The sequence below is a fragment of the Mesorhizobium sp. B2-3-11 genome, assembly GCF_006442215.1.
Classification (GTDB): domain Bacteria; phylum Pseudomonadota; class Alphaproteobacteria; order Rhizobiales; family Rhizobiaceae; genus Mesorhizobium; species Mesorhizobium salmacidum.
Genome location: NZ_VFVS01000030.1, coordinates 1 through 46,233, shown reverse-complemented (window position 1 = coordinate 46,233; position 46,233 = coordinate 1). Strand labels below are relative to the sequence as shown.

The following is a 46,233-nucleotide window of genomic DNA, read 5'->3' as shown; positions in this document are numbered from 1 at the left end:
AGGTCGGCGAAGACGCGGTAGCGACGCTCGGCATGGAGCTGGTCGATCGCCTCCTCGAAGAAACGCTGGTAATTCATGGGTTCGTTCCCTCCGACCGCGAAACACCTCTGCTGGTCGACGCCATGTGAAATGCTAATGCTCGCGCCGTTTTGATTTCCGTCAAGGGCAGGGCACTCCACGCTCGGCCGAATCGGCATGCCGGTGATCCGAGCCAATCGGCTCATTCGCTGATATTGCGCAAGGTATCGTATCTGACGATCTCGACGTTGCGCAGACCGAGAAGACGTATCGTGCCCTTGTCCTTCAGCTTGGTGAACACGCGCGACACAGTCTCGATCGTGAGGCCCAGATAGTCGCCGATGTCCATCCTCGACATCGGCAGTTCGACAGGCTGCAATCCACCTTGGCGCTCCGCCATATCGAGGAGGAAGGCCGCGACACGTTCGATGGAGCTCTGACGCCCGAGGACCAGGAGATGCTCCTGCGCCCGTATCAGGCCCTTGAGGGCAAGCGGCAGCAGTTTACGCGAGACATCCGCGCCGGCCGCGAGCCGGACAGCACGGAGACCAGTCATGTTGATCGCTTCGGCAAAGAAGTGATGCGTGGCGTCTGCTTCAAAGCCAAAAGTCTCGCCTGCAAGGTGAAAGGCGCTGATCTGCCTGCGACCGTCGGCGAGGAGGCGGTAGAGACGGACGGCCCCGAACTCGACCTGATAGAGGGCTCCGGCCTTTTCGCCCTGGGCATAGATTTCCGAGCCTGCGGGATAGAAGCTGACCGGTTGCGGCTGTGTGCCATCGAATGCCGCGGGAAAGCTCATTTGATCGGATTGCGAAGGCAATACTCTGGAGGCGGTGTAGGCGTGCATGGCTGTTTTCCCCGGTTTTGTCCGTGACACAGCAATCGCGCCAATTCATGTGTTGCGGAATTCGGTTATGTCCCTACGGAGAACTACCTATCCCCCAATCAGCGGGCAGCTTTCAGCCAAATTGCCCGGATCGAGAAAGCAGCCGTACCAAGCCGGCCAAGCGCCAGCTATTCCACGGCTTCCCGACCCGACACCTGCTGCACAAGGAGCCGGAAGAACACATGCGGTGCGCTGTCTGAGACAAGAGGCATGACTGGCTTGAGCGCGCCGGGCTCCCACCAGTTGGAGTGCTTGCTCAACATCGCCCAGGCATGGTCCCGTTCGAGCTTGTGGCCAATCCGATCCGGCAGCTCTTCAAAACGGCCCTCGACGACCACGCTTTTCCATCTGCGTCCTTCACCCTGTTCACCAACCTGAACGGACACCAGCGGATTGGCTCGCATCCATTCGATCTTCTTGCCCGGCATGGAAAACGCATAGAGATGATTGTCGGCGTGGGCGTAGTAGATCGGCACGAGATAGGGGTGCCCGTCCTTGGCGCAAGCCAAGTGGCCAACGCGATTGGCGGTCAAGAACTTCGTGCATTCCAGTACGGAAAGGATCCGGATCAGCATCGGTGCAATCTCCAATCTGTCGTCATGGTCTCTGGGACGGTCTCTGGCGCCCGTCTTGCAAACGGTCAGGAGGGCGAGACCGGCATTGAGGCTTCGGGCTCCACCCGCGCCAGGAGCGTGGCCCAGCGAGACTGCGCTATTGATTCGCAGCCAAAGCTTCTCCCGTTAGGCGCCCAGCTTCCGGCATCCTGTCTGTCGCGGAGCATCGGTCAGTCCGCTGGCCACAGTTCACGAAGCGACTTCTTCATCGAGCTTCGGACCTGCACGATCTCGCCATGCGATATATGGCGGTCGAGAAGCGTGAACACGGCGTTGATAGCGACGTCGAAATCGATCTCGTCGTCATGGCCGAAACTGGCTCTGACGCTCGTGATAAAATAACGCTTCGTTCTCTCGAACGCCGGCAACGGCGATGGTTTCCAGCCATCGAAGTAAACGCCACGGACCAGGACTGGCAACTGCGCCGATAGATCGGCCATTTCTGCAGGCGACAGCCAGTCGCGCAGTGTACGCAGAACGGATCTCATCAGCCGATAGGCGCTTGGCTCGCTCCAGCCGAGATCCTTGGCCAGTTCGTTGACCCATTGCTGCGCCTGCTGGGCCGCGTGGTTGAAGGTAGCAAACGAGGTATGGGATACGATGTGGTTCATACGATTGTTCCTTGGAAGCCTCCGCCAGTTTTCGCGCCTCGACGAGGTTTGCGCATTGAGTTGGATCAATCTGTAGGAGAAGTCGGCTGCTTGCCAAATGATCACACATCACCTTTTCCGGCGTCCACGCAGCTGCGGATGGCAGCCCGGAATTCTCGAAAAATGATGCAAATCAATGCGCGGCTCGCCGTTTGTGAAGATCGTGCTGCGATGTGGAAGCAAATCCTAAGCGCGCCGTCTGGCTGCGACCTCGAACTGGCCGTCTTTGATGAGGAGGGCGGGCACTCGCTTGTGTTTCCCTGCCGGAAGGCAGACAAAGGCTGGCAGAATGCGGCGACCGGCGCGCTTGTCGACATTCGGCCAACTCATTGGCGCGATTGGCAGGCGGAAAGAACCCCAGCCAGCCATGACAAATCTGTCGGAGGTCCAGCTTAGCTTTTGGATTCCATGATCAACGCCATGCGCACGAGATGTGAAAGGCTGCCGGCCGCCATTTTGCTCATCACGTTGGCACGATGGATCTCGACCGTGCGCGGACTGATGCCCAGGTCGTAGGCTATCGTCTTGTTCGGCAGCCCTGACACGAGCCCGTTGAGGACCTGCCGCTCGCGCTCCGACAAAGTCGACAGGCGACTGCCGATCTCAGCGGATTGAGGGTGCGTGGCGCCCACCTGCTTGCCCCCATCGAGTGCCGAGCGGATCGCGTCGATCAGGATCTGGTCGTCGAATGGCTTTTCGATGAAGTCGGCGGCTCCTTCCTTCATTGCCTGGACGGCGAGGGCAACATCGGCGTGACCTGTCATGACGATTGTCGGAACCGTATGGCCCCGGGCCCTGAGCTGTCGCAGGAACTCGATGCCGTCTATACCAGGCATGCGCACATCAGTGACGATGCATCCTTCGATCTTGCCGGTCATCATGTCGAGAAAGGCCGTTGCCGAATCGTGCAGCCGTACGGCGAAATTCGCCGTGCCAAGAAGGAAACCAAGCGATTTTCGAACGTCCACGTCGTCATCGACCACGTGCACAAGATCATTCCCGGCCATCGGCGACCTCTTCCCTTTCAAGGATGCGCAAGGTGAACCGGAAAGCGGTGCCCTCCGTCGGAACCGCCTCAGCCCATATATGGCCGCCGTGCGATTCGACTATCGTACGGCAAATGGAAAGCCCGACACCCATGCCATGTTTCTTGGTGGTGACGAAGGGCTGGAAAAGCTGGGCGGACACCTCCGGCGCGAGGCCAGGGCCTGTATCAATGACGCTCACCTCGGCCATGCCATCTTCGCGGGCAACGGTCGTGACCTGTAATTCACGGCGCAGCGCGCCTTGCATGGCTTCCACCGCATTGCGCATCAAGTTGAGCAGAACTTGCTGGATCTGGATACGATCGGCCAGGACAAGTTCGGCGGCAAGATCCAGCTTGTAGCTGACGAGCAAATCTATTTCCCTTGCGCCGACCAACGCTAGGGATGAGGCCTCCTCGATCAGAGCCGGCAGGCGCTGGACCTGGCGTTCGCTTTCGCCCCTGGCGACGAAATCCCGAAGGTGACGAATGACTTCTCCTGCTCTCAGCGCCTGTTCCGCCGCCTTCTCGACAGCCTCCCGCAGCATCGGTGCACTCGCTTCGGTGCTGCCTTCGAGAAGCCTGCGACTGCCCTTTAGATAGTTCGTGATCGCGGTCAGCGGCTGGTTGATCTCGTGCGCCAGCGTCGATGCCATTTCGCCAAGCGCGGTAAACCGGGCCATGTGAAGCAGTTCCACCTGCTGCTCCTGAATTCTCGCCTCTGCCCTGTGGCGCTCGGTCAGGTCGCGGCAGAAGCCGGTAAAGAATCGTCCAGTTCCGGGATGCATCTCGCCAACGGAAAGTTCCATCGGAAAAGTCGAGCCGTCCTTGCGCATTCCGGTAACGGTGCGGCCGAGCCCAATGATGCGGCGTTCACCGGTCGTGAGATAGCGTTGCAAGTAGGCGTCGTGCTCCTCGCGGTAGGGGGACGGCATGAGAAGATTGACATTCTGACCGATGACTTCGTTTGCCCGATAGCCGAAGAGCGTTTCGGCAGCGGTGCTGAAGGACTGGATATACGCTTGCTCGTCGATAACGACCATCGCATCCGGCACCGTTGCCAGGATCGACCGCAAGTGATCTTCGCGCAGCTGAAGAGCCGCGTTTGCAAAAGAAAGTTCGCTGACATCGGTGCCCTCGATGAAAATGGCGGTGATGTGGCCATCCTCGGCTCTGATAGGCTGGTAGACGAAATCCAGGATGCGCTCTTCGACCTGTTCGTCGTCCCTGTTGCGCAGAGTGACCTTGACCCCTCGGCCCCTGTAGGGCTCACCGGTTTCGTAGACCTGGTCCAACATTTCATACAAGCCTTGGCCTGCAAGCTCGGGCAGGGCCTCGCGCACCGATTTTCCAATGATCTGCCTGTTACCGATCAGCCGTTGATAGGCACCGTTGGTCAATTCGAAAACGTGACCTGGCTCGCGCAACAAGGTCATGAATCCTGGAGCTTGGTCGAACATCTGCGACAACGCCGATTTCAGCATCGCCCCACCTGTCGACAAATCGCGCGCTTCGCTCACATGAAATCCCTGGATTGGTGCCCCGCGGCAAAGCCTAATTAACATCCCTTGCCGTGCAAGCAAAACCAATCGAGCCAGGGTGTTTGGTGTGACCGCTGAGGATTTGAAAATTGCTCTTCGATTAGCATCAAGACGGGCGGCGCCGAGCGGGCGCAATTCATCACGACGATCGACCGCTCCGCGAAAGGCGCCTGACCTGATGTCATGCATCGGCTGGCTTCGGCAGCGATGCCTGGCCTGGTCACCAGCTTGCTTCCAGCCATTCACGGGTTCGGAGCGTCCTCCTGATCAGTCAGAATACGCTCGGGCGCGCCATCAAGATCGTCATACTGACCACTCCTCAGCGCCCACAGGAAGGCCAGCAGGCCCAACGTGCCGAGAAACAGTGCAACTGGTATAAGATAGACGAGTGTCGTCATGGCATTCGTGCCGATGCTTGAAGACCCGAAATCGGGGCTTGTTGGCCCAGTGCGAAGCCATGCAGGCGTAGCGCATTTGCAATGACAAGCAGTGAAGAAATCGACATCGCCGCCGCCGCGATCAGCGGCGTGACGTGACCGAGGATTGCGACAGGCACCGCAACCGCATTGTAGACGATTGCCAAAGCGAGATTCTGCTTGATGAGCCGTCCGGCTTTTCTGGACACCTCCAGCGCGAGCGGTATCGCCAGGAGGCTGTCGCGCAGGAACACAAAGTCCGCGGCGTTGCGGCCGATGTCGGCCGCCGTGGCTGGCGCGATCGAGACATGCGCCGCACTCAATGCGGGCGTATCGTTCAACCCATCGCCAACCATCAGAACCTTGTGCCCTGACTTGGCGAGGGTTTCGATGTGTTCGACCTTGCCGGACGGCAGGAGGCACGAAACGAAGTCGTCGATATCGAGTGTCCGAGCGACTTCAGCACAGGTTCCCGCGGTATCGCCCGACAGCATTTCGATCGACACGCCAGCGCCTTTCAATTGCGCCACGGCAGCCTTGGCGTCGGCGCGTAGCGCATCCTCGAATTCGAAGGTAGCGACAATGGTTCCGTCCTTCGTCAGAACCGTTCCACCATAGCCATGCTTGCCTTCACCTCCGGTTCTGGTTTTCCATCCGGCCCATCCGCGCCGACCCAACCGCCAAGTGCTTCCTTCGGAGATGGCTTCGATTCCGAATCCCGGATGCTCGGTCATGGCATCGAATTTCGACTGCCTGCCGAGAATGGCAGAGCCCTCGATGGCCTTTGAGTAAGGATGGCGAGAGTTTGAGGCGATGTTGGCGGCAATAGCCAACATGTGGGGATCGATTGAGGGCGCGTTGACTAGCCGGGGCTGTCCCTGCGTGAGCGTTCCGGTCTTATCGAACGCCGCTGTGTCAATCGTTGCCAGACGCTCCATTGCCGAGCCATCCTTGACCATGATGCCGCTCTCGAACAGGCGTCGAGCAGCCACCACCTGCACAATTGGCACCGCAAGGCCAAGCGCACAGGGACAAGTGATGATCAGGACCGCGATCGCGATGGTCATCGCCCTGTGCCAGTCGCCTGTGGCGGCCATCCATCCGAGGAATGTCGCAAAGGCGGTGAGGTGGACAACCGGGGCATAGAGTGCCGAGACGCGATCGGCGATCCGGCGATACCTCGCCCGCCCGCCTTCGGCGGCCTCCATCAGCCGAACCATTTCCGCCAGGAAGGAGTCTTTCGCGGCGGCCATGGCCTCGATCGTCAGCGGGCCAGTGAGATTGAGTATGCCGGCCTGGACGATTTCTCCGGGCGATGCCTGTCGCGGCTTGCTCTCGCCGGAGACCAGGGAGCAATCGAGATCCGATGCTCCTTTGAGGATCTTGCCGTCAACCGGAATCCTGTCGCCCGCAGGCACAAGGATCTGCATTCCGGGCTCAATTTCCTCAACGGGCAGGTAATGGCGAGAGCGATCGGCGCGTACGACCATTGCGCCACGCGCGGCAAGCCGCGACAGCCCGTTCACAGCGGTTCGCGCGCGTTCGCGCATGACATGGTCGAGCGTTCTGCCGATCAACAGGAAGAACAGCAACGACACCGAAGCGTCAAAATAGGCGTGAACGCCATGGTTGATTGTTTCGTAGAGGCTCATTGAGTAAGCGAGCGAGACGCCTACGGCAATCGGCACGTCCATGTTCATGCGACCATGGCGCAATGCATTCAATGCCGAGCGGAAGAATATGCCGCCGGCGAACGCCAGCGCCGGGATGGCGATCAGCGCCGATACCCAATGGAACAAGTCACGCGTTGCACCTTGCGCCCCGGACCAAACCGAGACGGAGAGGAGCATGATGTTGCCGGCGGCAAAGCCGGAAACAGCAACGGCGCGGATCAATTCAGACAGCGTTTCGTCCCGTGCTTCGGCCTGAGGATCGAAGAGGTGGGCCTGATAGCCCAGGTCGGCGAGGACGCTTGCCAGTGGTGGCACCGCACCGTCACGCCAGCGGACGGAGACCCTTTTTGTGGAAAGGTTCACGCGCGCGCTTTCGACCCGATCGAGTGTGCCGAGCGCTGACTCGATGGTTTGGATGCAGGCACCGCAGTGGACCGTTGGCACCGACAGATCGGTTTGATTGATTCCGTCGCCAAGCGCCCGGCTTGCCAGGCGGATCTCCTGGCTTGACGGCAAATTCGCCGTCGGACCACCGAGATCCAGTACGGATTCAGCTCCGGGTGCGCAGCAGCTCATTGGATTTCACCGTGAGCGATGATCAGCCGTCGAACCTCGCGATACGGCTCGGAGAGCCCTGCGTCGGCGTCCACCTCCACAATCCAGACCCCGTCTTTTGGCTGATGGCGCGCTGCAAATTCCTGTGCGTTCCCGGAAGTCAGAATGACTAATTCGTCTTCCTTCTCATAGGCAGGATGGCGAAACATCACCATGACACTGTGCAACGCAATCGGTTTGCCGGCGGCGTCAGCCAGGCTGTAACGGACGTCTCCGTCCGAGATGACAAACAGGCTTTTCCAACCGAGTGCCGCCTGGGCGCGGCCTTGCTCGGCTTTCTTGTTGAATTGCTGACTGGCGACATAGGTGTTCTCGACCACGAGGCCTGTCCAGCTTGTGTTTGCCAGTGTGGCCATCAAGACGTTGACCCCGATGACGACACCGAAGAAAGCCAGGATGACGGCAAGCATATGCCTGCCGGTGAATTCGCGGGGCCGTTGTGTCGCGGTGCTCATTTGCTGATCTCCGGCGCGTTGAAGGTGGCGACGTACTGGTTAGACTCGAATGACGCTTTGTCCTCGGCGACGAACTTGAAGCTCTGCGTTTCGCCCTGAATCCGAGCAGCTGGCATGCGCACAAAAATCTTCAGCATTTTCAGTCGGTCGGGTTCGACAGGAATCGCAAAGGTGCGCCCCGGCGGAAGGTCGCTGCCGACCAGGCTCATTTCGGCGCCGTCGAGCCCCTGTAGCGTGACGACGATTGTCCGCGGCTCTGGAATCATGTTGAGCAGTTTGACTGTGTAGCCATTGCGGATGGCGCCATCGGACAACGTGACGAATTGCGGATTGCGGTCATGAAGGACATTCACTTCGAGCCGGTCCCGCGTCAGCAGCGAGTAGACCAATCCAACTCCAAGCATCGACCACAGGCCCATATAGGCGAAGGTGCGTGGCCGAAAGATTTTCCTCAGATGGAAATGCACAACCTTTTCGGAGAACCGCCCGTCACCGGCCCTGATCAGTGAAGGTGTGATGGGCGACGCCCCCTGCGCCGTGGCCAGGGCCATGTTGGAGTTGTAGTCCGTAAGGGTGGCGTAGGAGATCAGCCCGCGCTCCCTGCCGAGCTTATCCATGACGCCGTCGCACGCGTCGATGCACAGCGCGCAGGTAATGCATTCGAGTTGCTGACCGTCGCGGATATCGATGCCCATCGGGCAGACGGCGACGCAGGCGTTGCAATCAACACAGTCCCCGGTTGGAAGGCCGGCTGCCTGGGCTTTCTTGGCATGCCGCGAACGCGGCTCGCCCCGCCAGTCATTGTAGGTGACCGTCAGCGAACTCTCGTCGAGCATGGCTGCCTGGATCCGCGGCCAAGGGCACATGTACGTGCACACCTGTTCGCGCATCAGCCCGCCGAAAGTGTAGGTAGTCGCTGTCAGGATGCCGATCGTGCCATAGGCGACGGCTGCCGCGGTCCCGGTGAAGACCTCCCGCAGGAGTGTTGGGGCATCGGCGAAGTAGAATATCCATGCTCCACCTGTCGCCACCGCTATGACCAGCCAGATTAGGTGTTTGGCCGTACGAAGTGCGAGCTTGCGAGCTGTCCACGAGCCAGCGTCAAGTTTCATGCGCGCATTGCGATCTCCCTCGATCGCGCGTTCTACGACAAGAAACAGATCGACCCATACCGTCTGCGGGCAAGCGTAGCCGCACCAGGCGCGGCCGACTGTTGACGTGAGCAGGAAGAGGCCGACCCCGGCCATCACGAGCAGCCCGGCGACGTAGTAGAATTCCTGCGGCCAGATCTCGATGAAGAAGAAGTAGAAGCGGCGGTTCGCGAGGTCCACCAGAACCGCCTGGTCTGGCGCGTAAGCGCCGCGATCCCACCGCAGCCATGGTGTCAGGTAATAGATGCCGAGGGTAACGGCCATCACCAGCCATTTGAACTGGCGAAAGCGACCAGCAGCGCGCTTGGGAAAGATCTTCTTGCGTGCGGCGTAAAGCGGCTGCCGTGTCTTGGCGGAATTGACCGGCTCTGCCTCAAGCCGTTCTATCTGTGTTTGGTCCAGCACCGGTATCTCCAGACGCGTAGCTTATGATCTGGATAGGTTTGACGCATGGTGGCCCGGACTTCGTTGACGCAAGTCAATCCGCCAGCGATCAACAAAACAGTCGAGGCCCGGCACGGCCGGGCCTCGTCGCTTTGGCGGCGAAGGGCAGGGAATAGACCCCCCGTTTCCTATTCCCCACCGCCAAGCGAATGGATGTAAACGGCGAGTTCCTTGACCTTGGTTTCACCCAGGCGCGCTCCCCAGGCAGGCATCACACCCTGCCTGGGCGCGCGGACCTGTGCCGCGATCGCGCTCTCGCCGGAGCCATAGAGCCAGATCGCGTCTGTCAGGTCAGGCGCACCCACTTCGCGGTTACCTTTGGCATTGTCACCGTGGCATGCGGCACAGCTCTCCGCGAACACCTTGGCGCCCGGAGCGATCAAGGCGGAGTTTTCGACGCTGCCGGACAAGCTGGCGACGAAAGTGCTGACCTGCGCGATCTGTTCCGCTGTAAGGACTTCGGCGAAGGCCGGCATCTCCGAAACCCTCGTGTCGGCGTCCGGGACAAAGCGGATGCCGTGTGTGATGGTCTGCTGGATCTGGTCCGGTTTGCCGCCCCAAAGCCAATCGTCGTCATTGAGGTTGGGAAAGCCCTTCGATCCCGCGGCGCCGGACCCGTGGCATTGGGTGCAATTGACCTTGAATGCGGCTCCGCCCGCGGCGACCGCAAACTCGCGCAAAGTGTCATTCGCCAGAATTTCAGATACGGATTTCGATTGCACTGCCGCCACATATTTGTCTTTGGCAGCGTCGGCGGCGGCAAGCTCGTTCTTGACCTCATTTCGGCTGGAATAGCCAAGCACGCCCTTCGTGGCGGACGTCAGCATCGGCCACGCCGGGTAGAAGATGGTGTACCCGAGCGCCCAGACGATGGTGATGTAGAAGCAGATCACCCACCACCGCGGGAGGGGGTTGTTGAGCTCCCTGATGCCATCCCATTCATGGCCGGTCGTGGAGATGCCCGACACCTCGTCGATATGCTCGTCGCTCATGGTCAGTCGTCCTTCAGAGGGATTCTGGCTGCTTCGTCAGCCTGGCTCTTGCCACCTGGCCGCAGCGCGAAGACGATCGCCCCGACAAAGAACAGGGCCATGAAAAGGAGAACCCAACTGTCGGCGAATTGCCGCATCGCGTTGTAATCCATTGCTTTTTCCTCAACGGTATCCTGCGGATTCGTCGTAGTTCTTGAAATCGACCAACGTGCCGAGCATCTGCAGGTAAGCGACCAGCGCGTCCATCTCGGTGACCTGGGCTGGGTTGCCGTCGAAATCGCCGACCTTGGCTTTGGGATAGCGCTTGTCGAGCGCCGTCGTGTCGGCGGCGGGATCCGCCTGGGCTTTCAGGTCGGCATCGGCATTGGCAATCATGTCGGGCGTGTAGGGAACACCGACACGGGCATTGGCCACGAGATGGGTCGAAAAATTCTTCAGGTCGAGCGGCGTGTCCTTCAGGAAGCCATAGCTTGGCATGACCGATTCAGGCACCACCGACTGTGGGTTCGTCAGGTGCTGGGTGTGCCATTCGTTTGAATAGCGGTCGCCGACGCGCGCCAGATCTGGGCCTGTGCGCTTGGACCCCCACTGAAAGGGATGATCGTACATCGACTCCGCCGCCAGGCTATAGTGCCCATACCGCTCGACCTCGTCGCGGAACGGCCTGATCATCTGGCTGTGGCAGAGGTAGCAGCCTTCACGCACGTAGATGTTGCGCCCGACGAGCTCAAGCGGCGAATAGGGCCGCATGCCTTCGACCTTCTCGATCGTGTTGTCGAGATAGAAAAGCGGTGCGATCTCGACGATGCCGCCTATTGTGACGACCAGCAGCGAGCCGACCAGAAGAAGTGTCGCGTTCTTCTCGATGACCGAGTGTTTGTCCATCAAGCTCATGGGAATGGCTCCTTACTGCGCGGGCTGAAGGGTCGGGATTGAGCCCGGCATGGGAGCCTCCTGGCGTTGGTGACCGAGGATCGTCATGGTGATGTTCCAGGCCATGATCAGCGTGCCTGAGAGATACATCGCTCCGCCGATGGCACGCATCACGTAGTAGGGATGCATGGCGGCCACGGACTCGGCGAAGGAATAGACCAGGAAGCCCTGCTCGTCGTATTCGCGCCACATCAGGCCCTGCATGATGCCGGAGACCCACATCACGGCCGCGTAGGCCACGATGCCAAGTGTCGCCAGCCAGAAATGCCAGGTGACGAGGCGCAGCGAATAGAGACGTTCGCGGTTCCACAGCTTCGGAACCATGTAGTAGAGTGCGCCGAACGAGATCAGGCCGACCCAGCCGAGCGCGCCCGAGTGAACGTGGCCGATCGTCCAGTCGGTGTAGTGGGACAGTGAATTCACCGACTTGATGGACATCATCGGGCCTTCGAAGGTCGACATGCCGTAGAATGCGATCGCCGCGACCATCATGCGGATGATGGGATCCGTGCGGATCTTGTCCCAGGCGCCCGACAGCGTCATCAGGCCGTTGATCATGCCTCCCCAGGACGGCATCCAGAGCATGATCGAGAACACCATGCCGAGGGTCTGCGCCCAGTCGGGCAGGGCAGTGTAATGCAGGTGATGCGGACCAGCCCAGATGTAGAGGAAGATCAGCGCCCAGAAGTGGATGATCGACAGCCGGTAGGAGTAGACCGGCCTGTTAGCCTGCTTGGGCACGAAGTAATACATCATGCCCAGAAAGCCGGCCGTCAGGAAGAACCCGACCGCGTTGTGGCCGTACCACCATTGCGTCAGGGCATCCTGGACGCCTGAGAATGCCGAGTAGCTTTTTGAACCCAGGAACGAGGCGGGCATCGACAGGTTGTTGACGACATGCAGCATCGCGATGGTCACGATGAAGGACAGGTAGAACCAGTTGGCGACGTAGATATGCGGTTCCTTGCGCTTCAGGATGGTGCCGAGGAACAGGATGAGATAGGCGACCCAGACTATGGTCAGCCAGATGTCAACGTACCATTCGGGTTCGGCATATTCCCGGGATTCGGTGATGCCGAGCAGGTAGCCGGTAGCGGCCATGACGATGAAGAGCTGATAGCCCCAGAACACAAACCAGGCCAGATTGCCGCCGAACAGCCGCGCGCGGCAGGTGCGTTGGACGACATATAGTGATGTGCACAGAAGCGCGTTGCCGCCAAAGGCGAAGACGACGCCTGACGTGTGCACCGGGCGCAGGCGGCCGAAGTTGAACCATGGCTGGATGTTGAGCTGCGGATAGGCCAGTTGTAGCGCAATGATCACGCCGACAAGCATGCCGACGACACCCCAGAACACGGTGGCGATGGCGCCATAGCGGATGGGCCCATCCAAATAGGCCGATGGATCGATCGGGGTAACGGGTGCGAAGTTCGAGTTGCGGAGCAAAATGGCGGTGAAGCCGAGTAGTACGAAAAACAGCACCCACATATGTTGCCGGAAGGGCTCGTCCGTGCCGAAGCCTGCCGCCGCCAGAGCGGCGAATGCGAACAAGCCCAAGGCGAAGATTTCTCTGCCGAATTTCATGACGTGTCCCCGAGCGCGGATCTGATGTGCGGATGTGAACCCTCTGCCGCATCAATTCCGCGACTAGCCGCCCGGCGCCTTGATCCATGTCAAAGTCCACACTTCGCCACTCGGACAATCTTGCGCATTGGTTTCATGCGCGGAGGTTCCGATGGCCCGTGGCAAATCGTCAGTTGTCGTCAGGTGCGACAAACCGGAAGCCTGTCCGGTCGTTGAAGCATGCGTTCAAGGTGGGCGCGTACCGTGTCTGGACGTTCCTCGCTGGCATGATCAAAAAATGCGCCTATGCGACGAGCTGGAGGCTATTGCCGACGGATTGCCTTCCCGGGTGGATCGGCTGAAATGCCTTCTGGTCGCAAATGAGCTCGTGCCTTTGCTGCGTAGAAGCCACGCTTATGAGGAAGAACATATCTTCCCGGCGTTTGCGCATGACAGCATCAATGAAGGCGCTCGAGGTGCCTCCATACGCCGCCTCAAAGCCGAGCATGTCGAGGACGAGTGTTCGGCCCAGGATCTGACGGACACTCTGCTTGAGATCGGGCATGGAGCCGTCATCGCCAACCCCGAAGCGCTCGGCTTCATGCTGCGCGGCTTCTTTGACAGCATGCGCCGGCACGTGGCCTTTGAAAGGGAGCATGTGCTTCCGCTGATTCCCGCAAGCGAGGTCGGCTAAAGCGCGTCGCGTCGAAACGGATTCATGCGACGCGCTTTTTCTCTGTTTCTATGCATTTCGTTGTCTCAGAACCGGGCCACTTTTGAGCGACTTGCATCAGGCGCCGGAACGTTGTTCCAGGCGGTTCATGTTCTCCACGAAAACGTGACGGTTGTTCTCGATACGGATCACTTCGTCAGCGCGCAGCCTGGTCAGCTGACGGCTGACCGTCTCTATCGTCAGGCCGAGAAAGTCGGCGATATCGGACCGCGTCAACGGTAGGTCGAATGTCGCCGATCCGGTGTCTTGGGCATTGGTCGGATCAATGTTCGTTGCAATCATGAGCAGGAAGCTTGCCACTTTCTCCGAAGCCGTCTTGCGCCCGAGCGTCACCATCCAGTCACGGGCCTGGTCGAGTTCCTTGAGTGTCTGTTTGAGCAGGCGGTGTTCCAGCTCAGGCGACACTTTCATCATTCGCTCGATTGCCGTCTTTGGAAAAGAACACAGGGAAACATCCGTCGCGGCCTCGGCGTTGATCGAACTTTCGAGCTTGAATGGACGCCCCAGAAAATCGGGCGCGAACTGAAGGCCGACGATCTGCTGGCGCCCGTCCGAAAGAGTCTTGGTCAGCTTCACCACGCCCGAAAGCACGTTCGAAAAGCTGTCGATCGCCTCGGCGTCGCCAACCAGTTCGGTTCCGGGCTGAACGCTGTGCTTGGAAGAGTTTCTCGCCAGGTCGGCCAACTGATCCGGATCGAGCGCACCACAGACGCCGCGATGCCGTGCTTCGCAAGATTGGCAGAGCACCGGAATGTCGGAGTTGTGAACGTCACGTCGCACGGCCATCGCATCACCTGTCATCGGATGCCGCCAGACAGCATCGCTTTTTCGACCATGGTTGCGTCAGTTTTTTCCCGGCACCTTGATCAAAATCAAAGCTCCGGCAGCCAGATGAGACCTAACTGGAGGCCATGCAAAAGCCAGAGACCTGCGAGTTGAGGCCGGACCTGACCGCCAGCTTGGGCGAGAACGTGCCGCGTTACACCAGCTACCCGACCGCGCCGCATTTCCATGCGGGGATCGACGACATGGTCGTTCGCGGCTGGCTGCAGACAATCGGCGCCGGCGACGAAATATCGCTCTATTTGCACATCCCTTATTGCGACAAGCTATGCTGGTTCTGTGCCTGCCATACCAAGCAGACGCGCCACTACGCGCCGGTGGCGAGTTTCCTTCGCTCCCTGCACAGCGAAATCGAGACGGTCGCGGAGCTCCTCAGCGGCAAAGGCAGGGTGCGCGCGGTCCATTTCGGCGGCGGCTCACCGACCATGCTGACACCCGAGGACCTTGTGGCTCTTGGAAGACGCCTGCGAGCCGAGTTCGAGTTTCTTGCCGATGCGACCGTCAGTGTCGAGATAGAGCCCAATGACATGGACGAGGCACGCCTGGATGCGCTGGCGCAAATTGGCATGACGAGGGCGAGCCTCGGTGTGCAGGATTTCGATCCCAGGGTGCAGAAGGCGATCAATCGCGAGCAGAGTTTTCTACAGACCAAGCAGGTGGTGGACGGCGTGCGCTCGCGCGGCACGAAATCCGTCAACCTCGATCTGCTCTATGGTCTGCCACATCAGACGCTTCAAAGCATCGCCACGACAGTTGAACAGGCGTTGACACTGGCGCCCGACAGAGTGGCGCTTTTCGGCTACGCGCATGTGCCGTGGTTCAAAAGGCATCAGACGATGATCGATGAGGTCTGGTTGCCGGATCCGGCCCAACGCCTCGGACAATCACAACTTGCCGCGGAGATGATTGAAACGGCCGGCTACCAAGCCGTCGGGCTCGATCATTTCGCCAAGCCCGGCGATTCGCTGGCAATAGCGGCAGCGACGGGCAAATTGCGCCGCAATTTCCAAGGCTATACCGAGGATCAATGTGAAACCTTGATCGGGTTCGGACCTTCCTCGATCAGCCGATACAAGCAGGGTTACGCACAGAACATCGTGGCCACTGGCGAGTATGAGAAGGTAGTCGATGGCCGGCGATTGGCGACGGCACACGGCGTGCGACTCAGCCTCGATGACCAGGCGAGGGCCTGGATAATCGAGCGACTGATGTGCGATTTTTCCTTCCCGGCCATCGAACTTGTCGAGTGCTTCGGCGATGTTGGGCAGGGATTGCTTCTTCAGGCCAGTCGGCTTGGCAATGCCGGCTCGAGGCTGCTTGAACTCAAGGGCGATCATTTTGTCGTGCCGATAGAGTGCCGTCCTCTCGTCAGGACCATTGCGGCCAAATTTGACAAGTATCTCCAAGCCGGAACGGCCAGGCACTCCGTCGCGGTCTGAGCGTTCGGCGTGCCCACCCATTCCGAAGATCGAATTCGGGCAACTCGCTCGGCTTTTCACGGATTATTTCGACGGGATCCATCGGATGGAAGATCGGCGGGCTCCTGAATTCAGGAGGCTCACGCCATGACGCTGTTAGGGCGACGCGATCCGCCGGTTTGTTCAAGTCGCGTCGCCTGGTTCGGGCGCCCGCTTCTTACCCGTAACCATCGAGCGAACGAGGTTCTCGTGATGACGCAGGCTGGCAAGAAGCACCCCGGCAAGGTGCAGTCCAACCATAAGGAGGACCGTGTTGCCAAGCAACTGATGGAGTGTCTGCAACCAGCCGACGCCCCAAAAAGCGTCAGTGGTCTGCAGCCAGCCGGTCAGGGCTATGCCGCAGATCGTGACAAGCAGCGCCAGCACCATGGCGGCGCCCGCCGGGTTATGTCCGAGATATCGTTTTTCGCGATGCGCCGCGATGTCGCCGAGATAGGACGTCACGGCGCTTGGGCTACGCACGAATTGGGCAAATCGGGTGTACCTGGAGCCGACGATGCCGGCCAGAAGCCGCGAGGCGACCAGCGCGATCGCACTGTAGCCGGCGAGTTCATGAACTTTCACGATCAGCCCCGACGACAGCCACGCCACCGTCACGCTCAACACCAGCGCCCAGTGAAACAGGCGAACATAAGGACTCCAGACCTTGACCATGTTCCGGCGGGAGGAAACGGTGGCGTTCATGTCGATCAGCCTTCGTCGCCGTCGGCGTCGCTGCCGACCGGAGCCAACGTCTTGGGATCGAACATGGTCTCGACCCGCTTGCCTTTGCCGTCGACCGCATAGGCTTCGTAACAGCCGCTTTCCGACTTGATGTTGCGCACCGTCCAGCCCTGGGCCTCGAGTTTGCTCTGCAGTGCCTCTGCCGGCTGCCACTGGTCGGCAGGTACATCGCACTTGTTGCCGGCAAAGGCGGTTGCGGTTCCGGCTGCGCTGAGCAGCAGGGTGGCGAAAATCATCGTCTTCATCTTCAAGTCTCCATCGGCCAATTCCGATGCGGCCAACATCACGGTGCAAGCTGACAGCAACCTGAATGCGAAGCGCAATTCGAGATCCGGGCCTCGGGGGCGTTCAGGTTAGTGTAAGGTTTTCGGTGCAACGAGCACCGCGTCCGATACGGACAGGACAGGGATGGAGAAGAGGTGCGGGTTCTTTTAATCGAAGACGATCGGATTCTTGGCGAAGCGGTTCGCGACCACGTCGCCGCCGCCAGCCATGCGGTCGATTGGTCGAAGACGCTTGACGAGGCCCGCACCTGCCTAGCTGTCATTTCATATCAGCTCATCTTGCTCGATCTCCAACTCCCTGATGGGAGGGGGCAGGATTTCTTGAAGGCCCTGCGACGCGATGGAACCGATACGCCAGTGATCATCCTCACGGCGCGGGACCAACTCTCGGATCGCATCGAGGGTCTGAACAGCGGCGCCGACGATTACCTCGTCAAGCCATTCGATCTCGAAGAGCTGTCGGCACGGCTGCAAGCGGTGGCTCGCCGTTATACCGGCAAACCCAATCCAATTGTCCGCTTTGGCAAGGTCGAGATCGACTTGGCACGACGCGACATCACCGTCGACGGCAACTCCACCTCGCTTACCGGCCGCGAGTGGGCGGTGCTGGAACAGTTTCTGCAGCGACCGGGCGCCATTGTGAGCAAGGCTCAGATCGAAGACGCGCTCTATGCGTTCGGCGCGGAGATCGAAAGCAATGCGGTGGAGGTGTACATAAGTCGTTTGCGCCGCAAGATTGGCAGCGACACCATCCGCACCGTGCGCGGCGTCGGCTACCGTGGGATGGCCCAATGAACGGTCGTACAAGTCTGGTGCGCCGGCTGGTCGTCGCTATCAGCGCGGTGATGGTGGTTTACGGCCTTGTGGCGGCCATCGCCGGCGGCATCACCCTGCATCGCGAAATCAACGAAGCCATGGACGTCGCCATGAGAGAGGCAGCCAGAAGACTGCTGCCGGTAGTGGTAGACGATCTCATCGGGAAGGATGCCCAGGCTGCGCCGCGGGTTTTTGCGGAAGCCGACAATGACGAGGACGGCGACCGGCTGGTCGTCCAGGTTCGCGACAAGCAGGGCTTGGTGCTGCTGCATTCAAATCACGCGCCATCATCGCCGCTTTCGCTGATCCCAGTTCCCGGTTTCACCGAGAACAAGGGATGGCGTATCTATACCGAAGCGGCGGTGAGCGGGACGATTTTCATCCAGATTGCCGAGCTTGAAAGCCGTCGAGACGAGGAGACACTGGAAGCCGCATTCGGCTTCCTGCTGCCCCTGGTCCTGCTCACGCCACTGGCGGCGATCGTCTGTTGGCTGATCCTGGAGCGTTCCCTGCGTCCCGTTCTGACGTTGCGCAGCGAGATCGCTAACCGCCACGGCGACAATCTGGCATCGATCCGCACCGAAGACCTTCCACTGGAACTGGCCGCCATCGCCAAGTCCGTGAACAGCCTGATGCGGCGGCTTGGAATGGCTCTGTCGGCAGAAAGGGAATTCACAGCCAATGCGGCGCACGAATTACGCACACCTATAGCCGGTGCCCTGGCGCAAGCAGAGCGCCTGCTCGCCGAAGCACCTGACCTCAACGTCGGCAACCGCGCCCGTCAGATCAGGGCGTCACTCGCCAATCTTGCCCGGCTTTCGGAAAAGCTGATGCAACTGGCAAGGGCAGATGCCGGCGTTGCGGCGGCATCACAGCCGGTCGACCTTGGCTCGGTCGCTGCCCTTGTCGTCGAAGAGTTCGGTCGGAGCGCTGGGGGTCAGGGCGAGATCGACCTTGTCAGACCCAGCGAGGATGCACCAATGGTCGAAATCGACCAGGATGCGCTCGCGATCGTCATCCGCAATCTGGTCGAAAACGCGGTACGACATGGCGCATCGGGCAAGCCGGTAAAGATCTCCATCGGCAAGGATGCCAGCTTGCGCGTCATCAATGAATGCCCAGTAATTCCGGCGGCGGAACTCGGCGGCTTGACGCAGCGTTTCGCGCGACGTGCTTCTCCGGCAGACGGATCGGGCCTGGGTCTCGCCATCGTCAGCAACATCGTCCAGCAGGTCGGCGGAACACTGATCTTGAGGTCGCCGGCCTCAGGCATGAAGGATGGATTTGAGGCTTCGATTCAACTGGTCAAATCCGGTTAGGGCGGTTCATAGTCTCGCGCAATGGCCAACCTGCTCTAAGTCTTTGTTTATACGCCATTCCAGACGGAAAACCGCTGCGACTTGAATTGCCGTAGGCGCGTTGACCATACGGCAGTTGCAGCCTTGGTGGACGTGATGACGCATCCGGCAGAGAAAGTGGCCCTCAACCCGCAGCAGTCTGTCGTGGCGGATCGATGCGAAAGAACATCGCCAGCTTGAGGCTTGTCGCTATCCGTTCGGCCCGATCGATAAACACCGCTGCTGTTTCCGGCGCAAAGAGCTCGGCGGCGGTTTTGCCAAACATGTCCAGCCAGATATCGAAATCCGCTTCGGTGACATCCTTGAGTTTCACATGAGCGGGCACCGGCCGTCCGTGATAGTCGCCGGTCTTGAGAATGACGGAACACCAAAAGTCGGTCATTTTCTCGAGATGCGGTTCCCAGTCGCCGGTGATCGCGCGCGCGAAGATCGGTCCAAGGCGCTCGTTCTTCCGGAGCCTGGCATAGAATTCGCGAACGAGTCTCCCGATCAACGCCCGATTGACGTCAGGATCGTCCAGAGGCTGCTCTGCAAGCGGACGCACGGTCAAGGCTGATTTCATTGTCATTCCACAAATACTTTGTTGTCTTCGCCAAAATCAGGAAAGCCCGAGACGCCGAAGGCCTGCCTGGACAGGGGTGAGCCGTTCGCGGACAAGCCGGAAACCCAGATTGTCGGGCGGCGTTCCGACGGCGCAGCCGCCGCTCTTCCCGTCCCGGATGAAGTTCGACATATAGGTGCGGTGGAATCCTTCAACGACATGCACCCCGCAATTTTCCACCGAACCTGCAGTCCTTGTGCCGTCGCTGGTCACCGACGCGTGGACATAGCAGGTCGATGTCCATTCCCAGACATTGCCGGCGACGTCAGCCACCCCTTTTGCGTTCACACCGAAGGCCCCCTGAAATCTCGGGGCAGGATCGGATTTGCGCTCGAGCGAAGCCTCGTTGCGATATTGGGCGAGCCACCGCAGAGCCGGGTTGGCGGGGTCGCTGATGCCGGCCTCTACGTCGCTCCGGAATTTTTCGCCGGCGGCAAAGGCCCACTCCGCATCGGTCGGTAGCCGCCACGCTTCGCCCCTCTGGGTTGATAGCCAGTTCGCATAGGCTTGCGCGTCTATGTGGCTCACGCCGGTCACGGGAAAGTTGCCGCCGCCAAGGGTTTCGGCGGGCTGGCAGACATCGGCCGCCACGCAGCGACCGTATTCCGATGCACTCACTTGATATTTCATGATTTCCAGCGGTTCCCCCAACCTGACCAACATGACAGGCGCCGCCACCGGACGTCCGTCCTGCAGGAATTCACCTGGTTGGGGATGACTGAACGACGCCGGGGCAAGGCGCACCAGTTCCGGGCTCGCGACAAGTCGGCCGCCAGGCGGCGAAAGCCAATCAGCCGCCGTGGTCGCTCCTATGGCAACCAGCGCGGCAAAAGCGAACGCTGCGAGGGCTATGATTGGGTTGACTGGCATCGGCTTTCGCCCGACATGGGCGGTCTTGCGGAATTGCCGCAAGGCCGCCTTGGCTTCAGGATCAGATCCTCGCTACGACGCGATGGAGCGTGGTGCCTCGATCTGCGTCATCAGGTCGTCGTCCCAATGTCCGTCGACCGTGAAGTGCGCGGTCGCTCCCAGTTCCACGGCCTCGATTAGATTGTGGTTCACATAGGCGTAGATGCCGGGCTGCCGGAAGGTGTACAGCGACGAACCCGCCGAGCCACCGCGAATAAACCAGGTTTCAAGATCCTTGGCTGGCGGATTGTCGAATTTGCCCTGCTCCCAGACAAGGTCGCCATGGCCGCCGATCAGGTGGGGGCGGGTGTCGCGGTTCGCCTGGGAATGGACGATCAGGACGGTCTCGCCAACCTTGGCCTTCATGGCATGCTCGCCCGTCAGCGATCCCCGCCTGCCGTTGAAGACGACATGTGTCGGGATCAGGCCGCGCATGACCTTGACGGTGTCGTCGTAGTTGTCGCCGGCGGTTTCAAACTTCTTGAACTTTCCCTGCTCGTCGCGAGGAATGTAGAAGTCGTTCTCGCCGATATAGTAGATGTGATCGTAGCGGACGGGCTTGCCTTTGTCGTCCCTGAGGCCGTCGCGCGGCAGCACCATTACCGCACCGCTCATGCCCGACACGACGTGCCATGGGATCATCGCGCCGCCGGGGGCGCAGTGGTAGACGAACGTTCCGGCGCGGGTTGCCTTGAAGCGCAGTGTGACCTGCTCACCCGGATTGATCAGTGTCAGGCCGCCGCCGCCAAGTGCGCCGGTGGCCGCGTGGAAGTCGATGTTGTGGGCGAGTGTGTTGGTGTCGGGATTTATGAGTGTGAGTTCGAGATAGTCGCCTTGATGCACGACCATCAGCGGGCCGGGAATGGAGCCATTGTAGGTCATCGCATTGAGTTGCGTGCCGTCCGCGTCGATGACGATCGGCTTCTCTTCGATAGTCATGGTGAATTCGACGACTTTCGGACCGACTTTCGCGACCTGATCGTGAGCGTGAACGAAAGGAGGCGCGACCAATGCAACCTTTTCACGCGGCAATCCGGCCACCTCCTTTGCGCTTGCCGTAGCGGGCATGGCTGTAATCGTTGCGACGGCGGCGGCGGTAAAAACCGAACCCAGCAGTGCTTCACGTCTCGTAAGCATATCCATCTCCTTTGCCTGCGCCAATTTATGGCCAGATATTAGGCTTCCCGCCGCGAACGTCTTTGCGCTAGCGCAAATCCAGTTCGATTCATCTACCTGGTGGAGGAAACAGGAGGTAGTTGTCATAAAACCCGAGGCGAAGTCTTCGCCAAAACGAAATCGGCCGAACTGGACCTCTCCGCTGGTCCGTTCGGCCGTTCCCTCCGGAGATCGTGAACCGGAGGGTATCTTTTGGAAGAGAGCAGGTCAGTTGGAGGCGGCCTTTGCCGCTTCCGCGAACAGATCCGCGAACACTGTCTTGGCTTTGCCGGCCTGCTTGACGGCTTCCGCGGCTTCCAGATTGACGGGCTTGCCTACGGCGATGAGCGCCACCATGCCCATGCCATAGTGCGGCGCGCATTTCACGCCGTAGACACCCTCCTTGGTGAGGGTCACGGTGATTTCCTCACTCGGCTTCCCCTTGAAGGCGTCAGCGCCGTCCGGCAGCATGCCTTTGATGATTTCAGCGTTGTGGGTTTTGTCGGTCGGCACGAACTTGACCGTGTCCCCCGGTACTGCACGCACAAAGGCCGGCTGGAACACCATCGCACCTTTCTCACCTTTGTTGAGCATTTGCACCACATGCTCCTCGGCGCTTGCGGCGCCGGCGAGGGCGAGAAGAGCGACGGCAGCGGCAACAAGAGGCAATTTCATTGGGAAGTCCTTTCTTGGGTTCATCACGGCATCAACCGTCGCGCCTGTTCTACGTCACTGGACAATCTGGCGATTTGCGTTGGCGCAAATTTCTGGGTGAAATGTGCATGGAGGAGCAACTGGAGCCGTTTCCGTCAGAGCTGGTTGCTGCCGTCTCTGCTCTTCAAGCGGCTGAAAGACATTCCGCCGAACAAGTCACATAGTCGAAGAAGGTGGCGACCACAGCGTCGCCCAGACGTCGAGCAGCATCGCCCCCTTGCCGCCCATCAGTTGTCCGTGACACTCTCCGGTCAGGCTGGCGTGAACGCTTTGTGGTCATGGTCAAATTGGGGGGCATCGTTGGGTAGCCTTGATCGCACACTGATCGCCGGGTTGTCTGTCTTTGAGGGGCTATCGGCTGCCGAGCTCGACCGCATCGTCGGCCAGGCCACGTCGTTGAGGATTGCCAGGGACCAGTCGGTTTTCGAACAGGAGCAGGAAGCCCATTCGTTTTTCCTGCTGCTCGACGGGCATGTGCGCGTGGTGAAATCGACACCGGACGGCCATGAGGTAACCGTGCGATACATAAGTCCAGGCGAGTTGATGGGCATTGCCCACGCACTGGGCCGCACCACCTATCCGGCAAATGCGATCGCCGCCGCCGATTGCGTCGCTCTTGCCTGGCCAAGCCAGCTGTGGCCGACATTCGCTGCCGACTTTCCCAGTTTCAGTGCCAACACCTACAAGGCCGTGGGCAGCAGGCTGCAGGACGCCCACACGCGCGTCATCGAGATGTCCACCGAACAAGTGGACCAGCGCGTTGCCCATGCACTGCTTAAGCTGGTCAGGCAGACCGGCAAAAAGACGGAGGAAGGCATCGTGATCGACTTCCCGATCTCGCGTCAGGACATCGCCGAAATGACGGGGACGACGCTTCACACGGTGAGCCGCTTGCTCTCGGCCTGGGAAGACCAGGGATTGGTCAAAAGCGGGCGGCAGAAGGTGACTGTAGTCGAGCCTCACCGGTTGCTTCTGATCGCGGAAGGCCGCGAACGGAAGAGCTAACGTCAGTCGCTACTTTCGATTGCGGTCCGCAGATCGCGACTGAGCAGTTCCTCGTCCAGATTGTGCTCCCGTGCCGCGTCTGAAATGGTGTGGAACGGCGCGATAGGGCAGCCTACGCAAAGCATGCCATGCTGAAGAACGACGCGAATAGCTGCTGGCGAGCCGTGCATGAGTCTGTCCATCGTCGCATCGCCGCTGAATGTGGGTTTCATGCCGCTTGTCCGCATTTGGAAGCGGACATCTTGCGCCTTGTTTCATCGATGCTCGTTGCGCTGAGACAAAGAGGAACCTTATGAGCCTTGCCCGCCCGTCGAGCGACGTGCGTCCGCCGTCGCCGCAGGTATTTCCAGGCGCGCAACGCCACGGCAGTTCATTAAGCCCTCGCCTGAGCCGCGCAGATTGTCGACCGCGTTAGGAACCGCCTCTCTCTTCCGTTGTCGAGCGAGAACATTCCGCCGCGACCAGGCACCACGTCGATGATGAGATCGGTGTGCTTCCACACTTCATTGCGAGACGCTGATATAGACCCGGGGTGTCGCCGATCTACCCCAGCATCACGTCATGGTCGCCGACGATGAAATCGCCTTGCGAGTAACACATCGGCGATGATCCATCGCAGCACCCGCCCGACTGATGGAACAGCACCGGGCCGTGGTCGGCGATGATTTCCGCCAGGAAGGTTCTGGCTCCAGGTGTGGCCGAGACTTTCCCGAGCGAGATCTTTTCAAGCATCCTGCTTTCCCTCCAGAGTTCCCGAGCCGATAAGGGCGCGGCCATAACGGCTGCACCCTTGGCTTTCTATCCGACGACGCTCAAAAGAAACCGAGCTTCTTCGGGCTATAGCTGACCAGCATGTTCTTGGTCTGCTGGTAATGGTCGAGCATCATCTTGTGGTTCTCGCGGCCGATGCCCGATTGCTTGTAGCCGCCGAACGCCGCATGTGCCGGATAGGCATGGTAGCAGTTGGTCCATACGCGACCGGCGCGTATGGCGCGGCCGAACCGGTAGCAGCGGTTCGCATCACGGCTCCAGATACCAGCGCCTAGGCCGTAGAGTGTGTCGTTGGCAATCGCCAAGGCCTCGTCGTCGTCCTTGAAGGTGGTGACCGACACCACTGGCCCAAAAATCTCCTCCTGGAAGACGCGCATCTTGTTGTGGCCTTTGAACACCGTAGGCTTGACGTAATAGCCGCCAGCAAGATCGCCCGGCAGATGGTTCTGCTCGCCGCCGATCAGCACTTCGGCGCCCTCCTTCTTGCCGATGTCGAAGTAGGACAGGATCTTCTCCAGTTGCTCGCTCGACGCCTGCGCGCCGATCATAGTGACCGGGTCGAGCGGATCGCCCTGGACGATCGCCTCGACGCGCTTCAGCGCCTTTTCCATGAACTTGTCGTAGATCTTCTCATGCACCAGGGCTCGGCTGGGGCAGGTGCAGACCTCGCCCTGGTTGAGTGCGAACATAACAAAGCCCTCGATAGCCTTGTCGAAAAAGTCGTCGTCTTCAGCGGTGACATCCTGGAAGAAGATGTTGGGCGACTTGCCGCCGAGTTCCAGCGTCACCGGGATGAGGTTCTGGCTGGCATATTGCGAGATCAGCCGGCCGGTCGTGGTTTCGCCGGTGAAGGCGATCTTGGCGATGCGGTTCGACGAAGCGAGTGGCTTGCCGGCCTCCAGGCCGAAGCCGTTGACGATGTTGAGCACGCCGTCCGGCAGAAGGTCACCGATCAGGTCCGCCCACAGCATGATGGTGGCAGGCGTCTGTTCGGCCGGCTTCAGCACCACGCAGTTGCCGGCGGCAAGTGCGGGCGCCAGCTTCCAGACCGCCATCAGCAGCGGGAAGTTCCAGGGAATGATCTGGCCAACCACGCCGAGTGGTTCATGGAAATGATAGGCGACGGTATCGTCGTCGATCTGGGAAAGACTGCCTTCCTGACCGCGTAGCACGCCGGCGAAATACCGGAAATGGTCAATGGCAAGCGGCAGGTCGGCCGCCGTCGTTTCACGGATCGGCTTGCCATTATCCCAGGTTTCGGCGCGCGCCAGCAGATCGAGGTTTTCCTCCATGCGGTCGGCGATGCGATTGAGGATAAGCGACCGCTCAGCCACGCTGGTGCGCGCCCAGGCGTCTTTAGCCGCGTGCGCCGCGTCGAGGGCGGCCTCGATATCTTGAGCGTCCGAGCGCGCCACCTCACACAGCAGTTGACCGTTCACCGGCGAGAAGTTCTCGAAGTACCGTCCGGAGCGCGGCTCGGTCCATCTACCGCCAATGAAATTGCCGTAGCGTCTGTCGAAGGGCGCCTTGACCGAACGCGAGAATTCAACCTTGTTCACATCTTCCTCCCGAAGCTGACGCCGCGGAATGCGACGCGTGGGACGAGATATGCTTGGGCAAGCGTTGATTGTCAGGCCGTCTAAACCAAGTCGTTCGGGTGAGTGTCTCAGAACTGACACAACTGGGCCGGCAAAGTTAGTGGACGCGCCGCAACTCGAAACGCTTCAATTTGCGATTCAGCGTAGCGCGGCTGATTCCGAGCGCCTCGGCGGCGGCCGAAACGTTGCCCGAAGTTCGGGCCAAGGCTCTCTGAAGTGCGGCGCGTTCGGCCCGACCGAGGCTTCCTGAAACACCCTCGGCACCGCTAAACAGGTCAATCGCAGGCAGGCTTCTTGTCAGCGATTCCTGGGAAATTCCCAATGCGATCCGTGCCGACCGTGTCGCTCCGACCACGAGATCGTCGCAGTCGACCGCGATAAGCCCGCCGGGCCCGCTGGTTGTGTCTGGAAGCAAGAGCACACGAGAACTTTGGAATGACCGGCGAAAATTCTCCACTTCGATTCGCCTTGCGGCGTCCGCGACTGCAACCGAGATGAGGTTGGTGAACGCTTCGGTGAGATCGGCGCGGCAAGACGACACGTCGAGTGCCGCCGTGAGGTTGCCCTCATGATCGAAGATCGGTGCCGTCGTGCAACTCAGCAGCGTATTGCGTGCAAAAAAATGCTGATCGCGATGGATGGTCAGCGCTCGCCGCTCGGCTAGACAGGTTCCGATACCGTTCGTGCCTTCGCTCGCCTCACTCCAGACGGAGCCCGTCCACAGTCCCCAATCTTCGAAGGTCCGGTCGTCGGAGGTCGCACCACGGCGATCCACCGGCACTCCGTCGCGGTCGGCCAGAAGCACGCAGCACCCCACTCCGCCTACCGCGAGGTAGAGCCTGTCAAGGCTGGCCTGCGCCGCCACCTGCAATGGTTCAATCCGCTGCCTGGCTCTTATAAGCTCGGCGGCCGTAAGGCGCTTGGGAGACTTGTGCTCAGCAGGATCAAGCTGGTGTAGGTTGGAGGAGCGTTGCCACGAGGCGACCAATGCCGATTTTGCTGCCGCGTCGGAATTGATCGCAGCCTGGACACGATCTTCATGATGGCCGGCTGAGTGCCCGTTCACGCTATCCTCCCGCTGTCGAAACTTTCCCTTGTCTGCTCGGTCATGGTCTTTTTCAGGGAAAGCCCTGTCATGGTGAGGCTGTTTCCCAAGTCGGTCACCGACTGTCAATTCGCCGAAGAAACTAGTCTGCGTTTTCCGGCGTCTCGGAGACCGTCTGCGGGAGTTCCATTAGCAAGCAATCGGCCGCCAACTGCACCCGTCTACAGGTGATAGGAGCTGTTGATATTGATGTGGCGCAAACCAGCGATCAAATCGTTGATCTTGCCGCAAAAAGAGATCGGAAAACTTGTCAAACCTGCACACGATCCTGGCGCAAGGCGCTTGCGATCCGTCGGTTCTCGGAAGCCAGTCGGTCGCGGCCTGTCGGGTGCGCCAACAATTCGCAAAAGTGCTCGGGGATACGAATCGCTAGAGCGCTACCGCCTCTCCTCCCGCTCGCAGAGCATGCGATATTTTCTACAGTGTTGGGCGTGATGGGCCTGTCTCGGTGCTGCAAAGACCGGTAGGGAGCGGGAGAGTCTGACTCGAAAGCTATCCACGACGCGAACGGCAGCTTTGCGCCTAATGTCGGTCCTAGAGTCAGGCGTTGCCTCGCGGCCCCGCGCCCTGACGCCGACGAAGAGGCCGAAATGTGTTTTCGGCGGTCGTTGGTACTCAGTGATTGTCAAGGCGCGCGGGCATGGGAGCTGCGGACCGCTGTCGACCTTGCTTCCCTGCTGGCCGCTCGGGGACAACACAGGGACGCACGGGCTCTTCTCCTGCCGATTTTCGCGCGCTTCGGGGAAGGCTTGGAGACAGCAGACCTGCGGTCAGCCGCAGGCGTGCTGGCAACGCTGAAATAGGTGTGAGCTTTCGGGAGATTGTCCGTTCGGACCGGACCCAGGAGACTGTCGAGGAAGGCCAATGGTCCGGCTCCTTCAAACGGAAAGCGACGCTTGGCCAACCATAGTCGGGCGTTCCTTCGGAGCTACCATCCGGTGTGGGCTATTCTGTAGACAGTGACTTTCCCGAGCATATGGATTTCAGACTGCGGGCGAACAATGAAACGTTGCCAAAGTAATTCGGGTATATGTCGACAAGCTTTTCGACCTTATCCACCTCGACCAAGGCAACCGTCCAATCAATTCCCCTTAGCGCGATTTTCTTCTCTATTTCTTCCAATTTCCGCGCCCCCATGATGAGAGTTCGGAATGGTTGAATGGTAACGTTCTGATCCGCTCTATATTGTAACAAATGATGCCGAAAACGTCCCGTTGGCTGTACGAAGCTCTCTGAGCGGAGGGTAAGATTCGTGATATCTGCCAGTATACTTGTTGCACCTATACGCCTGTTGATATCCCGCAGTTCCCGCACTCGGTCATCGCGATCCGGAACACCGACATGAATGGGACACTGCTCAACCTGCGCGAATTCCGCCGACATAAGCTGGAAAAGACGTAGCCAATCCTGCTCGCCGTTTCCGTGCTTCAAATCCTGGCGCTGGAACAGCCCGACGGCCTCAACTGCAGTTGCCCATGAGTGCTGAAGTGTGGTCCGAACTTGCAATTCGATGCGTCGTCCCTCGAAAGCCTGGGTGTGGGCAGCTCTGGGTCGGTACTGGAAAACAATATGGTGACTTCGATAGCCGTCCGGCTTCGGCTCATCGATATAGTTAAATTCCCGACAGTGCATCTCATGGGGGAACTTGTCTCGCATCGATTCGAGAAGCAAGCGGACGCTATTGATATCGGGCATGATCGCTCGGCAGCCGCCGATATCGTTCATGGTGTCCAAATTGGTGGTGGACTCTCGAAGCTTCCGACAAATGGATGCCAGACGCTTCGGACGCGATGCCATGTCGCCCTTCAATCGCAGGGCTTTCATGTGGTGACCGACAGAGAACCGAACGCTCCGCATCGGCAGAAAGTGCGAGTCGCGCCAGCTATTGGCGATTGAGAAGATTCGCATCGTGTCCACGTACTGGCCGGCAGTGGTGTCTTGTCCGAGCTGCATAGGTTTTGCGAGCCGGTCGCCTGCCTTGCGAACGGCTTGCATACTGTATTTGAGGCGCGGGTACTCAGTCATTGGACCACAAAGGCCGCCTCATTCTGAACTGGGCGGGACGACCGCAGGAGAATCGGATCTCATGTATCGTACCGCTTTGTATCCCTCGAGTCCGCTCAGAGCGGCTGGATCGAAGCCACAAGACCTCGACGGTGCCTCCTTGAATTGCCTCTGCGGTGACTCACCGGCCCCGATAGCTTGGGCGCACGCAACGTCGCAACCATGCAGTTGCCGTCGCGTACTAAATGCGCCTCTCGAGTGTCCTTCCTGCCGCCTGTGGTGCCGCACATGTTTTGGGTAGCGGGCGAAGGGCCGGAGGGAACCTCATGCTCGTGACACCAGGCGGATCGGAGCGCTCTTGTTGGGTGTCGCCGCCGGCACCCTCGCCATTGCCGACATGCCGCAGTCTTCGAGCCGGGCATCTCTACGGCCTTGAACTCGTCGGCCCGGCTCCCTGGAACAGTTGAAACCTGTTGCAAATGCCCGGATGGGCCATTCTCGGTTTCGGCCTGTCGGTTCACGTTCAGGCCATCTGAGTTCACCTCGTGATGAACATCCCAGCGAAAGCGCCACCTTTGCGCTTGCCTTGAAGGCATCCTATTCTGGAGGAATAGCATCCGCTCGTGGGCACAGAATGTCGGTACTGCCTTTCTTGAGAATTCACGCGCCGCTAAACGCGGTGCTGGCTGCGCCTGGGCTACTGGCGGTGGCCGCGCTCACCATGCCGGACATGTCCGCACGAAGCAGGCTGGCTCTGACTGCCGTGCTGGCGGTCATTTGGGGCGCTTATCTCCTGCAGATGGCCGAGACTCTGATCAAGCACTGGGCGGGAGACCTTCGGGACAGGACGCCGGCAATCGCCATTGATATGCTCGCGGTTTTGGTTCCACTCGCTGCATTTCTGCTCGAAGGCACGCCCGACCGGAGCCTCTACTGTGCTATCTGGCTGCTCAAACCGCTGCGCGACTCGACGTTCTTCCCGGTACTGGGCAGGGTGCTGGCCAACGAAGCGCGTAACCTGATCGGCGTCACCACGCTTTTCGGCGTCGTTCTGTTCGGTGTCGCGCTCGCGGCCTATGTCATCGAGCGCCACATCCAACCGGAAAAGTTCGGCAGCATCCCTCAGGCAATGTGGTGGGCGGTGGTCACGCTGTCCACCACCGGTTATGGCGACGCCATTCCGCAAAGTTTCGCCGGCCGCGTCCTTGCTGGGGCAGTCATGATGTGTGGCATCGGCGTCTTCGCGCTGTGGGCCGGCATTCTTGCCTCCGGCTTCTATCAAGAAATCCGTCGCGAGGATTTCGTCCGCAATTGGCAATTGGTCGCCGCTGTGCCGTTGTTTCAGAAGCTGGGCCCGGCCGCGCTGGTCGAGATCGTGCGCCTTGAGGCCTCGTAGTTTGCCGGCCGGCGCCGTGATCTGCCGAAGGGGCGAGACCGGGGATCGGATGTTCTTTGTTGTGGAGGGGCGGGTGAGCGTCGTGATGTCGAACCCGGTGGAGCTTGGCCCTGGCGCCTTCTTCGGCGAGATGGCGCTGATGAGCGGCGAACCGCGTACGGCGACCGTCAGCGCCGCAACGGCGGTCTCACTCCTGTCGCTGCACGCGGCGGATTTCCAGATGCTATGCAGCAGTAGCCCGGAAATCGCGGAAATAATCCGCAAGACCGCGCGCGAGCGGCACGGCACGGCACCGACGGCTTGACCGTTCCAAGGTGTTCGTCAGGAGGAGGGCGCGATGGCAAGGCTGTCCAACTGCTTGTCGAGAATGGCTGGCTGGAAGGGTCGTCATTGAGACGACGGGCCGCGGGCAGCCGCTTGGGGTCATGTTGCGTTGCGCCAAGTTCTCAACTGAACAACCGCCACCAAATGCCGGGGCTAAACATCAGGTGCCTCCCCCAAGGCCAGGCGCGCGGCAGCAACAACATTGGCTAGCTTACCAGTTAACAGAGTATCTATCGGGGGGTTCCCGCCAAGCTTGTCCGTCGGTGCCATCAACCATTTCCAGGCAAGCCGATGGTCGCCAAACATCGCGATCAATTCGGCTATCCCATCTGCAGGGCGAGCATCGACAAACTGCTTCAATGGAAAAACAAACCTGCTGCTTCCGGATTTAAGTGCGATCACCTCATCGCGTTTCTGCCACCGAAAGAGCGTCGACCTCGGTATCCCAAAATGTCTTTCTATCACTGTTGGCCCAGCTACCGGCCCAGCCCAATCACTCGCCGCACTGAGAGGCGCTTGGGGGACCGCCGGTGGCGGTACCGCTTTGAAACGCTGCAGTCGTGGGTCAAATCGGCCTTGTGCCTCTGCCACCATATGACCGATAAATATCTGAGCGAGGTTTTCAACGTCATCCTCAATGGTTGGGAGGGCTCGCTGAACAGCCTGAGTTTGAACAGTGATTGCTGAAGATATATACCCTGCCAATTTCGCGGCAATTCTAAGGGCCGGCTTGCCGATTGTCGGATCGTGCTCAAGAAGAATTTTCGACGCGGCGGCAGCCACCGTATTTTCCAGTCTCGGTCGGCTGGCCTGCTTAACAAGGTTTCCGCCTCGTGAGAATCGCCGCCTAGTGACCATGCAGATTACCTCATTCAAATGCACCCAAGTCGCGTGACCGCTGTTTAGCCGAGGAGAACTAGTACGTCAGTGCGTTCCGGAGGTCATAGAAGGCAAACACAATGCACAATTGGCAACGTTCCGTCCAGTGGAGATGATGACGTTGCTTGGAGTAATGCTTGGCCTACATTGTGTTCGAGCACGACCAAACCTAAACTCCGCGAAAAGACCCCGGTCGCTAGCGCTTTTGCGCGCGGTTCCTGTCGAGACCTTCATCATGACCCGGTTTCATTCTTGATCTCCTGCGCTGCCGGTAGCAGCCCTTCGAGCACGGTGACGCAGCCATCGAGATCGTTGACGGCCAGATGCGCGTAGCGCATCGTCATCGACAGCGTCTGATGACCCAGCCACATCTGCACACGCCTGATATCGATGCCGCCCCGGACGAGGCGCGCAGCACAGGTGTGACGCAGGATGTGCGGCACGACCTGGTGGTCGGCGCCAAGTCCGACCTCGGCTTTCGCCTCGTTCAGATGGCACCGAACTGTGCCTGGCTCAACTTGGTGAACGGGCCTTTCGGCCGAGAGCGTCCGTTCGGAGGCAGCTTGATCACCTCCTTGACCCGCTCGGTCATCGGGATGGTGCGGCTGCGACCGGATATGATGGTCTGGAAACTGACGCGATGTCCTTGATGTCGTTCCAGGTCAGCCCGAGCGCTTCGCCGAGACGGCAGCCGCTATCGACCAGGAAGACGGAAAGCCTGTAAGCCTCCTCGCTGCGGCTCTTGATGGCGGCGAACAGCCGCGCCTCTTCATCCCTCTCGAGAAAACGAATCCGTCCCGCCCGCTCTTTCTGGCGGCGGAACTCGTGCAGGCTCTGGAGATCTCCCATGCTGTAAGCCTTGCGGAACAGTGGCCGGGAGTTTCGGATCAACCAAAAGATTGAGCCTCCCCTAGCAGGGCAGCGCCTTCGACCACTCGGCCGCCTCTGCGTTGCGCCGCTGGATAAAGAAAAGCGCCGGCACAATCAACAAGGCCCTTGTCATTATATGGAGAAGGGTGAGCGCGCCGAACATTTCGGCCTTTCGTCGGGTGCGGCGGATCTGCGGCAATTCCCTGGCTGGCGACTCGCGACCTCGCCATATTCCGTCCTCCGATCGCTGGATTCGGCTGGAAACAAGCGGTTGCGGCGGCCCCGATGGTTAACGAGAGCTTTCCAAGTGAGGCCAAATCGTGACGTTTCTGCAACACAGGTCGGGGATAGCAGCCGAACGGCCCTTTCGCCGGTACGATCGTTGTTGAACGCCGCTGGCTCATGGGTAATGTCGGTTTCGAGGAAGCGGCGCGGTGCGCATCTTTTTCGGTAGTGGGGATGGGGCAGGGAACGCTGTCCTTCAGCAAAGAATACCCAGACCCGTTTTTTAACTTTTGACTGGAGGTCAGAAAATGAACATCAAGAGCCTTCTCCTCGGCTCCGCTGCGGCTCTGCTCGCAGTTTCCGGTGCGCGCGCCGCCGACGCCGTCGTCGTCGCCGAGCCGGAGCCCGCTGAATACGTCAAGATTTGCGACGTCTACGGCGCTGGCTACTTCTACATCCCCGGCACCGAAACCTGCCTGCGCATCGGCGGCTATGTCCGTTATGACATCAGCGGTGGCGACGTCGGTTCGTTCGATGGTGCGAAGTCCCGTGACGTGGAGTCCGGTGACGAACAGGAGACTTGGCGCAAGAAGGCCCGCTTCACGCTGAAGACCTGGACCGGCCAGGAAACCGAACTCGGCACCTTGAAGACCTACACCGAGACCCGCTTCAACTTCAACAATCGCAACGGCTATGCCACCTACAATGGCAATCCTGCCGGTAACTCGGGCGCCTCGCTGAACTTCGCCTGGATCCAGCTCGGCGGCCTGCGCGTCGGTAAGGACGAATCGGCCTTCAACACGTTCATCGGTTATGCCGGCAACGTGATCCAGGATACGCTTGTTCCTTACGGCGACTTCGACACCAACGTCGTGCAGTACTACTTCGACGCCGGCAACGGCTTCTCGGCGGTGGTTTCGCTTGAAGAAGGTTCGGGCGCAGGCTCTCCTGGTGCCTACGGCGTTGGCACGATCGACAGCTACGTTCCGCATGTCGTCGGCGGCGTGAAGTGGACGCAGGGTTGGGGCGCCATCACCGGTGTCGTCGCTTATGACAGCAACTACGAAGAAGTGGCCGGCAAGGTTCGCTTGGACGTGAATGTCTCCAGCGCACTGTCGCTGTGGATCATGGCTGGCTACGGCACCGACGACAATTACAACGATCCTACCTATGCGCTCCCGGCTGGCGGCCGCGGCTTCTACAAGCAGTGGGGCGGCAACTGGGCAGTGTGGGGCGGTGGCACCTACAAGTTCAACGAGAAGACCTCGTTCAACGCCCAGGCTTCGTATGACGACTGGAAGAACCTCGGCATCGCGGCGAACATTGCCTATGACATCGTTCCTGGCTTCACGGTCACGGCCGAAGTCGACTACCTGCACGCAGGTCATTTCGACGATGTGGGCTTCTCGAACTGGACGAATGCCGACAAGAAGAACAGCGTCGGCGGTATGCTCCGCTTCCAGCGCTCCTTCTAACAGGCGCTGCCTGATTGAAATCGAAAAACCCGGCGGGCAACCGCCGGGTTTTTTCATGCCGTTCGTATGGAACTTCGGACAGCCGATGGCATGGCCGCCCGCCTGCTGCCACGCTTGCAGACGTGGAAGAGCAATCCTCGCAGCGAAAGGAAAGAAGGAGCCAAAACTGCTTGGCAAAGCGACGCGCGAAGGTGGGAGGCTCTGTGGCCAGGATACGCAGGCGGGACAGAGCGGGTGTGAAGGAACTCAGCCTGAGGAAACCCTCCCGGCGGAAAGCGTACGCCAGCGGGATAGGATGCAACCTAAGATGCGCGTAGCATCAAGCACTACCTGTCAAACCTCGGCAAGATCGCCCAAGGCTTCGATCAACGGCTGAATCTCGCTTTCGTAATTCTTCCAACGCTTGACGGATGACGTATAGATCGGCTGGCGGACCTGCCAATTGCTGTAGGTATTTACGGAGCCGCCCCTGTCAAAAAAGCGCAGGCAGGCATCGTCCCACGGCAGTCCGAGATAATCTATGAGCCGGCGCGACTGCTGCTCCTGATTTTCGATCAACGTCTCGTAGCGATTTTCGAAAATACGACCCGGGAAAACACTATCCCAATGCCGCATCAAGCGATCATATTCCCTGTAGTAAAGCCCCAGCGTCTCAAGATCGGCACTGTAGCTGTGGGCTCTATTGAACTGCAGGACGAAACAGGAGATGCAATTGTCGATGGCGTCGCGACGACAATGAATAATACGCGCTTTAGGGAAAAGAACGCCAACCAGGCCGATCATCTCGAAATTGTGAGGCATCTTGTCAACAATTCGCAGCGAGTCGGGAGCCCGCTCGCGCAGATAAGCAAGGTGCTCTTCGGCCAAAGTCCTGGTCAGATCGGGAGTAATCATCGCGATCGATTGACCGAGGCTCGCGTTGGAGCCGTCTACGACACCGAGTCCACTGGCTATTCGCCTAAGCTTGCTGAGCTCGCCTGCGCCATGAACATTGGGGTGGCTGGCACAGATCTGCTCCGTCAATGTCGTGCCCGAACGGGGCATGCCGACGACGAATACAGGCGCCTCCGAGGGATTGCCGTACGCGGCTCTTGAAGCGACCAGTTCCGGCGTGAAGGTTTCGATCATGACATCGACCCAGCGACGGTAAGATTGCAGATCGAATGTATGGCCCCCGGCTTGATTCCCCCTCTTGAAGTGATCCATCGCCTCCTTATAGCGATGGAGGTCGTTGAGAACCTTTCCCGCGGCGTGATGAAGCGCTGCCGCTCCCTCCGGTCCATGGCCAGGGTCTTGAAGCTCCGTCAGGATTGCCCCGAGTTCTGGCGGCTCTCCAGCGAATTTGCGCGTGTGTACAAGTGCATTGTGGGCAGCCGGTACCGCGATGCGCCGTTCTATTGCCTCTTTCAGATGAACCCCGGCTTCGTCCATACGGCCGAGGCTTGCGAGCGCGCGGGGCAGCCCCAACCGGGCTACGGGATGATCTCGGTCGACCCTGAGCGCCTTCTCAAAGAGCGGCAGCGCCATTTCCCCCTTGTCAAACGCATTGTATGCATCGCCCAAGGCGCAAAGCGCTTCCACCAGATCCGGCTTCAAGTCCAGGGCATACTGAAGGTGCCTGATCGCCGGCGTAAATTCGCTGACCTTCAAATAGGTCTCGCCGAGGCTGAGATGGTAGTAGGGGTTCTGCGGATCCTCTGCCACCGCCCGAGCGAAATATCGCAGTGACTTTTCGTTATCGAAACCGACCCCGAGCGTTCCCAGGATATACAGAGCTAGGGGATGGTTTGACGTGCGAGCCAGGACCCTGAGGCACAGTTCCTCAGCCTCGGACAGACGTTCGGCCTGCTGCAACTCGAGCGCCTGCCGTAAAAGCAAGTCGTCGGCGTGGCTGCGGTGGGGGCCTGCCTTAGACTGCGCTTTGAGTGGCGTAGCCTTCGGTGATGCCGCCTTCGGCGAAGGTTGGGTCTTGAGGTGCTTTGCCCATGCGGGCGGCAATCGGTTGCTCATCCTGTCTGGCTAGCAAAAGGGGCTTGGAGAATCCAGCCTAGATAGCCGTTTTGCGCAGAGCGCCGGCGTGGCCCATCGATTGACGGCGCTCTTTGCTATTCCATTGTGCTGGCTTTTTTTCGGCGACGAATGGTGTGCGATTGCGCGGCGGCCATTTTTAACGCGGGTGTGATGTCCAACGGCGCATTCTCTGCCCCATGTGGATTCTGTAGCCCCTGGACCTGGACGGTTGGGAATGGGAGTTCGATGCCCTGCTCCTTGAAGACCTGGCGGAGGCGTACATAGAATTTGCGTTTCATAGCGAAGGCGCCTCCCGGTCTGGTTGTGGCCTTGACCCTCAATACGATGCCGTACTCGCCGAACTCCTGCACGCCCTGCATTTTGATCGGGTCGAGCACCCAGTGTTTGAACTCGGGATCTTCCGCCAATTCGAGGCCGATCCGCTTGATCAGCTTGCGAGCGAATTCGATATCGGTGTCATATCCGACGGTGATGTTGAATTTGTCGATAACCCAGTCACGGCTCTGGTTCTGGACGGCCCCGAGTTCACCGAAAGGAATCGTAAACAGCGGACCCCGATGGTGGCGCAGCTTCACCGAACGCAGCGAAAAGCTTTCTACAGTGCCCTTGTAATTGCCGGAGGAAATATATTCGCCGACACGAAACGCATCGTCGAGCAGAAAAAACACGCCCGAAATGATGTCCTTGACGATGGTTTGTGCCCCAAAGCCCACCGCCACGCCGACAACGCCAGCGCCTGCGATCAGCGGGCCGATCTGAATACCGAGCGAGGCGAGTATCATAAGCACCGCCATCACGATGATCGATGCGAGCAGAATGTTCTGGAGGATCGGCAACAGCGTGTGCAGCCGCGCCTGCTGCGGATCGAGCATCGGGGCCTCTTCGTCGCTGATGACAGGGTGTGGTGTTTCAATCCCCAGCTTTCGTTCGATCAAGGCCTTGATGATCGACCAGCCGAAATCGGCCGCGAGGGCAATGACCACAACATTAATCAGGCCGCGCAATATGAAGGTCGTCGTATCGCTGTCGCGCATGGATTGCATGTCCAGACCCCAGACACGCGCGAGAAAGTAAGCCGCCGCCAGGATAAAAATCATACGGATCCCGCGATCGATGACAGCGATCGCCACCGCCGGGATCGTAGGTCGGCCGAGATCTTCCGAACCTGGCCGCAGGACGAAATTAACTCCGCGCTGCGTCATCACGATCGCCAACGGCAGGAAGAATGCGGCGAAGGTGAACCAGAACATTACATAAAGCCCGGCGATGCGCTGCAGGAACAGGACGACCAAATAAGCCGTCAATAGCCATGTCGCTTCCGTGTGAACGCTGTGGCGCGCACCGTCTCGCTGCGTTCTTGGCCGACGCCAGATGGCCAGCAGCAAAAGCAACAGCAGCACGAAATCGGCGCCAAGCGACAGGACCATCATTCCGTCCTGATCGATGCCGAGACCTGGCAAGAGGATGAACGCGGCGGCGAAGAAGGCGAAGACGCCAACGATTCGAGGTAGCCAATAGGACCAATGGTCAGCCGCTTCGTTGGTGATCGGCAAAGCACGAACTTCTACAGCGTTCTCGACGTTCATGAAGGAAGGGACGAGTATGGCCATGACGTACATGCGCACACCCCATGTAATGACTGCCGCCATCAGAAATGTCAGTACAATCTCGCGGATAAGCATTGGCCAGTCGAACAGCATGAACGCGCCGGCGCTGCCCAGTGCGAACGAGACGATCAGCATGCTGGAATAAAGCATGCGACCGCCGATTTTCTTGGCCCGCCCAACGGGCGTACCCTTCGGTTGCGCGATAATCCAGAGACGAAATGGACGGGTCAACTTGTATGTTGCCCAAGTGAACGCCAGGCCGGCAGCGATGAACATCGCAATCAGCAAGAGTACACCGGCAGATCCCTTGCTGGACATATCCTCCATGGTCTTTGCCCGAACGCGCGCGAACTGGCTTGGCAGCAGGGGCAAAGTGTGCACGATTATTCCGATATGATGCCTGATCATATCGAGCGTCGAGGATGCCATCGTATTCATCTGGCCTGGTGCGGTCGCTGCGCCGGACGGTGCGTCGGCCGGAGAAGCTCCTGTCTCCGCAGGCGCTCTCGTTGACCCAGCGTCCTGATTTCGCTGTTCGGCCACCCAGGCCTTCACTGACGCATCGTCGAGCAGCTCGAATAGCTGTTTGACCCTTTCAGGCGGGACGGTTGCCGGCGCCTGAGCCTCTGCCTGACCAGCCAACAAGAGGGCGATCCCAACAATCAGCGCCCTGGCAACCAGGACAAACATCGCGCCCAGATGTCGGAGACGTTGTGTCGGGCGTGCCAGATACTTGGCTCCCAATCGTCGAATCATGAGTGGCATCGTGCTGTTAGCCTTCCGGTCAAATCGGCAAGCAACGACATCTATGCCCGCCATTGCTCCTACGTTGAAGAGCCGATGTTGTGATACAAGACTCCATCGTTCAAGCTAGACCATTGCGTAGGGTCTGGTCGCGCAAATCATGGATCAGCAATTCGAAGACGCTGGGCGTCACGGTGCTTTTGGTAGAGCAGAACGCGTGTGCCCCGCTGGGCATCGCCGACCGAGGCTATGTGATGGAAACTGGGCGCATGACCCTGCAGGGCCGGCCGAGGACTGATTGCAGACGAGCGGATACGCGCGCCTATCTGGGTTCCGACACAGCTGTACACATGAAGGCAGCCAAAAGCATCGCCGTGTGCGTCTATCCTCGCACAATGCGATAGACAGTCGCATCGCCCTCCACACCTCGAAGAGGCGCATCAAACGCGACGATGCCTAGGCCGGCAAGCAGGTCGCTCACGCCTGGCGCGGAATAGAGCGCTTCGGAGATGCAAATCTGCCCGGCTTCCGCCAGTGACTGCACGCGTGCCGCGACATTAACGGTCTGGCCGAAGTAGTCGAGGTTCTCGTTGAGTGTGACGGCGATCGATGGACCGCAGTGGGCACCCATCTTTAGGATGATCCCCGGCCTGACATTGTCGCAGTTGAAGCGATCGATTTCTTCAAAAATGTGAAGGGCGGCCGAAATCGCATCCGGTGGCCGCGAGAATACTGCCATGACCGCATCTCCGATCGTCTTTACGACAGCGCCGGAATGCTGGTGGACCGCAGCATTGAGAAGCGCGAAATGCTCGCGGACTAGAGCATAGGCGTTGAGGTCGCCCAGACGCTCATACATGGCGGTGGAGCCCTTGAGGTCCGTAAACAGGAAGGTGATCTGCCGGATGCCGAGCCCCTCCTTCTCGTCGACACGCTCGGAACGGAAGAGCTGGCGGAAGGTTTGTCGCGCAAGCAGAGCCCCGCCGGAAACATATGGATCGAAATCGAGCGCCGGTTTGGTCTTCAACGCGACAAGCTCGGGCGGCCAGTTGATGAGAAGCAACGAGCCACGACCGGACCCGGTATTTGCAACTTCAATGACAACCGGACCGGGCGGCACGACCGGCAACGCCGGCAAGAAACGCTTGCCGTCATAGTTGATCTTAAGAAGTGTCGGCGCCAACACCGGATCCCCTGTTATAGCTACAGCGAACGCCGCCTGTGTCTGCACGTTGACGCCCGACAGGGATCCGGCATCGAAGTCGGCGCGCAGCATTGTCGTGGTGCCCGGAGGCAGGAACGTCATGCCCCGCACTAAGCCTCGCAAAAGGTCCAGAAAACGCACGTCCTGCCCGGGCAGCCGCCCGTCATTGCCAAAGCGTAGCTTCCAATGAAAATCCTCGACAGAAAGCGTCTCGGGCTCGTGGAACGGAAGGCGCCGCAAATGGGGCGACACAGAGAAGGAGACCTCGATGAAATCGTCGAGGTCTGTATCGCCCGATACGTCGCACAGGCCGCAGACGTAATGGGTCTGCAGTGTGCGCAGGGCGCCGAAACTGTCGAGCACCATCCCGGACTGGGGACAGAGCACGTCCCAGCTCATATCGAACAGGCCGCAGCGAGCCGCGTGAAGGAAGAGGTCGATTGCTTCAGGCTCGGCGATTGCGCGGTCCCGGGCGAAGGCCAGCGGATTGACACGATACAACGCAAGGTCGTCGCCGCTCCTGATAAGCGTTTCGAATTTTGAGATGACGCGCGGGCTCCATGCTCGCGCTTGCTCGATCTCGGTCATCTTGCGTTCGAGAAGACGATCGTTGACCACTGGAACAACAGCTCCACCGTTTGCCCTGCGGCAGCTTACCAAAAACCTGCCCCGGTGCGAATGGATGGAAATCCTTCGTCTGTCTCGAGCCTTAGGGCGGCACATGCCACACTGGTGCAGGTGCTCTGAATGTCGGCATGGGGTTGTCGGCGTTTTTGCCTGCTCGATCAGCCGCACGCGCCTGTCGATCTCCGCGGAAATCAGGCGATCGCCGCAATCTGTTCGCGTGAGCCATCGTCAACAGCCATGTCTCGAGCGCTCCCTAGGACCGCAAGGTCACGCTGCGAAGCGTCTCGTCGATCTTGGGCATTGTGGGCGGAAATAATGACACGGACAAAGTTCACCGTTCAATTGAGCACGGCCTCGACGATGGCAACAAAATCATCGAGCGAGCGATCCCCACGAATCTCGATGCGCGGAAGGTCGATGGGGTCGCTATTGAGGTCCGCCGGCCCGTGTCTGCCGCCGAAGCCGATCCGATAGCCGGACTCCTTCGCCAGCCTGCCGAGCCGTCCGTCGGTGACGGAGTAGGGTGCCGCGAACGCCGTGGTTGGACGGCCGGTCCACCGTTCGATGAACATCCGAGAGCGCAGGAGCTCGGCCGCCAGGTCAGAGCTCGACAGACCATCGATGGGGCGGTGCGTCGCCAGGTGGCTGCCGAAGAAAGCACCTTCGGCGGCGAGACGGCGCACGGTTCCGGCGTCCATAAGCGGCGTCGGCGGACCGCTGAGAGCGTCCCACTTTGCACTTTCACCCACCAGGTCCGTGACCAGGAACACTTCCGCGGCCAGGTCGTGCGCACGCAAGATCGGCCAGGCATGGTCGGCAAAGTTCTGGAATCCGTCATCGAAGGTGATGAGCACCGGGCGGCCAGCGAAAGGCTGACGGTTGGCGATGGACCATTCCAGTTGCTCGGACATGATCGCGTGAAAGCCATTTGCGCGCAGCCATGCCATCTGGCTTGCGAATGCAGCGGGCGTGAGCCGGAAACGGGCGAGCGCGGCCGGACCTTCATCGGCGACGCTGTGATACATGAGGACAGGGATACGTTGCCGCCGCTCGCCACGAGCGACGTCGCGGCGTAAGACCCGCGCCCCGCCCCAGACGATATTACGCGCGACGCCCAATGCTAGGGGTGCGCGGACCGGCACATGATCAATCACCGGCTCCGTCGCCACGTGATCCGGCGACAGGCGGCAGAAGCGATCTATCCGATAGAGTTCGGTCTGGATCGATTGCGTAAGGACGAGGCCTTCGGTCTCTGCCAGGGTTTGCGAGATCGTTTGTGCACCGAATGTGTTCCAGTCGAAACCCGTCCTTTCAATATTGTCGCGTAGCACGAATGCGTGTGCGTTGATGAAACTCCCGCCAGGCGCCAGTGCCTCAACGAATTTTTTGGCGATGCGCCGCAACCCGGCGAGATCATCGAGGTAGTAGAGCACTTCCGAACAGACGATCAGATCCATCTCGTTGGGCAGCGTGTCCGCAAAAAAATCCAGTACGCCGAACTCGACATTCGGTTGGTCGATGCAGCGCGCGCGCGCCCGCTCGATGGCTACGGCGGAAATGTCGGTGGCAGTCAAATGGCCCACTCGGGGCGCCAATTGGCGCGTGAAATGGCCTTCCGCACAGGCCAGTTCAAGCGCCCGTCCGATGGGACCGGCCGGCAGAATTTCGAGCTGCCGCTCATACTTTTCCTGTTCGTAGGGCGAGCTGTAGTTCCAGGGATCCTCTGTCGCGAAATACCGGTTCCAGAACGACGTACGATCCTTGTTGTGGCCATTCGAGGCCGGTGCACGGCGCGGCGCCGGAAGCGGCTGCGTTGCTTCGGCGCTTGACCGAACCAGTTCCCGCGCTTCCGACATCAATTGCGCGAGTTTACCGAAGTGGCTGTCCGGATCAGGCCGGCGTTCCGCTGTGGTCGACAGTGCCTCGGCTGCCAGCGTGCTTGATGTGTTTGCACCGTCGTCCTTTTGCGGTGCGAAATTTAGGATCAGTTCAGTCCAATGGCGCCTTGTCACTCTCCCGAGTACGCCGATCTGCACGACAGCCTCGATCTGGCTATCCATCATCAGGTAAGCATAGATTTGATCGATTCCTTCCGGAAGCTCGGTCGAGGCTGGATTTCGAGCGTCGACGCGAATTCCGAGGGTGCGCGCCAGCCTGCGAGGAGCGGCAAGATCGTCGGCATCGAGCAGCATTTGCTCGAGATGATACTGGACCCGACGACCCGCAACCGGGTCGCCCCAGACCTTGCCGAGTTCGATGATCAACTCGGTGATGGCGCCGCCAAACCTGTCCCACAGGGCAGCCATATGGGCTGGCATCGATAGGCTTCCTACCATCAGGCCGTCGAAGGTCACCTTGGCGATCTCGCGCGCCCACTTACGCCTTGCCGGGAGCGCGCGCAGGGATTGCGGGTTGATCAAGCCGCCGCCGCTGCCGCAATCCGACGCAGCGTTCCACAAGGCAAACCACGCCAGTGCTTCGGAAGCGGTGCGGCCGTCCGCCGAGATCGCCCCATTGGCATGCGCCGGCGCGGGGTGCCTGACCCTCGGGTCGGTGGAAAAACCGCGGGCGACAACGATTTCCGCGTCTTCCAGCATTTGCTTCGCATTGCGGGTAAGCGCGTTGGGGCTGGTCCGATAAAAGGCGAGCGGCTCGTCCACCATCACCCAATTTTTGCCCAGACGTGCGACGCGCTGCCACAGATCCCACCCCTCGCAGGTGGAAAGCGACACATCAAAACCGCCTAACTCCACAACTGTCGCCCGATCGACCAGCAGCGCGTGAGTGGCGATGGCACATCGGCGGGCGAACGTTTCGAAGGGCTGGCTTGCGACCTCGGGCGCGATGCTCGCCGGGGTGAGTGCTCCATTGGGCATCACGCGCCGCGAACCGCAATAGGCGGCCACTGCATCAGGAGCGGTTTTCAGTGCGGCCAGCATTTTCGTAAGGAAGCTGGCATCCACCCAGTCGTCGGCATCCAGAAACATCAGCCAGTGGCCGCGCGCCGCCGAAATCCCGTTGTTACGTGCGCCGGCGGGGCTTTTCGCGCAAGAACTCAAGGTCCGAAATCGGGCATCCTGTTCCACATAAGCGGCGATGATTGCGAGGGTGCGGTCCGTGGAGGCGTCGTCGACGATGATCGCCTCCCAATCCGCGGTTTCCTGATCGAGAAGGCAATCGAGTGCGCGCGTCAGCGTTACCTCCGCGTTGTGCGCGGGAACTACGATTGAGACCAATGGATTATACGCCACGTTGTCTCACCCGCGCCCGCATCGTAACAGGTAGAACAAGTTGCGTTGGCCTTTGTCGGCGCACGCCGTCACGATCAATGCCGATCCATTCGAGCCCAACGTCGACCATGACTGTACCCAGTATCCGGCAGGTCTGCCGGCGAATGCCGGCATGCATTGCGCCGATGTTTTGCTCGACATTGGACATCGGTACCACACCCTTGCGATAGCATTATTCTGGACCATTGAGCTTTCGTTTTCTTCTGCAAGAGTTGGGAATGTCGAAACCCGATACCGGAATCGGATGGCAGCGCTGCCCTGTCAAGATCGGGTCAATTAGGGTAGCAAAAAAAGACCTGAAGACAGGCGTGAATGGCAAGCGCTCATGCCCGAGCCTTAGTGCTGCGCCGCCCGGCAACAAAAGATGGTCACGGGCGAAGACGCGAGGGCAAGCTGATCCTGATCGAACTAATCGGAACCGCGGCCGAACTGCGAGCGCGCCGCAGTTGCTAATCATGGATCCAGGGCGCCGCCAATCTACGCACATGATAACGCAAAAGGGTCTGTTCACTGGGCAGATTGTCGAGCTCGAGCGTATGTCAAATTTACGCGTGAACCGGCTTAGGCGGAGAAGATTCCGGCTTGCGAGCCGGGTATTTTGCTGACATCTTTACTAGTTGCTAAATTAGCATGCTGATAGCTGTTTAAATGAAGGGTATAGGGATGGCCAAGGAATCTTCGAGTACCGCTTCTCCGGCAAATAAAGCGGACGGAAATCTGACAAGTAATGCAGACGCCAACGGGCTCGCCTTCATGGCGGGCCAGGCTCGCGAGAGCGGGACCCCCGGCGACGCTGTAGGTGTCGACAAGATACGTGATCTGCTGTTCGGCAACCAGATGCAGGACTATGACCGCCGCTTTTCCAAGCTTGAAGAACGGGTCTTGCAGCGCTTCAAGGATGTCGAATCCGAGGCCAAGCGCAATCTTGAAATGTACGAGTCAAATGCGAAAAAGCAGATCGACTCGCTTGCGGCGCAGTTGCGGAACGAAAAAGACGCGCGAGCCGACGCCGACAAGGAGATTGACCGAAATCTTCGCGAACAAAATCAGGCGCTTGAAAAGCAGGTGCGCGCATTGTCGGATCAATTGAACGAGCTTGAGCGCGAAATTGCCGACCGGATAAATCGAAACGATCATTTGCTGCGTGAGGAAATCAAGCAAAAGAATGAAGGCATTCAGATGCTGATGGAAAAAATGTTTTCCGATCTCGGCAACGTCAAGACTGATCGAAATCTTTTGGCTGGCCTGTTTGTCGAGGTTGCAAAATGTCTGAATCAGGATCCCGTCGGCAGCAAGAACAACTCGGACCGTAGCTGGAAAGTGAGTTGATCGGATTTGACGTCGACCGTCGACCCAATCAGCCTTCCGCATAGAACAGCCTCGAACGATACAGAGATTGATCGCGAGGCTCTGGCCCGTCTTTTGATCGAAATTGCCCGGAACGTTGATCCGGACTACCGTGCGCGTCTCGACGGAGTTCCATCCGCCGATCCTCGCATGGAAACGCTGCGCCAGTTGCTGGTCAGCCGCGAAATTTCAGAGCTTTCACGAGTTACGCATCTGCTCGACGAACCGGAGCAGCTTGCCGCAGCAGTGGGCGACGTGCTTCCCGGTGCGGCCGCACGAGCCCCTCATGCGCAACTCGGCGAGGCCCTTACGCCGGCTGTCGAAAGGGCTGTGCAACGGTCGATCCAGAAGAGCCCGCGCACGCTGACAGATATATTATACCCTGTATTTCTTCCAGCAATTCGCAAGTCAATCGGGGAAAGGATTGATCAGACCTTTCAGTCGCTGAACGAAACCTTAAGGCATATATTTACCTGGCATGGGCTCAAGTGGAGACTTGAATCTTGGAGAACTGGGGCCAGCTTCTCGGAAGTTGTGCTTAAACATTCTCTTCTTTATCGTGTTGAACATGTCTTTCTCATTAACCGCACTTCTGGGCTCTTGATAGCGCATGTAGCTGCCGACAATGCGACTAGCGAAGATCCTCAACTGATATCTTCTATGCTGAGTGCAATCCAAGACTTTGTGAAGGACTCATTCAACGAGAAGGAGCAGAGCGGCCTGGACACTATTCGTTTTGGCGACCTTCGTCTCTGGTCAGAAGTAGGACCGTTCGCGACCCTGGTTTCGGTGATCCGAGGAAACCCCCCAGAAGGACTGCATGACATAGTTCGCGAGGTGTTGCTCCGTGTCCATGAGGACTACTCGCAGGCTTTAATGGAGTTTGACGGCGACGGGTCGCAGTTGGCCGGCATAGAGGCGCAGCTGCAGACTTGCGTCGAGCTGAAGCAGGAGGAATCAAACCAGGGATTTCCGTGGCTGGTGGTGGGCCTGGGCCTGCTGCTGTTGGTTCTGGCAGGCGGTTGGTTCTTTCTTTCATGGCAATCCGGGCAGCGCTGGCAGGCTTATGTGTCGCGACTGGAGACCCAGCCGGGCATCATCGTTGCCGAACAAAAGATACGCGATGGCCAATTCTATATTGC

General features: G+C 59.5%; 36 protein-coding genes and 5 pseudogenes. 10 read left to right on the top strand and 31 right to left on the bottom strand.

All coding sequences use genetic code 11. The features are described from left to right. Positions 1-220: 220 nt before the first annotated feature. The 13 genes from FJ960_RS28030 to ccoN all read right to left on the bottom strand — a co-directional run bounded on the left by FJ960_RS28030 (position 221) and on the right by ccoN (position 12,996). Positions 221-865: a helix-turn-helix domain-containing protein gene (locus tag FJ960_RS28030; RefSeq protein WP_140509373.1), complete on the bottom strand. Its 645-nt coding sequence runs from the start codon at positions 863-865 to the stop codon at positions 221-223. A 167-nt stretch (positions 866-1,032) separates the two neighbouring features. Further along, complete coding sequence (locus FJ960_RS28025; RefSeq protein WP_140718353.1) at positions 1,033-1,479, bottom strand: pyridoxamine 5'-phosphate oxidase family protein; 447 nt, start codon at positions 1,477-1,479, stop codon at positions 1,033-1,035. A gap of 209 nt (positions 1,480-1,688) precedes the next feature. Continuing rightward, positions 1,689-2,129: a DUF2267 domain-containing protein gene (locus tag FJ960_RS28020; RefSeq protein ID WP_140718351.1), complete on the bottom strand. Its 441-nt coding sequence runs from the start codon at positions 2,127-2,129 to the stop codon at positions 1,689-1,691. A 431-nt stretch (positions 2,130-2,560) separates the two neighbouring features. Beyond that, complete coding sequence (gene fixJ / locus FJ960_RS28010; RefSeq protein ID WP_140509367.1) at positions 2,561-3,175, bottom strand: response regulator FixJ; 615 nt, start codon at positions 3,173-3,175, stop codon at positions 2,561-2,563. Beyond that, a complete protein-coding gene (locus tag FJ960_RS28005) occupies positions 3,162-4,676 on the bottom strand; it encodes a PAS domain S-box protein (RefSeq protein ID WP_246672988.1) in 1,515 nt (504 codons plus the stop codon). Before FJ960_RS28005 ends, fixJ begins: the two co-directional genes overlap by 14 nt. 299 nt (positions 4,677-4,975) lie before the next feature. Continuing rightward, a complete protein-coding gene (ccoS, locus tag FJ960_RS28000; RefSeq protein ID WP_140509366.1) occupies positions 4,976-5,131 on the bottom strand; it encodes a cbb3-type cytochrome oxidase assembly protein CcoS in 156 nt (51 codons plus the stop codon). Beyond that, positions 5,128-7,398 carry a cation-translocating P-type ATPase gene (locus FJ960_RS27995; RefSeq protein WP_140718349.1) on the bottom strand — a complete coding sequence of 757 codons (2,271 nt, stop codon included), beginning with the start codon at positions 7,396-7,398 and terminating at the stop codon, positions 5,128-5,130. The genes ccoS and FJ960_RS27995 overlap by 4 nt, the downstream gene beginning before the upstream one ends. Then, on the bottom strand, positions 7,395-7,892 hold the full coding sequence (locus tag FJ960_RS27990; RefSeq protein ID WP_140718347.1) for a FixH family protein: 498 nt from the start codon (positions 7,890-7,892) through the stop codon (positions 7,395-7,397). Before FJ960_RS27990 ends, FJ960_RS27995 begins: the two co-directional genes overlap by 4 nt. Then, positions 7,889-9,448 carry a cytochrome c oxidase accessory protein CcoG gene (gene ccoG, locus FJ960_RS27985; RefSeq protein ID WP_181174343.1) on the bottom strand — a complete coding sequence of 520 codons (1,560 nt, stop codon included), beginning with the start codon at positions 9,446-9,448 and terminating at the stop codon, positions 7,889-7,891. Before ccoG ends, FJ960_RS27990 begins: the two co-directional genes overlap by 4 nt. Before the next feature lie 167 nt (positions 9,449-9,615). Beyond that, positions 9,616-10,479 (bottom strand): cytochrome-c oxidase, cbb3-type subunit III, encoded by an 864-nt coding sequence (gene ccoP / locus FJ960_RS27980; protein WP_140718345.1) that lies wholly within the window; start codon positions 10,477-10,479, stop codon positions 9,616-9,618. A 2-nt stretch (positions 10,480-10,481) separates the two neighbouring features. Beyond that, on the bottom strand, positions 10,482-10,631 hold the full coding sequence (locus FJ960_RS27975; protein ID WP_015316364.1) for a cbb3-type cytochrome c oxidase subunit 3: 150 nt from the start codon (positions 10,629-10,631) through the stop codon (positions 10,482-10,484). Between the two features lie 10 nt (positions 10,632-10,641). After that, positions 10,642-11,373: a cytochrome-c oxidase, cbb3-type subunit II gene (gene ccoO, locus FJ960_RS27970; protein WP_140718344.1), complete on the bottom strand. Its 732-nt coding sequence runs from the start codon at positions 11,371-11,373 to the stop codon at positions 10,642-10,644. A gap of 12 nt (positions 11,374-11,385) precedes the next feature. Further along, positions 11,386-12,996 (bottom strand): cytochrome-c oxidase, cbb3-type subunit I, encoded by a 1,611-nt coding sequence (gene ccoN / locus FJ960_RS27965; RefSeq protein WP_140718343.1) that lies wholly within the window; start codon positions 12,994-12,996, stop codon positions 11,386-11,388. A gap of 151 nt (positions 12,997-13,147) precedes the next feature. Here ccoN and FJ960_RS27960 point away from each other — a divergent pair, with 151 nt between their 5' ends. Then, complete coding sequence (locus tag FJ960_RS27960; RefSeq protein ID WP_140509352.1) at positions 13,148-13,669, top strand: hemerythrin domain-containing protein; 522 nt, start codon at positions 13,148-13,150, stop codon at positions 13,667-13,669. Positions 13,670-13,765: 96 nt separating this feature from the next. Here FJ960_RS27960 and FJ960_RS27955 read toward each other — a convergent pair whose 3' ends face one another. After that, a complete protein-coding gene (locus FJ960_RS27955; protein ID WP_140718365.1) occupies positions 13,766-14,494 on the bottom strand; it encodes a Crp/Fnr family transcriptional regulator in 729 nt (242 codons plus the stop codon). 149 nt (positions 14,495-14,643) lie between these two features. On the opposite strand from FJ960_RS27955, the gene hemN reads away from it, so the two are divergent. Then, on the top strand, positions 14,644-15,990 hold the full coding sequence (gene hemN / locus FJ960_RS27950; RefSeq protein ID WP_140718363.1) for an oxygen-independent coproporphyrinogen III oxidase: 1,347 nt from the start codon (positions 14,644-14,646) through the stop codon (positions 15,988-15,990). Between the two features lie 162 nt (positions 15,991-16,152). Here the strand turns inward: hemN and FJ960_RS27945 are convergent, their stop codons facing one another. Next, positions 16,153-16,713, bottom strand: a complete 561-nt coding sequence (locus FJ960_RS27945; RefSeq protein WP_140718342.1) for a cytochrome b/b6 domain-containing protein — start codon at positions 16,711-16,713, stop codon at positions 16,153-16,155. A gap of 5 nt (positions 16,714-16,718) precedes the next feature. After that, the gene (locus FJ960_RS27940) at positions 16,719-16,997 is read right to left on the bottom strand and encodes a PepSY domain-containing protein (RefSeq protein ID WP_140718341.1); all 279 of its coding nucleotides are present in this window, start codon (positions 16,995-16,997) and stop codon (positions 16,719-16,721) included. 174 nt (positions 16,998-17,171) lie between these two features. Between FJ960_RS27940 and FJ960_RS27935 the strand changes: the two genes are divergently transcribed. Both FJ960_RS27935 and FJ960_RS27930 read left to right on the top strand, forming a co-directional pair. Further along, positions 17,172-17,831: a response regulator transcription factor gene (locus tag FJ960_RS27935; protein WP_140509347.1), complete on the top strand. Its 660-nt coding sequence runs from the start codon at positions 17,172-17,174 to the stop codon at positions 17,829-17,831. Continuing rightward, the gene (locus FJ960_RS27930) at positions 17,828-19,171 is read left to right on the top strand and encodes an ATP-binding protein (protein WP_140509346.1); all 1,344 of its coding nucleotides are present in this window, start codon (positions 17,828-17,830) and stop codon (positions 19,169-19,171) included. The genes FJ960_RS27935 and FJ960_RS27930 overlap by 4 nt, the downstream gene beginning before the upstream one ends. A gap of 163 nt (positions 19,172-19,334) precedes the next feature. On the opposite strand, the gene FJ960_RS27925 is transcribed toward FJ960_RS27930, so the two are convergent. From FJ960_RS27925 to FJ960_RS27910, 4 genes are all read right to left on the bottom strand, one after another. Further along, a complete protein-coding gene (locus tag FJ960_RS27925; protein WP_140718340.1) occupies positions 19,335-19,778 on the bottom strand; it encodes a group III truncated hemoglobin in 444 nt (147 codons plus the stop codon). A gap of 30 nt (positions 19,779-19,808) precedes the next feature. Continuing rightward, positions 19,809-20,555 carry an SUMF1/EgtB/PvdO family nonheme iron enzyme gene (locus FJ960_RS27920; protein ID WP_246672987.1) on the bottom strand — a complete coding sequence of 249 codons (747 nt, stop codon included), beginning with the start codon at positions 20,553-20,555 and terminating at the stop codon, positions 19,809-19,811. Between the two features lie 198 nt (positions 20,556-20,753). Further along, positions 20,754-21,857: a copper-containing nitrite reductase gene (nirK, locus tag FJ960_RS27915; RefSeq protein WP_140718338.1), complete on the bottom strand. Its 1,104-nt coding sequence runs from the start codon at positions 21,855-21,857 to the stop codon at positions 20,754-20,756. A gap of 246 nt (positions 21,858-22,103) precedes the next feature. Continuing rightward, positions 22,104-22,550, bottom strand: coding sequence for a pseudoazurin (locus tag FJ960_RS27910; protein ID WP_140718361.1), 447 nt, complete (start codon positions 22,548-22,550; stop codon positions 22,104-22,106). Between the two features lie 339 nt (positions 22,551-22,889). On the opposite strand from FJ960_RS27910, the gene FJ960_RS27905 reads away from it, so the two are divergent. After that, complete coding sequence (locus FJ960_RS27905) at positions 22,890-23,594, top strand: Crp/Fnr family transcriptional regulator (RefSeq protein WP_140718359.1); 705 nt, start codon at positions 22,890-22,892, stop codon at positions 23,592-23,594. 2 nt (positions 23,595-23,596) lie between these two features. Here FJ960_RS27905 and FJ960_RS27900 read toward each other — a convergent pair whose 3' ends face one another. From FJ960_RS27900 to FJ960_RS27880, 5 genes and pseudogenes are all read right to left on the bottom strand, one after another. Next, positions 23,597-23,806, bottom strand: coding sequence for a DUF1858 domain-containing protein (locus FJ960_RS27900; protein ID WP_140718337.1), 210 nt, complete (start codon positions 23,804-23,806; stop codon positions 23,597-23,599). 161 nt (positions 23,807-23,967) lie between these two features. Next, positions 23,968-24,326: pseudogene (locus FJ960_RS27895) on the bottom strand (DUF779 domain-containing protein). A gap of 80 nt (positions 24,327-24,406) precedes the next feature. Further along, complete coding sequence (gene adh, locus FJ960_RS27890) at positions 24,407-25,924, bottom strand: aldehyde dehydrogenase (protein WP_140718336.1); 1,518 nt, start codon at positions 25,922-25,924, stop codon at positions 24,407-24,409. A gap of 136 nt (positions 25,925-26,060) precedes the next feature. Further along, entirely contained in the window at positions 26,061-27,029 is a 969-nt protein-coding gene (locus FJ960_RS27885) for a GAF domain-containing protein (protein ID WP_140718335.1), read from the bottom strand. Positions 27,030-28,013: 984 nt separating this feature from the next. Then, positions 28,014-29,093 carry a RelA/SpoT domain-containing protein gene (locus FJ960_RS27880; protein ID WP_246672986.1) on the bottom strand — a complete coding sequence of 360 codons (1,080 nt, stop codon included), beginning with the start codon at positions 29,091-29,093 and terminating at the stop codon, positions 28,014-28,016. Positions 29,094-29,706: 613 nt separating this feature from the next. On the opposite strand from FJ960_RS27880, the pseudogene FJ960_RS27875 reads away from it, so the two are divergent. Further along, positions 29,707-30,772 (top strand): annotated as a pseudogene (locus FJ960_RS27875) (cyclic nucleotide-gated potassium channel). A 173-nt stretch (positions 30,773-30,945) separates the two neighbouring features. Here FJ960_RS27875 and FJ960_RS27870 read toward each other — a convergent pair. Both FJ960_RS27870 and FJ960_RS29640 read right to left on the bottom strand, forming a co-directional pair. After that, positions 30,946-31,575 (bottom strand): antitoxin Xre/MbcA/ParS toxin-binding domain-containing protein, encoded by a 630-nt coding sequence (locus FJ960_RS27870; protein WP_181174342.1) that lies wholly within the window; start codon positions 31,573-31,575, stop codon positions 30,946-30,948. A gap of 329 nt (positions 31,576-31,904) precedes the next feature. Further along, positions 31,905-32,541 (bottom strand): annotated as a pseudogene (locus tag FJ960_RS29640) (site-specific integrase); the annotation flags it as partial. 533 nt (positions 32,542-33,074) lie between these two features. On the opposite strand from FJ960_RS29640, the gene FJ960_RS27855 reads away from it, so the two are divergent. Continuing rightward, positions 33,075-34,241, top strand: coding sequence for a porin (locus tag FJ960_RS27855; RefSeq protein WP_140504500.1), 1,167 nt, complete (start codon positions 33,075-33,077; stop codon positions 34,239-34,241). 333 nt (positions 34,242-34,574) lie between these two features. Here FJ960_RS27855 and FJ960_RS27850 read toward each other — a convergent pair whose 3' ends face one another. Then, entirely contained in the window at positions 34,575-36,251 is a 1,677-nt protein-coding gene (locus FJ960_RS27850; RefSeq protein WP_140718329.1) for a sulfotransferase, read from the bottom strand. A 95-nt stretch (positions 36,252-36,346) separates the two neighbouring features. After that, positions 36,347-38,644 carry a mechanosensitive ion channel family protein gene (locus FJ960_RS27845; protein ID WP_246672985.1) on the bottom strand — a complete coding sequence of 766 codons (2,298 nt, stop codon included), beginning with the start codon at positions 38,642-38,644 and terminating at the stop codon, positions 36,347-36,349. A gap of 164 nt (positions 38,645-38,808) precedes the next feature. On the opposite strand from FJ960_RS27845, the pseudogene FJ960_RS30090 reads away from it, so the two are divergent. Next, positions 38,809-39,027, top strand: a pseudogene (locus FJ960_RS30090) (hypothetical protein); the annotation flags it as partial. Here the strand turns inward: FJ960_RS30090 and FJ960_RS27835 are convergent. Then, complete coding sequence (locus FJ960_RS27835; protein ID WP_140718327.1) at positions 39,006-40,415, bottom strand: adenylate/guanylate cyclase domain-containing protein; 1,410 nt, start codon at positions 40,413-40,415, stop codon at positions 39,006-39,008. The pseudogene FJ960_RS30090 and the gene FJ960_RS27835 overlap by 22 nt on opposite strands. A gap of 377 nt (positions 40,416-40,792) precedes the next feature. Beyond that, on the bottom strand, positions 40,793-43,690 hold the full coding sequence (locus tag FJ960_RS27830; RefSeq protein ID WP_246672984.1) for a glycosyltransferase: 2,898 nt from the start codon (positions 43,688-43,690) through the stop codon (positions 40,793-40,795). Between the two features lie 717 nt (positions 43,691-44,407). On the opposite strand from FJ960_RS27830, the gene FJ960_RS27825 reads away from it, so the two are divergent. Together FJ960_RS27825 and FJ960_RS27820 are read left to right on the top strand one after the other, a co-directional pair. After that, positions 44,408-45,073: a hypothetical protein gene (locus FJ960_RS27825; protein WP_031240461.1), complete on the top strand. Its 666-nt coding sequence runs from the start codon at positions 44,408-44,410 to the stop codon at positions 45,071-45,073. 6 nt (positions 45,074-45,079) lie between these two features. Further along, a pseudogene (locus tag FJ960_RS27820) lies at positions 45,080-46,233 on the top strand (OmpA family protein); the annotation flags it as partial.

Excerpts from the sequence above, each read along its gene's own strand:
- FJ960_RS28030 (WP_140509373.1), bottom strand. The coding sequence starts at position 865 with ATGCACGCCTACACCGCCTCCAGAGTATTGCCTTCGCAATCCGATCAA.
- FJ960_RS28025 (WP_140718353.1), bottom strand. The coding sequence starts at position 1,479 with ATGCTGATCCGGATCCTTTCCGTACTGGAATGCACGAAGTTCTTGACC.
- FJ960_RS28020 (WP_140718351.1), bottom strand. The coding sequence starts at position 2,129 with ATGAACCACATCGTATCCCATACCTCGTTTGCTACCTTCAACCACGCG.
- fixJ (WP_140509367.1), bottom strand. The coding sequence starts at position 3,175 with ATGGCCGGGAATGATCTTGTGCACGTGGTCGATGACGACGTGGACGTT.
- FJ960_RS28005 (WP_246672988.1), bottom strand. The coding sequence starts at position 4,676 with ATGCTGAAATCGGCGTTGTCGCAGATGTTCGACCAAGCTCCAGGATTC.
- ccoS (WP_140509366.1), bottom strand. The coding sequence starts at position 5,131 with ATGACGACACTCGTCTATCTTATACCAGTTGCACTGTTTCTCGGCACG.
- FJ960_RS27995 (WP_140718349.1), bottom strand. The coding sequence starts at position 7,398 with ATGAGCTGCTGCGCACCCGGAGCTGAATCCGTACTGGATCTCGGTGGT.
- FJ960_RS27990 (WP_140718347.1), bottom strand. The coding sequence starts at position 7,892 with ATGAGCACCGCGACACAACGGCCCCGCGAATTCACCGGCAGGCATATG.
- ccoP (WP_140718345.1), bottom strand. The coding sequence starts at position 10,479 with ATGAGCGACGAGCATATCGACGAGGTGTCGGGCATCTCCACGACCGGC.
- FJ960_RS27975 (WP_015316364.1), bottom strand. The coding sequence starts at position 10,631 with ATGGATTACAACGCGATGCGGCAATTCGCCGACAGTTGGGTTCTCCTT.
- ccoO (WP_140718344.1), bottom strand. The coding sequence starts at position 11,373 with ATGAGCTTGATGGACAAACACTCGGTCATCGAGAAGAACGCGACACTT.
- ccoN (WP_140718343.1), bottom strand. The coding sequence starts at position 12,996 with ATGAAATTCGGCAGAGAAATCTTCGCCTTGGGCTTGTTCGCATTCGCC.
- FJ960_RS27960 (WP_140509352.1), top strand. The coding sequence starts at position 13,148 with ATGGCCCGTGGCAAATCGTCAGTTGTCGTCAGGTGCGACAAACCGGAA.
- FJ960_RS27955 (WP_140718365.1), bottom strand. The coding sequence starts at position 14,494 with ATGGCCGTGCGACGTGACGTTCACAACTCCGACATTCCGGTGCTCTGC.
- FJ960_RS27945 (WP_140718342.1), bottom strand. The coding sequence starts at position 16,713 with ATGAACGCCACCGTTTCCTCCCGCCGGAACATGGTCAAGGTCTGGAGT.
- FJ960_RS27940 (WP_140718341.1), bottom strand. The coding sequence starts at position 16,997 with ATGAAGACGATGATTTTCGCCACCCTGCTGCTCAGCGCAGCCGGAACC.
- FJ960_RS27930 (WP_140509346.1), top strand. The coding sequence starts at position 17,828 with ATGAACGGTCGTACAAGTCTGGTGCGCCGGCTGGTCGTCGCTATCAGC.
- FJ960_RS27925 (WP_140718340.1), bottom strand. The coding sequence starts at position 19,778 with ATGACAATGAAATCAGCCTTGACCGTGCGTCCGCTTGCAGAGCAGCCT.
- nirK (WP_140718338.1), bottom strand. The coding sequence starts at position 21,857 with ATGCTTACGAGACGTGAAGCACTGCTGGGTTCGGTTTTTACCGCCGCC.
- FJ960_RS27910 (WP_140718361.1), bottom strand. The coding sequence starts at position 22,550 with ATGAAATTGCCTCTTGTTGCCGCTGCCGTCGCTCTTCTCGCCCTCGCC.
- FJ960_RS27900 (WP_140718337.1), bottom strand. The coding sequence starts at position 23,806 with ATGAAACCCACATTCAGCGGCGATGCGACGATGGACAGACTCATGCAC.
- FJ960_RS27880 (WP_246672986.1), bottom strand. The coding sequence starts at position 29,093 with ATGACTGAGTACCCGCGCCTCAAATACAGTATGCAAGCCGTTCGCAAG.
- FJ960_RS27855 (WP_140504500.1), top strand. The coding sequence starts at position 33,075 with ATGAACATCAAGAGCCTTCTCCTCGGCTCCGCTGCGGCTCTGCTCGCA.
- FJ960_RS27850 (WP_140718329.1), bottom strand. The coding sequence starts at position 36,251 with ATGAGCAACCGATTGCCGCCCGCATGGGCAAAGCACCTCAAGACCCAA.
- FJ960_RS27845 (WP_246672985.1), bottom strand. The coding sequence starts at position 38,644 with ATGCCACTCATGATTCGACGATTGGGAGCCAAGTATCTGGCACGCCCG.
- FJ960_RS27835 (WP_140718327.1), bottom strand. The coding sequence starts at position 40,415 with ATGACCGAGATCGAGCAAGCGCGAGCATGGAGCCCGCGCGTCATCTCA.
- FJ960_RS27825 (WP_031240461.1), top strand. The coding sequence starts at position 44,408 with ATGGCCAAGGAATCTTCGAGTACCGCTTCTCCGGCAAATAAAGCGGAC.